Source organism: Rheinheimera nanhaiensis E407-8 (assembly GCF_000296695.1).
Taxonomy (GTDB): Bacteria; Pseudomonadota; Gammaproteobacteria; order Enterobacterales; family Alteromonadaceae; genus Alishewanella; species Alishewanella nanhaiensis.
Window position 1 is genome coordinate 115,343 of sequence record NZ_BAFK01000007.1, and the last position, 55,598, is coordinate 170,940.

A 55,598-nucleotide genomic window follows, 5' to 3' on the forward strand; every position below is an offset into this window, starting at 1 on the left:
GCCATCTACCGTTACCCGGCCACTGCTAATCCAGTCTTCCATCTCGCGGCGCGAGCCTAGGCCTGCGCGGGCTAATACTTTTTGCAGCTTTTCACTGCCGGCTTTTTCACTCATTAGTGCAATTCTCCTGTCGTCACGACGGTGTCAGCCAGATCCAGGCTAATGGCCTGAAATTCCGGCAAGGGCGGTAACTGGTTTAAATGTTTTAAACCAAAGTAATCTAAAAACTCTTTTGTTGTCGCGTATAAGCCGGGCCGGCCCGGTACTTCTTTATGGCCGACGACCTTTACCCAGCCGCGGTCAAGCAAGGTGCGCATGATCTGGCTGCTCACCGACACACCACGGATATCTTCTATCTCGCCACGGGTGATCGGTTGGCGGTAAGCTATCAGCGCCAGGGTTTCCAGCACCGCACGCGAATACCGCGGCGAGCGCTCTGGCCACAGCCGGGCCAAATAATCACTCAGTTCCGGCCGGGTAATAAAGCGGTAACCCGAGGCAGTTTCGGTTAAATTAATGCCGCGGCCGGCGTAGTCTTGTATTAACCGCGCTAAAGTATCGCTTAAGCGCTTTTTGCTGACATTTAAGCCATCCAGCACTGTGCTTTGTAAATCGTCAGTGCTCAGCGGCTTATCAGCAGCGAAAATAGCCGCCTCTACCAGCTGTATTAACTGCACGTCATTTATTTTGCCCGCCATTATGCCTCAGCGTCCTTTAATTTGACATGAATTTGGCCATAGGCCTCTACCTGAATAATTTCCACCAGCTTTTCTTTGGTTAGCTCCAGCATGGCTAAAAAGGTCACCACTACGCCCTCACGGCCTTCTGTTACATCAAAACAGGCCGAAAACGCCAGGTAACCCTGGTGCGCGCTTAATAAATCCAGAATACGGCTCATGCGCTCGCGGGTCGATAAATGCTCGCGTTTAATATGGTGGTGCTGAAAATCCTTCGCCCGTTTGACAATATCTTTTAGCGCCAGCGTCAGCTCAGCTAAATCCACATCCGGCAATATCAGCAGCGGGGCAAAATTATCGGCCAGCGCAGCAGTAGCGTTAAAATGATCGCGCTCATCACGCGGCAGGCTGTCCAGCTCTGTCGCCGCCTGTTTAAATACTTCATATTCCTGCAAGCGGCGGATAAGCTCGGCGCGCGGGTCGGTCTCTTCTTCTTCGCTATGGCTGTGCCGTGGCAGTAATAAACGCGATTTAATCTCGGCCAACATAGCGGCCATCACTAAATACTCGGCCGCCAGCTCAAAATTCAGCCCCTGCATTAAGTCGATATATTCCATATATTGCAGGGTAATTTCGTTTACCGGCAAATCGACAATATCAAACTTATGCTTGCGGATTAAATACAGCAAAAAATCCAGCGGGCCTTCAAAGGCATCCAGCAGTATTTCCAGCGCGTCGGGCGGAATATATAAGTCTTCCGGCCGCTCCAGCACCGCTTCGCCGCGCACAAAGGCCAGCGGTAGTGGTTGTTGTACCGTTAAACTGTCTGGTACGCCGTTAGGCAGAGTATCGCTCAAAGTGTTATCTCAGCTTTAGCGAAATGGCGCGCTATCGCCACGGCCTTCGCGGACGATCAACGGCTCGTCTTCAGATAAGTCGACCACCGTAGTGGGCGCCTCACCAATTACGCCACCGTGCATTATCAGGTCGACCTGTTTTTCCAGGCGGGCACGCATCTCTTCCGGATCGCTTTCAGCAAACTCCTCGCCGGGCAAAATCAGGCTGGTGGTCAGTAGCGGCTCACCCAACTCAGCAAGTAGCGCCAGGGCAATTTTATGCTCGGGAATACGCAGGCCGATAGTTTTCTTTTTCTCGTTTAACAAGCGCTTAGGCAGCTCTTTAGTGCCGCGCAAAATAAAGGTATAAGCGCCCGGCGTGTTGTTTTTGATCAGCCGAAAGGCGGTATTTTCAACCTTGGCATAGGCTGATAACTCCGATAAGTCACGGCACATCAGGGTAAAATGGTGCTCACCACTGATCTGACGGATTTGCAATATCCGCTCCATCGCATTTTTATCGCCGACATGGCAGCCCAGCGCATAGCCGCTGTCGGTCGGCAGTATCACTACACCACCTTGCTGAATAATCTGCACCGCTTGCTTTAACAGGCGTTGCTGAGGGGTTTCCGGGTGAATATGAAAAAATTGGCTCATTGTTATTCTTCTTAAGTTGTTTATTACAACAGCTGACGTCAGGCACTGGCTGGCAGCGGCCAGTTAGCCCATATTGGGGTAACATCGTCGGTTAAATATAGGTTTTTTCCGATATCATTCCAAGTTGTGGCCTGATGAAAGTCTGACCCGACCGATGCCGTTAAACCGTGCAGCTGGCACAGCGCCCACAGCTCACGCTTTTGCACTGGTGTTTGCTGTGGCGAGATAATTTCTATCGCGTCACCACCGGCGGCTGCGAATTGCTCGGCCAGCCGTTTTACCCATTTGGTGGTGAGTTTGTATTTCAGCGGATGCGCCAGCACGGCGACACCACCGGCGGCGTGGATCCAGGCAATCGCCTCGCTCATCTCTACCCAGTTATTTGGCACATAACCAATTTTGCCGCGGCCTAAGTACTTTTTAAATACGCCATCCATAGTACTGGCTTTGCCGATACTGACCAGGTGGCGGGCAAAATGGGTGCGGGTCAGTGCAGCGCCATTGGCCAGCTTAAGTACGGCCGGCAACACATCCGGAATTTGGCTTTTTTCCAACCTTCGCGCCATTTCTTCTGCCCGCGCCACGCGGGCCTGGCGCTGCGTGTCCAGCCTGGCTAAAAACTGCGCACAGTCTGGGTTAATATTTAAACCAACAATATGAATTTCCAGCTGCTGCCAGCTGGTGGAAATTTCCACGCCGTTAATCAGCTTAAGCGGCAATTGCAGCTCATGAATAGCCTGCCGGGCAGCCGCTAAGCCGGCTACGGTGTCATGGTCGGTAATCGCCAGCACATCCACGCCTTTCTCTGCAGCGCGCATTACCAGTTCAGAGGGCGATAACACGCCGTCAGAGCAATGGGTATGGCTGTGTAAATCAATTTTCATTTGCACCTCAAATTAAGGCAGCTATTGTCGCACAGGCGGCGTATATCACAAAATTCAACAGCCATCTGGCCGCTTATACGCTTTTATTTCTGCGTTATAACAAATAACCACTTGACGCCCGCTACCGTTTTGCGGTTTTATGTAGCGCAGATAACACGAGGTAATTAAAGCCAATGCAATTTACAACAACCCTTAAGCTGACTAACTGGTGGTGGCACATTCCCAACGGGCGTGTGTAGGCGTTGTATTCGCTTTATTTACCAAAGCCCGTTTCCACAAGAAGCGGGCTTTTTTTATGTGCCTGCGAAATTGTGCAAACCGGCAAACAAAAAACGATTGAATGACAAGGGAAAAGCATGATTTTTAGTCATATTACCGAAACGCCGGGCGAGGTGGCCAGCATTGCTATGCCGCTGCCTTACCATAGCGATGCGCTGGCCTGTTATCAGGCGCTGACGGCGCAAAGCCCCTACTCGTTATTGCTCGAATCGGCCGAAATCGACAGCAAAGATAACTTAAAAAGCCTGCTGTTAATTGATGCGGCACTGCGCATTGAATGCAACGATCAACGCGTGGTTGTGCAGGCGGTAAGCAACAATGGCGCTGTGCTGCTGCCGTATCTGGCGGCTAAATTAAGCGCGGAGGCGACCGTTGAGCAACAAAACGACCAACTGCGTGTTACCTACCAGCGCCCGGCGCTTTTGCTGGAAGAAAGCGCCCGGCTGCAGGCGCCTAACCCCTTTAGCGTACTGCGCACTTTGCAAACCGCGCTAAAGTGTCAGAGTGACGAGCCCTTTGCGGTATTTTTAGGCGGCGTTATTGGTTACGACATGGTGGCCACGGTTGAGCAGTTGCCAGAAGTGCCAAGTGCAGAAAACCAGTGCCCGGATTATCTGTTTTATCTGGCCGAAACCCTGCTGGTGCTGGATCATCAAAGCCGTCAGAGCAGAATAGTAGGTAATGTATTTTGTGGTGCTCAGGCGCCGGCTAATTGTTTTGTTATTGGTAAACGGCTGGAGCAACTAAAGCAGTTGCTGCAAACGCCCGCCGCGGCCACCCCGCCGGCAACAACAATACCGCCTGAGGTACAGGTTGATATCAGCGACGCCGATTTTGTCGCTCAGGTTGAAAAGCTGAAACAACATATTGTCGCCGGTGACGTGTTTCAGGTGGTACCTTCGCGCTGCTTTACCCTGCCTTGCCCGAGTCCCTTGGCGGCTTATCAGCGCTTAAAGCAGCAAAACCCCAGCCCTTATATGTTTTATTTGCAGGACACTGCCTTTACGCTGTTTGGCGCCTCACCCGAGTCGGCGCTGAAATTTGATGCCGCCAGCCGCCAGGTAGAAATTTACCCTATTGCCGGCACCCGCCGTCGCGGTTTTAAAGCTGATGGCAGCATAGATCGCGACCTGGACAGCCGCATCGAGCTGGAGCTCAGGCAGGATGAAAAAGAAAAAGCCGAGCATTTAATGCTGGTTGATTTAGCCCGTAACGATGTCGCCCGCATCAGTGTACCCGGCAGCCGCTATGTGAAAGAGCTGCTAAAAGTCGACCGCTACTCTTATGTGATGCATTTAGTCTCCCGCGTTGTCGGCACCCTAAAACCCGAGCTGGACGCGCTGCATGCCTATCAGGCCTGTATGAATATGGGCACCTTGGTTGGCGCGCCGAAAGTTAAAGCCGCTGAGCTTATCCGCGGCGTTGAGGCTAAGCGCCGTGGCAGCTACGGTGGTGCGGTCGGTTATTTGGCCGGCAATGGTGATTTTGACAGCTGTATCGTCATCCGCTCGGCCTATGTGGCTAACAATACTGCTTATATTCAGGCCGGCGCCGGGGTGGTGTTTGACTCAAACGCCCAGGCTGAAGCTGATGAAACCCGCAGTAAAGCCCAGGCGGTAATCAGCGCTATCGTGTCAGCGCACAGTGCGCCCAAGGTTAAGGAGTAACAGATGGCAGTGATTTATTTGCTCGATAATATCGACTCGTTTACCTACAACCTGGTCGATGAATTTGCCCAATTGGGTTATCAGCTGAAACTGTATCGCAATACAGTACCGGCAGACTATATCTACCAGCAAATGTGCAGTGAAACTGAGCCTGTACTACTGGTGTTGTCACCTGGCCCGGGCAGCCCGTCTGAGGCTGGTTGTATGCCAGAGCTGCTCAGGCTGTGTGAAACCAGGTTTGCCGTACTGGGCATTTGTTTGGGCCATCAGGCCATAGTAGAACACTTTGGCGGAGTGGTCGGCCGCGCCGGTGAAACCGTACATGGTAAAACGGCTGCTATTAACCTGCAGCCGCATACGGTGTTTAATGGCTTACCCAAGCCGTTTTTGGTGGCGCGCTATCACTCGTTAATGGCCACCGAAATGCCCAATGCCTTAACACTACTGGCCAGTGATCGGCATATCCCGATGGCGGTGATCAATGAAGATAAGCGCATGCTGGGCTTTCAGTTTCACCCCGAGTCTATTCTGACCACCCTGGGTAAGCCTTTGCTAAAAAACAGTATTGATTATTTATTGCGAGACTGACGATGACAGATCCAATTTTAGCCACCGTACAGCACAGCTTAACCGGCCAGCCACTGAGCTTTAACCAGGCCGAGCAGTTTTTTAGCGCTGTGGTGCAAGGCGCAGTAGAGCCGGTGCACCTGACCGCGCTGTTGGTCGCGCTTAAAATGCGCGGCGAAACCGCTGATGAAATTGCCGGCGCCGCCAGTGCGCTGCGCGCCGCTGCTAAAGCGTTTCCCCAACCGGTAAGCGGCAGTATCGACTGTTGCGGCACCGGTGGTGATGGCAGCAATACCATTAATATTTCCTCTACCGCGGCCATAGTTGGCGCAGCCATGGGCCTTAAGGTGGTAAAACACGGTAACCGCAGCGTGTCATCACGCTCCGGCTCGGCCGATTTACTCGAGCAGCTGGGCATTAATATTCAGATGGCGCCTGAGCAGGCCTTGGCCGCGCTTGCGCAAACCGGCTGCAGCTTTTTATTTGCGCCGCTGTATCATGCCGGTATTAAGCACGCGATGCCGGTGCGCAATGCACTAAAAAGCCGCACCCTGTTTAACCTGTTAGGCCCGCTGGTTAACCCGGCGGCACCGGATTATCAACTGCTGGGCGTGTACGACCCCAAACTGTGCCGCGTGATGGCGCAGGCGCTAAAACAACTGGGGGTAAAACGCGCCTGGGTAGTGCACGGCAGTGGCTGTGATGAAGTGGCGCTGCACGGCAATACTTATGTCTGTGAGTTAAAAGACGGCGAGCTGAACGAATTTAACCTGACACCGGATGATTTCGGCGTAAGCCAGATGCCATTAAGCGCCCTGGCCGGCGGCGAGCCTGCAGAAAACGCCGCCGCGACGCTAGCCATTTTACAGGGCGAAGGCCAAAACGCGCATAAGGCCGCCGTGGCAATAAACGTGGCAGCCATGCTGAAAATTGCCGGCATGGGTGACGATTTAAAAGTAAACACCCGCGCCGTGCTGGAGCTTTTAGGCAGCGCCAAAGCCTTTGATACCCTAACCCGTTTTAAGCATTGCAGCCAGCAGGAGGTCACGCATGGCTGAGCCTATGCCGAATGTACTGGCGAAAATCGTTGCGCATAAACGCGAGGAAGTGGCCGGGCTTAAACAGCGACAGCCGCTATCTGGCTTTATCAGTGAAGTAACACCTACTGAGCGCGATTTTCTCGCTGCACTGAAAAAAGCCGGGCCGCGCTTTATTTTAGAGTGTAAAAAAGCCTCGCCGTCCAAAGGCCTCATTCGCGCCGAGTTTAATCTGCATGAGCTGGCCTTGGTATACGGCCAATACGCTGATTGCATCTCGGTATTAACCGATGAGAAATTCTTTCAGGGCAAGTATGACTATCTGCGCACCATGCGCGGCCTGGTTGACAAACCACTACTGCATAAAGACTTTATTATCGACAGCTACCAGATCTATTTAGGCCGCCACTGCGGCGCCGATGCGGTATTGTTAATGTTGTCAGTGCTGAATGATGACGAATATCGCGAGCTTGCCGCCACCGCCGCTAAGCTTAATATGACGGTGCTCACGGAAGTGAGCAACGAAGCAGAAACGCTGCGTGCGGTGGCGCTTAATGCCGGGCTTATCGGCATTAATAACCGCAATCTGCGCGATCTCAGTACCAATTTAGACACCAGCTTTGAACTGGCCAAACTGATCCCAGAGGACAGGACGGTAGTATCCGAATCCGGTATTTACACCAACCAGCAAGTGCGGCAGTTAGCTAAAGTAGCCGATGCCTTTTTGATTGGCAGCTCGTTAATGGCGCAGCAGGATTTAGCCGCCGCTACGCGCAAACTGGTACTGGGCGAGCATAAAGTCTGTGGTTTAACCCGGCCGCAAGATGCCGCAGCAGCCTTTGCTGGCGGCGCTTATTACGGCGGCTTAATTTTTTATCCGCCATCGCCTCGTTATGTTACGCCTGAGCAGGCGCAACAGGTGCAGCACGGCGCGCCACTGCATTATGTGGGTGTATTTGTTAATGCTGAGCCTGCCGAAATCGCCCGCCTGGCGCATAAGTTAACGCTTAGCGCGGTGCAGCTGCATGGCGACGAAGATGACCGCTATATCAGCGCGTTAAAACCCTTATTGCCGACTGAGTGTCAGCTGTGGAAAGCCTATCGGGTCAAAGATGAATTGCCTGCATTTACCTCTTATGCCGATCGTATCTTGCTCGATGCCTATCATCCAACACAGCACGGTGGCAGTGGCCTGAGCTTTAACTGGCAGCTGCTGGTAGAACATAGCGCCAGTCAACCGATTATGCTGGCAGGCGGTTTAAACAGTGACAATTGCCTGGCGGCGGCGTGCTTGCCGGTAGCCGGGCTCGATTTCAATTCAGGGCTGGAAAGCGCACCAGGCATTAAAGATGCGGCGAAGATCCGGTCAGCTTTTACACTATTACGGGAGTTTCACCATGAGTGAGCTAAAACTTAACCCTTATTTTGGCCAGTACGGCGGCATGTTTGTGCCACAACTGCTGGTGCCGGCACTTAAACAGCTGGAGCAAGCCTATGTGGATGCGCTGCAAGATCCGGCCTTTGATGCTGAGTTCCAGCAGCTTCTGACCGAATATGCCGGCCGGCCAACACCATTAACGCTGTGCCGTAATATTTCACCCAATCCGCTGGTGAAAATTTACCTAAAACGTGAAGACTTACTGCACGGCGGCGCGCATAAAACCAATCAGGTGTTAGGCCAGGCGCTACTCACCAAACGCATGGGCAAACAAGAAGTGATCGCCGAAACCGGCGCCGGCCAGCATGGTGTGGCCACGGCCTTAGCCTGTGCGTTACTGGGCTTAAAATGCCGCATTTATATGGGCGCCAAAGATATTGAACGTCAGCAGCCGAATGTGTTTCGCATGAAGCTGATGGGCGCCACTGTTATTCCGGTTACCAGCGGCAGCGGCACCTTAAAAGATGCGGTAAACGAAGCGATGCGCGACTGGTCTGCCACCTACGATACCACGCACTATATGCTGGGCACGGCGGCCGGCCCGCACCCGTTCCCCACCATAGTACGGGATTTTCAAAAAATGATTGGCGAAGAAGCCAAACAGCAAATTGTTAAAGCCGAAGGTAAATTACCCGATGCAGTAATTGCCTGTGTCGGCGGCGGCTCTAATGCCATTGGTATCTTTGCCGATTTTATTGCTGAAGAGGGCGTTAAACTGATTGGCGTAGAGCCCGGCGGTAAAGGCATTAGCACCCATCAGCACGGCGCGGCACTGTCTACCGGCAGCTATGGTATTTTACACGGCGCCTACACGGCCATTATGCAAACCAGCGATGGCCAGATTGAAGAGTCGTACTCGATATCTGCCGGCCTCGACTACCCGGCAGTGGGCCCACAGCACACTTATTTGCAGCAAAGCGGCCGCGCTGAATATGTTGCGATAAACGACGATGAAGCCCTGGCGGCGTTTCAGCAGCTGGCAAAAAGTGAAGGTATTATACCGGCGCTGGAAAGCTCACATGCGCTGGCCTATGCACTGAAACTGGCAGAGCAAGCCACTGAGCCTACAGTGTTACTGGTAAATTTATCCGGCCGCGGCGATAAAGATTTAGCCCATGTGCACAGCGTATTAGCAGGAGGCCAGTTATGAAGCGCTATCAGCAAATGTTTGCCCGTTTAGAGCGCGAGGGCCGTGGCGCCTTTGTGCCCTTTGTCACCATCGGCGACCCCAACCCTGAACTGTCATTTGACATTATTAAAACGCTAATTGACGCCGGCGCCGATGCATTGGAGTTAGGTATCGCGTTTTCAGATCCGATAGCCGATGGCCCAACCATACAAGGTGCTAACATCCGCGCGCTGGCCGCCGGTGCAACGCCTGCTATCAGCTTTGACATTATCGCCAAAATTCGTCAGTACCACGCCACTATTCCGATTGGCCTGCTGCTATATTCTAATTTAGTGATGGCGCGCGGCATCGATAATTTTTATGCCCAGGCCGCTGCCGCCGGTGTTGATTCTGTATTAATTGCCGATGTGCCGCTGCATGAAAGCAAAGTGTTCCGCCAAAGCGCCATGAAGCATGATATAGCGCCGATTTATATCGTACCGCCGAATGTTGATGATGATGACCTGCGCGAAATTGCTTCTTATGGCCGCGGCTACACTTACCTATTAAGCCGCGCAGGCGTGACCGGCACCGAAACCGCAGCCGCTATGCCCACCAGCGAACTGATTAGCCGTATTCGCAGCTATCACCCGGCGCCACCCCTGCTGGGTTTTGGCATTTCGACGCCAGCACATGTGCAGGATGCGATCAAAAGCGGCGCAGCCGGCGCCATATCCGGCTCGGCGATTGTGAAATTGATAGAGCAGTACCAGCAGCAGCCTGCTGAACTGCTGACGCAGCTAAAGCAGTTTGTCAGCCGTATGAAGGCGGCAACTTAAGCTGACATGCTCAGACCGCCTACCTGCAGCCTGCTACTGTGGCAGGCTGTCTGACAACTGGTATTTCTGTTTTAACGCCGTTATTTCGGCCTGATGGCTGAGTAGAAAATGGTTAAACTGCTGTAATACCTGTGGGTGGCGAATAGAGGATAAATGAAACGCCACCCGCGTCATTGGCAGGTTCTGCGCCACGACCAGGGCCCCCTCCTGTTGTTGCTGACGTAAAATATGCTGTGCCACGTTATATTCGACATCAGCACCATCAAGCTGGCCGCGCAGCACTAAATTCACGGCCGATACCGCATTAGGCACTTCATATAATTTAAACCTATGCTGGCCATGTAGCGCCAACCAGGCGGTAGGGGTAAAGCCATGGATCACCGCCAGGGTGCGAAACCGGTCCAGTGTGATCTGTTTATTGGCGCGCAACACCAGCGTAGTCCCCAGATTATAAATAAGCGGCTCACTAAAAATGCGGCTGGCCTGCGAGCCTTGATATTTCGCCCAGTTGGGGTTGTCCGGGTAAATAAAATCAACCAGATTATCCAGCTCATGGTACAAGCGCTTAACCGGCAACGGCTGAAAGCTCAGCTGATAGCCATAACGTTGGGCAAACAGCTGCAGCACCTCATTGGCAAAGCCAGTGCTGTCAGCAGCAGTAAAATCATAGTGCGGGTAGAAATTCAGATCTTCGGTGCCAACCACAAACTGGGTTTGTGCCAGCGCTGCAGGCTGCCCTATAAGCCCAAACAGCGTAACCAGAATGGTCAGACATGCTCTCATTAATATCGCCCAAAATAATACTGCCTGTCTGCAGTGTAGTGAGCAAATAAGCCAGCGCCAACTGCCACTTTGGGAACAAGGTAAAAAAGCAGTCGATTTTTCGCTGTGACAGCCGGATAATAACGGCTTTTCTTGCAGCGGATCTCACTTTATGCAAATCAGTAACAATAGCGTGGTGCAATTTCACTACACCTTAAGCGATGCCAACAGTGGCAGCCAAATTGAATCATCACATGGCAGCCACCCGCTGCTGTATCTGCACGGCCACCAGCAAATGCTGCCGGCGCTCGAGCAGGCCCTGGCAGGTAAAAGCGCCGGCGACAAACTGGATATCACGCTCACACCAGAGCAGGCTTATGGCGAGCGCGATGAAAACGCTATTCAGAGCATTCAGGTAAAGCACCTGCTGGGCGCCAAAAAATGGCAACCGGGCATGACAGCGGTGGTGCAAACCGAGCATGGTCAGCGTCAGGTGACTATTGTCAAAGTGGGCATGTTTAAAGCAGATGTAGATACCAACCACCCTTTGGCCGGTAAAACACTGCAGTTTGCTATTGAAGTGTTAGCGGTGCGCGCAGCGACTGACGAAGAAATCGCCCATGGCCATGCTCATGGCGAAGGTGGCCATCACCACCACTAAACCTTACTTAGTGAAGTAATACCGGCAGTTTAGTCTGCCGGTAACACCTTAATCAGTTGCCCATCCTGGCTATCGGTTAGTAAATATAAAGCACCATCCGGCCCGGTACGTACATCGCGAATACGCTGCTGTAGTTCGCTAAACAATGTTTGCTCCTGCACCACCTGTTGGTTTTCCAACACCAGCCGGCGCACACTTTTCCCCGCCAGGGCAGCAACAAAAATATTGCCCTGCCAGGCGCGGAACAAACTGCCGCGATACAGCGTCATTCCTGCTGGCGCAATAGAGGGGCTCCAGCCCCACACCGGTGGCTGCATACCATCATAATGGCTAAAGGGTGAAATACGCGCGCCGGTGTAATCTATGCCTTCAGTGGCAACCGGCCAGCCGTAATTGGCGCCGGCACGGATAATATTCAGCTCATCACCGCCACGCGGGCCATGCTCGTGGCTGTAAAGCGTCTGACTTGCGGCATCATAAAAAATACCCTGCACATTACGGTGCCCCAGGCTGTAAAGCTCTGGCGCATAACCCTCTTTTGCCACATAGGGGTTATCGGCCGGCACACTGCCATCGGCGTGTAAGCGTACCAGCTTACCCAGGTGGTTAGCCGGGTTTTGCGCCTGCTCGCGGTAGTCAAAGCCATCCCCTAAGGTAAGCACCAGGCTGTGGTCGGCCAGCCAGGTGATGCGGCCGCCAAAATGGGCGGCCCCGGCTTTTAACGGCTGCGCCTGAAAAATCTTTTTAATATCACTAAGCCCGGCATCGGTAAGCTCGGCACTGACCAGACAGGTATTGTTAGCCTGCAAGGTGCCGCAGGCATAGCTTAAAATAATGCGCTGGCTGGTGGCAAAATCGGGCGTTAGCGTCACCTCCTGCAAGCCGGCTTGTGACGCTTTGAGTAGATCTGGCAAATCTGGCTCAATACTAAAGCGCTCGTCGCCTTCAGGCGATAGCCGTTTTAGCGTGCCGCTACGCTCCGTCAGCAGCATGTCGCCATCTGGCAAAAACGTCAGCGCCCACGGGTAGTGCAGTTTATCAGCCAGCACCTGCAGTTGATAAGGCTGCGCCAGTACCGTTGGTAACAGGCCCCAACATAGCAACAACGCACTAAACCTGAGCATAAGCTTGTCTCCGTTTTAGCAGCCACAGATAACAGCCCATACCAGCAGCGCTGCACAGCAACATAGCCAGAGTGCCCAATGCACTGCGATTAGCGGCAATTAAGGTTGGCATTGGCGCCAGACTGTTAATCAGTTGCAGCATAACATACAGCACCAACGCGGCCATAAGCGCCGCCAGCCAGGGGCGCGCAAGTGCCGGCAACAGCTTTATCAGCAGGGCCACACTCAGTAAATTGACCAGCGCGATAGGCGCATAGGTGACAGTAAAATGGCGCAAGTCAAACCACAAGGTAAACAGGATATCGCCAGCCGCTAAACCGCCGGTAAGGGCCGCTATCGCAGCGAGATTAAAACCACTTTGGCTCAGGCTGGTCAGCAGTGTGCTAAACACTACCGCCAGTAGCAGATACCCCAGCGGGTACCAGCGCACGAATGTCATGCCAGTGCTCCTTTTTTAAAAACGGTTTCAGGCTAACGTCTGACGCGCCTGGCAACAAGATAAATTTTATCATCAGCTTACTTCTACGTAGCAGAAGCTGCTAAGATCGGTGCAGGCTTTTAAATCCGGTAAACTGTTAGGGCCCTGTCGGCGTAAACACAGTTTCGTTAATCAAAGAGCAGCCTTTCTGTTATGCGCTATATCAATACCCGCGACTACGACCATAAACAGGCCGATAAAATCGGTATTCTGATCACTAACCTTGGCACGCCGGATGCGCCAACTCCCACTGCACTAAAACGTTATTTAAAGCAGTTTTTGTCCGATCCCAGAGTAGTAGAAGTACCACGGCTGTTGTGGTGGCTTATTTTAAATGGCGTTATTTTGCGGATAAGGCCACGCCGCTCTGCCAAAGCCTACGCTACCGTCTTTACCGAGCAAGGCTCGCCACTGTTATTTCATACCCAGGCACAGCGCGATGCGATAGACGCCAGGCTGAAACAAGATGGGCTAAAAGACGTGGTAGTAGACTTTGCCATGCGTTATGGCAACCCGAGCTTCGACAGCGTGTTGGAGACGATGTTGGCCCGGGGCGTGCGCAAACTTTTGGTAGTGCCGCTCTACCCACAGTACTCAGCGTCTACCTCGGCATCCAGTTTTGATGAATTAGCCCGTAACTTTATGCGCCGCCGCTGGCTACCGGACTTACGCTTTGTGTCGCACTATCCGGACTACCCGCCGTTTATTAGCGCAGCGGCGGATAAAATTCGTCAGCACTGGCAACAGCACGGCCGCGCCGACAAGCTGATTTTGTCTTATCACGGCATTCCCAAACGCTATTTACTCAATGGCGACCCTTACCACTGTGAATGCTATAAAACCTCACGCTTAATTGCCGAGCAACTAGGCCTTGGTAAAGATGAGTATCTGACCACCTTTCAGTCGCGCTTTGGCCGCGAGGAGTGGTTAAAACCCTACACCGATGACACGCTAAAAGCCTTACCGGCACAAGGGGTAAAAAGCGTGCAGATATTTTGCCCGGGCTTTTCGGCGGATTGTCTGGAAACCATTGAAGAGATAGGCGAAGAGAACAAAGAATACTTCCTGCAGGCCGGCGGCACAGGGTATGAATATATCAGTGCGCTAAATGCCGAACCGCAACATATCGACGCCCTGTGTCAGTTAATTAAAGACAACCTGCAGGGGTGGCATGTGATGGCAGACGAGCAGCGTGCCATGCGGGCCAATAGCCTTAACAGCGAAAAATACGGAGATTAAACAGCAGGTATGAGTACCCGCAATGGTGAAAAGCCGCGGCAAGAGCCGACGCTGAACGCGCCGCCGCTACTAAAACGCATGAAGTTTGATAACGTGCGCGAGGCCCCCTATGTGCCGCCGCCACAACCACCACTGCGCTTAACGCCCTGGCTACTGTTGTTGGCCACGGTTTTACTGGCCGTTGCTGTGTATCAGGAAAGCCGTAACCACTTTTATCAGTCACATTTCTGGCATTGGCTGGCCGGCAAGCTGGATTATCAGCTGGTTGCAGGTCAGGCCAGCCAAATTCAGTATCCGGCAGAGGGCCCGTTTGACCAACGCTTTGGTTACAACCAGCTGACGCAGTGGCAGCACACCTTAGCCAGTACCGGTTTTCAAATTAGCGCACAAAGCCAGTTTTCCGACAGCCTGCTGCGCTACAGCCAGTATGGCTTTTATCCACCCTATCAGGAAAAACAGCAGGCTGGCTTAATCATTGAAGGCTGCAGCGGCGATTTGCTCTACCAACATCAGGCGCCGGCCATGCAATTTAGCCGCTTAACTGACATTGCTCCCCTGATTATCCAAAGCCTGCTGTTTGTCGAAGACAGAAGCCTGCTGACACCTGAACACCGGCAGGCGAACCCGGTGCTGAACTTACCCCGGTTAGGCGCTGCACTCTGGTCACAGTTGCAGCGCGCGGCCGGCATTCCTGCGGCGGCTGCCGGCGGTAGCACCCTGGCAACACAGCTGGAAAAATACCGTCACAGCCCGCAGGGTTTAACATCGGATATGGCAGAAAAATTTCGCCAGCTGGTATCAGCCAGTGTGCGCGCCTACCAGCAGGGCGTAGACACCTGGGATGCCCGCCAACGCATTGTGCTTGACTACATTAACACCGTCCCCCTGGCTGCCACCGGCAGCTATGGCGAAGTGCATGGTATGGGCGAAGGCTTGTATGCCTGGTTTGGTGCAACGCCGCAGCAGGTCAATGCGCTATTAAAACAACCCGCCCCATACAACGAGGCGCAGGGGCTGGCACTGAAACAAGTGGTGGCGCTGATAGTTGCACAGCGCCGGCCATCTTACTATTTACTGCAAGGCCGTACCGACTTAGATAACCTCAGTAACCGCTACATCAGCCTGATGCAGCAACAGGGGGTAGTACCGCCACAGCTTGCCGCTAAGGCGCTGACACAAAAACTCAGCTTTAATGGCAAAGCCGCGCTGCCGGCTCAACCGGGGCAGGATTTTAAAGCCACTACTATGGTGCGTAACCGTCTGGGCCAGTTATTAAGCCAAAATATGTATCAGCTGGACCGGTTAGATCTGGTGAGTGGCACCACGATTAATACTGCGCTGCAGCGCAATATCAGCCGGCATTTACAGAAGCTCAGCCAGTACGACAGCGCCGAACAAGCCGGCTTGTTTGCTGAACGGTTGTTAGCGCCTGGCCAGCAGACACAGGTACGTTACAGTTTTACGCTGTATCAAAGCACACAGAACGGCAATAAAGTGCGGGTACAAACCGATAACACCGATCAGCCGTTTGATATGAACGATGCCAGTAAGCTGGAGCTGGGCTCTACCGCCAAGCTGCGGGTGCTGGTGACGTATCTGCAAATAGTGGCCGAGCTGCACCGGCTCTATGCCGAAGAAACACCACAAACACTGCAGTTTGTTGAGCTGGCACCGCAAGACAACCTGACGCAGTGGGCGCTAAGCTACATTAGCCAGCAGCCGGGGGTAAAGCTGGACACCATGCTACAGGCTGCCTTAGAGCGGCGCTACAGCGCTAATCCGAAAGAAAGCTTTTTTACCGGTGGCGGCCTGCATACCTTTAATAACTTTCGCAAAGAAGAAGACAAGTTAAACCCCACTATCGCTGAAGCACTGCAGCAATCCATCAACCTGCCTTTTGTGCGTTTATTGCAGGACATGGTGAACTACAGCATTTACCATGGCGAAAACAGCAGTTATCAACTGCTAAAAGATGATGACAACCCCAGACGCGAGCAATACCTGCGCCGCTTTGCCGACCGTGAAGGCACCACCTTTTTACGTCGTTTCTGGCAAAAGTATAAAGAGTTAGACAGCGAGCAGCGTTTGCAGCTTTATTTGAGCAGCAGCCGGCAAACGCCCGAGCGCCTGGCGGCGGCCTATCTGTATATTGTGCCTAACGCTACCCCTGCTCAGTTCGCCAGTGTACTGCAACAGCAGTTTAATGGTGCAGTAACTGAAAGCGAATGGCAAAAGCTATACGATAAATATCAGGGCGCAGCCTTTAACCTGCCGGATCGGGCTTATCTGTCACGCAGCCACCCGTTGGAGCTGTGGCTGTTAGCCTATCTGCAGCAGGAGGCTACTGACGCCTCATTACAGCAGGCGATTGATGACAGCCGCGCTACCCGCCAGGAAGTGTATCAATGGCTGTTTAAAACCCGTTTTCGCAGTGCGCGCGATAACCGTATCCGCACTATGTTAGAAATTGAAGCCTTCTGGGACCTGCATCAGCGCTGGCAGCGGCTGGGGTATCCGTTTGATTATCTGGTGCCGTCACTGGCCACCGCGCTGGGGAGCTCGGGTGACAGGCCTGCCGCACTGGCAGAGCTGATTGGCATCATACTGAATGACGGTAAAAAACAGCCGACTATCCGCATTGATAAACTGGCTTTTGCTGCCGATACGCCTTATGAAACCCACTTTGCGCGGCCGCTACCACCGGCGCAGCAAGTACTGGAACCCGAGGTGGCCGCTGCGGTGCGTACAGCGCTGCTACAAGTGGCCACAGACGGCACCGCCAGACGCCTGCAGCCAGCCTATGCCACGGCACAGATTGCCATTGGCGGTAAAACCGGCACCGGCGATAACCGTCTGGTACAGCTGAATGCCCGGGGCCAACAGATTAGCTCTAAAGCGCTAAACCGTACCGCCACCTTCGCCTTTTATTTAGGCTACCAGCATTTTGGTGTACTCACCGCCTATGTGCCCGATGCCAATGCCGAGCGCTTTAGCTTTACCTCTGCTCTGCCGCTGCAGGTAATGAACAGTATGGCGCCATTGCTGATCCCCTACTTGCATAGTGAGCAGCAGTGCCGCTAAGTGCTAACCTACCACTACCTGATTACGGCCCTGATGCTTAGCCTGGTACAACGCCATATCGGCGCGGTGTAACCAGGCTTCCCAGTCTTCGCCACTTTGCAGCATGGCAATACCTACCGAAGTGGTAATGTGGCTGTCATCGGGTAGAAACATTTTTTCTGCTACGCCCTGGCGTAATTTTTCTGCCAGTTTCTGCAGCGCCGCAGCGCTGACATCGGCCACAATCACGACAAACTCTTCACCACCGAAGCGAAACACCGGATCATGCTGGCGTAGCATTGATTGCAGCACCGGCACCAGCTCAATTAACATTTTATCGCCGGTCTTGTGACCAAACTTGTCGTTAATTTGTTTGAAATGATCTAGATCAAGCAAGATTAAGCCATATTGCCGGCCGCGCCTGGCATGCTCATCTATAGCGAGCACCAGCTGTTCATTTAATGTCCGCCGGTTCGAGGCGCCGGTTAAGCTGTCAGTCGTCGCCAGCCGTTTTAATTCTCGCCGCTGTATTTGCGCCCGGTAAGCAAAAATAAACGAAAACAAGCTGGTAATGGAGGTGGTGACAAAAAACGCCATCATCTGGAAACTGCTGGCAAATACCAGACCGGGATGAGTACTGCCAATAATAAACAGCGTTGACAGCAGCACCAGCAACAGACCAAAGGCCCTAAGCGGTGACACCAGAAAAAAGATAAACACTAAAAACGGATACACCCAAAACAGGCCATCAACCCCCAGGTTGACACACACCAACAAGGCTCCGACACAAAACACGATAGCCATAAACAAACCGGGCTTAACCGTATCGCCGGTGCGCCAGGCATATCGGCTGGCGAGTATGGCACAGAGCACCATAATTAAATCGGCAATACCCACCACATAATTGCCGGTATAAAGCCGGTAAATCGCATAAGGCGTGACACAAAGCACGATCATCGCGCCGACCAGGGTTAACATGGCCAGATAAAAATCGTCTTTTAATCGTTGTAGCACCTGGCGCGCCTCCTGCTGTTAGCTAACGTTATGCGACCACTTGTTTGCATCCTAGCCTATTCATTGAACAAATTGCAAAAAGCCTGCACTAATTCAGCGCCTTAGCGCCTGCGCCAATTCGTTAAAATGCGCAAAGCACCAATCTGCCTGGCTGGCAAAATGCTGGTTGCTCTGGTTCAGATACAGACAGGACGCCACGCCGGCATTGGCGGCTGTTTGTAAATCAAAAATATAATCGCCAACGTAAATCATTTGCTGCACCGGCACCTGCAGGCTGGCTGAAAAACGCAGTAAGCCTTCGGGATCGGGCTTAGCGGCGCAGTCTTCACGTGTCAGTACCTGGTTAATCGGAATCCCCAGCCGCTCAATGGTTAAAAAAGTTGCCTCACGCATATTACGGGTCAGCAGAGCCAGCTTAAAGCCTGACTGAGCAAGCTGCTGTAAACAGCGCTCAGCACCTGGCATCCAGCGTGCTTCAAGGGCGCCCTGTAGCTCATGCCGGCGAATAATCTCTGTTGCACGGTGGTGCTCTGTGACATCCTGCGTCAATGCCAGCTGCTCCAGCAGCGGCGTGCCGCGCGGCCAGCCAATGTCATCGCAGATAGCAGCGAAATCCAGTGCCGAGTCGACCAGGGTGCCATCTAAATCAAATACCACTGCCTTAATATGGGTTAACTGCAACTTCGCTACTCCTTTCAAACTGGCTGAATTTACCATTTATTAGTCAAAACGCTTAAGGCTTTCCCAGCTTAATTTCTAATACACTGTTTTATAAAAGAATAAAACTGGCACAACAGCTGCTACCTCCTGCCAACTAAGGTAAAAAGGAATAGTGATAATGAGCATACTGCGGGTGTTGTTTAATATACTCTGGTTCGTACTGGGTGGTTTTATCATGGGCTTGCTATGGTGGCTGGCTGGCCTGCTGTGTTTTATCAGCATTATTGGCATTCCGTTTGGCCGCAGCTGTTTTGTCATTGGTGAGATGGCGTTTTGGCCTTTCGGTCAGGATGCAGTAAACCGCCGCCATATAAACCGCTATGATGACATCGGCACCGGAACACTGGGCACTTTGGGAAATATCGTCTGGTTTGTGCTGTTCGGTATCTGGCTGGCGCTGGGGCATCTGGCGCATGCGCTGCTGTGTTTTGTCAGCATTATCGGTATTCCCTTTGGCATTGCGCACCTGAAACTGGCACTGTTATCCATCGCCCCTATTGGCAAAACGGTAGTCGCACGTCATGCTAGTTAAGAGTGTACGCATTGCAGGGCAGACAACCTTATGTCACAGCAGCATTATCAGCGGATCTGGCAAACCGTACTGCAGATCCCTGCAGGTAAGGTAGCCAGTTATGGCCAAATTGCCGATTTAGCCGGCTTACCCGGCCGGGCCCGTTTGGTGGGTAAAGCCTTAGGTTATGCCCCCGAGCAATTGGCCGTGCCCTGGTTTCGGGTGCTGCGTAGTGACCGCAGCCTGGCATTTGCGCCGGGCTCAGACACGGCCAATTTGCAGCGCCAGCTGTTACTTGCAGAAGGTGTATTACTGAAAAACAACCGGGTGCAGCAGCAGGATATTTGGCAGCCCGACTTGGCCGAGCTGCTGTTTAAGCTCCGTTATTAATCGGTTAAACCCGGTTTAACCGCTGTCTGGCACGCAACAAAGCTTCTTGTTCGTACTCTTCCATATACTCGGCTAAGTCGCCTTTCCACTGCTCGTCAGCTTCGGCGGTTTCTTTAACCAACCCAACTTCCAGCTGATCGCGTCTAACCAGTAGCTGATGCGCCCTACTGTGCATTTCCAGTTCAACCTCAGCCTGGATCTGGCTGATAGAGCGCAATAGATGCAAGCGTCTGAACATAAGCAGCGCCATCAAATTTAACAACAGTATTAAACTTACGAAAATCAATACCATCAGTTAGCCCTCAACACTTTTTGCTTTAATGGCATTCGCTGCAGCAGCCAAAGCATTACCAGCGCAGGCAACAAAGCAATATTAATTAAAGGTATACCGTACTGATAAAACGCTCTGCTGTAATCGGTGCTAAACAGATACTGCTCAGTAAAAAATACAGCTTGCAATGTTGCTAGCAGTAAAAAGGCTACACCTGCAACCTCAGCAACAGCGCTGACGCTTTGTTTAAGCATACTGTGAAATTTGTACAGCAGATAAATCGCCAGTACATCAATTAAACAAAAGGTGCCATACCAAATGAACTTGTATCCTATGCCATCATTAGCTGCCAGTTGATAAAGCATCGGAACCAGAGAAGTCATGACTCCGTTAGTTACCGCCACAACAGTAAAAGTAATTAAGACAGAAGAAACCTTTTTCTCAATCCGGATTGCTGTTATCAATAGCAAAAAATAAGCGATAAACAGGTATTTATCTAAACTGAATAGAATAAATTCCAGTCTGTCCCATTCCATACTCTGTGTGCCCCGTAGTAAAACCGCCGTTAGTTACCCGGTGGGATAATACCACCACCATTGCCCAAAGTTGTGATTGCTGGCGCGGCGCTACCCGTTACCGGCGCATTGCCCGGAGGAATAATTCCGCCACCATTCCCCTGCACTGCCGGTGTTGCACTGCCCGTTACCGGTGCATTACCCGGGGGAATAATACCTCCGCCATTACCTTGAGCGGTAACCGCTTGCTCACGCTGCAATAACGCTCTGGCCTGCTCGCTAATTTGTACCGAATCGCCGGCTGCCGGCCCTTGCGCCGCTTCTGCCCGCGGTGCGTCCTGCCGGGTGCTTAACGCATTAACTTTTTCCTGTGCGTAAAACTGTGCTTGTGCGGGGCTATTACCGCCGATATTGCTTATTGACATTTCTCACCTCTTAAACTGGTTTACCGTCTTAGCCATACTAGGTTGGCACAGCGGACATTACCAGCACAGCGGGGAAAATTACGTTGACAAAAAAATGATATTTACACCTAAGAGGTCATAGCACAGATTTATCCCAGCTGTTATTGCGTTAAAAGCCTGCTATTGGCTAGACTAGCGCCCTGTTCGATTTGATAGCCAAGATTACAGGAGCGCAAGCATGGGCGCACAGTGGAAAGCCAAACACAAAATGGATGCAGCCAACGCCAAAGGCCGTATTTTTACCAAACTGGCAAAAGAAATTGCCGTTGCAGCCCGTAACGGTGCCGATCCGGACATGAACGCTAAACTGCGCTCTGCCATTGAGGCAGCCAAAAAAGCGTCCATGCCCAAAGACACGCTGGAGCGCGCCATTAAAAAAGGTGCAGGCTTACTGGACGGCCCGGCTAACTATGAGACCGTGGTATACGAGGGCTTTGCACCACACCAGGTGCCGGTGATTGTTGAATGTTTAACCGACAATAAAAACCGCAGCGCCATGAGTATTCGTCAGTTATTCCGCAAAGGTCAGCTGGCCACGTCGGGGGCAGTATCCTGGGACTTTAAACATCTGGGCCAGATTGAAGCCGAACCAGAAAGTGCTGATGCCGATATGGAGCTGGCCGCTATTGAGGCCGGTGCACAGGACTTTGAACAGGGCGAAGACAATGAAGTAGTGTTTTTAACCGAAGCCACCGACTTAGATGCTGTAGCCAAAGCCCTACCAGAATTTGGCTTTAAGGTGTTAACCGCCAAGCTGGTGTACCGCGCCAATAACCCGGTCGCACTGGACGATGCGCAGCGCGCGGAAGTAGAAGCCTTTTTAGATGCAATTGACGCTGATGACGACGTACAAAACGTCTATGTTGGTTTAGCCTAACAATGGTTTGCTACCGCTAAAGCCACCACCAGGTGGCTTTTTTATTGCTCTAGCCAAAGAGTAACTGCCAGAAACTCACCTTACGTAGCTTATGGTAGTGTTTACGCAAGGTATCCACCTGGCGCAAATGCTGCTGTGCCTGCTGCAGATTACCTTCGGCAGCGGCCTGCTGCGCGTTTTCAAGCTCGGCTAATACTTCTGTTAAACCTTGCTGAAACTGCCCGGCCTTATCGGCTGGGAAGGACGCCTGTTGTGCCTGCTGCGTTAACCTGATCAGCTTGTTAAGGTGCGTGACAAGCTGAGCCCTGTCGCTACTTTCTATTGCCTGTTTAAACTCGAAGCCCATGTTTTTCATGGTTTTCTCGACATCTACCGCGGCCTGTAACGGCAAAAGCCAACAGCAAACTAATAGCAGCAACCCACGCATAGATCCCCTCCACAAAACCGGGCGCTACTTTACCGCAAAATGCCGGCAAAGCAAAAACCTGGGCGAAAAAACGGCCGGGCAGCGAGAGCCGGCCGGCCGCAAAGGCATGCAAATACGGGTTAATAGCGGCTGAAGAAATCTTCAACCTGTGCCAGTGCATCTTCCCTGTCCAGGCCGTAACGTTCCTGAATAATATCGGCCAGTTCATCAAAATTACCGCGGGTTTGTTCCAGCTCATCGTAGCTGATGCGATCCCATTGCAGCTTGGCTCTGGCGCGCATTTCGCCCCAGTTGCCTTCATAGTATTTGTAGCCCATGCGAAAACTCCGGTTGGTTAAGTTTGCGCCTAAGCCGGTGCCTTACTGCCTGTTACAGCCCGGCTACCCGATAAGCCAACGCTTATCGCGCTAAGTGTAGCCGCCCCGCTGCCAGCTTGCCGGTTTTTGCCAACTGGTCAGACAGCAAGCACAGTTATTTTTATTGCAACAGGCCAGCCAGCAAACCAATCAGGCCGCCAAACACACCGCCCCACACCACCAGCCAGCCCAGATGCTGACGGATCATTTGCTGAATAATGTCTTTTACCAGCGCCGGCGTCAGCTCATCCAGTCGCTGCTGCACTATGCTATCTACCTGTTGGCGTAAGCTTTCCAGCTGCTCCGGTTTATCCAGTTGCGCCAGCAGCAGCTGGTTAAAATCGTCAGACTGCGACACCTCTACCAGCGCGGTTTTTAACCGGGCAATAAAAGGCTCTTTTAACGGCATCAGCGCAGCGCTGCCGCCAAACATCGACAACATGCCGCCAAAAGACGACTGCTCAACCACTTTAAGCAGTGAGTCAAAGGCCGGTGACAGGTTAGCTTTTTCAATTACCGGAGCAAAATCAAAAGCCTGGCTGTGGCTTTGCTGTTTGCCGGCAATAAAACGGTCAATATTGTCACTGCTGAAAAATTGCGTCATCACCAGCTGATAGATACCGCTTTTAAACTGCTCAAACCGCGCCGGGATCACGCCAGAGCCATATAACAGCGGTACTTTCTCAAATAACATATGCACGGCTAAGGCATTCGTCAGTGCACCGGACAGCGCAAACAACCCCACACTTAACAGTACCGGCTGCTGCCAATACCAGCCGATGACACTTAACACTGCGGCTAACGCATTCGTCAGAACATTTTTACTGCGCATTACTACTCCTGGCTAGCTTAACAATTAACGGCGCGATTTTAATCAGCCACCCGCCGCTCGGCAAGTGCAGGCTTTAGCCGGGCAACAATTGTCGTTATGCTAGGCGCCAGCATAGCAAGAGGAAACATGATGAAGGTGATAGTTGCTTCGGCCAACCCGGCAAAAATTCGCGCGGTCAGCGCGGCCTTTGAACAGATCTTTACCGCTAAGGCGGTTGAATACCGCGGCCAGGCTTGCGAGTCAGGTGTGGCAGCGCAGCCGATGGACAGCGACGAAACCTTACGTGGCGCACTAAACCGGCTACAAGCAGTTGCAGCTGCTGTACCCGGTGCAGATTACTATGTCGCGCTGGAAGCAGGCTTAGATGGCGATAGCAGCTTTGCCTGGGTGGTGATTGCGCATCAGGGCAAGCTTAGCAAAAGCCGCAGTGCCAGTGTGCCGCTGCCGCCCGCTGCACTCATGGCATTGCAACAGGGCGAAGAGCTGGGCGATGTGATGGACCGCATGTTCGCGCAGCAAAACGTGAAACAACAAGGTGGCGCTATTGCCATGCTAACCAACCATTTACTGACACGCGCCGGCGTGTATCAGCAGGCCATTATTCTGGCCATGATCCCGTTTATGCAGCCAGCGCTATTTCCACCGCACACTTAACAGCTTAGTTGTAGCCCAGTACCGCACAGTGCGCGACATCACGCCGCTCTGCCACCACAGCGGTTTGGCTGCGGCGCTCATCTGTCCATACCAGGCTCAGGGCCTGACGTTCCTGCACGGTTAAATCCACCGTTTTTTGCTGCGGGTAAAAATAATGCTGTTGCTGATGGCTTTGTTTAACGGCACTCATAACAGTCTCCTGTATAACCTTTAATAGAGAGTACCCGCTAACTGTATAAGCCACAGCCTGAGCCTAAGCTGAACAGTAAAAAGGTTATTACAGGTAAGCCTTGTTGAAAGACTCCTTCGATTGCTGCAGATAATTGCGGGCTTTTTGCGCGTGGTTTTCCCAGATCTGCTTGTCTGCCGGCTCCGTGAACGGGTTCTGGTTGCTATTCACTGAACGCTCGAACTTGTCGTAGTAGGTCAGCATAGCGGAAGCGATCTGATTAAACTGATCTTTGTAGCTTTGTGTTTGCTCCAGTTGTTCAGAGGTTTTCAGCACAAAACGAACCAGCTCAGTGTTATTACCCTCATCCAGGTAGCTGTTGGCTTTAAGGCGGATATTGCCTGCCACTTCAGCTTTTAATGCCTCACGTACCTGCTCATCTTTACTCAGGGCACGGCTAATGGTTTCCTGCGAGTGCGCCAGGCTGGCATGCTGCAGGGTATCGCGCAGCTGTTTATCCAGCGCACGACGAAACACATCAATGCTCTTTTGGATCTGCAGTAAGTCATGATCCAGCGCGGCAACCTGCGATAGCTCTTTTTCCAGCTCGGCTAAAAAGCGCTCGGCGTCCTGGTAAATTTTCAAGCCGTTTTGCTCGGCAAACTTGCGATCGCTGCGGCTAAGGCCGGCATCACTGTAGTTAGACTTATCAAAACTGGACGCCAGAAACGATTTAAAGGGTTCGGCAAAGGCCGAATAGGTGCCGGCACTGACCACATTCAGCGTCGCAGTAACCAAGTCACCAAACGGCTTGAGCATTGAATTTAACCGCGCCTGCTGCAGGGGCGTGGTAACCCGTTTAGTGTCGTTGATGATGCTGCGAAAGCTGGCATAGGCCATAGGGTTAGACATTTTATTGCGCTCAGAGCCGGCCAGGGCTAAAGCGATCCCCGAGTGCAGCGCGTTGGCATACTCCAGATACTGGCGCTGTAAATCCAGTTGGGTGGCATAGTTGGCGCCCAGAGTGCGAAACGACTCAGCCTGCAGCGCGATATTCTGATCGGCCCGCAGCTTATCTAAAATACCACTGACAATACGCTGCTCATTTTTTTGCAGCGCCGTGGCCAGTAAAATACGCTCTACCTGCAGATCGTCAATATCTACCGCACCGTTAACGGCCTCGATATCCAGCCGTAAGTAGCGTTTAGCCGGTTCATCAATAGATACGCGGTGGGCCTGATAACTGGTATCACCACCATTGTGTTCAATTAACGCGACCGGCTGCCATAACGCATTTAACGAGGGCTGCTCGGCCACCAACACCTGAATACGATAGGAAGTAGCCACGCTGTCCGGCCTGGCCCACAGCTCTAACACGCCCATTTCACTGAGCGCCTGTTTGCTAAACAATACACTGCTGCCCGCCTGACAGCGCAGCGACAGCTCGCCAGAGCGCGGTATGCCCAGTAAAGCTTTGCAGTCCCCCAGTTGGCGCCAGTAATCGGTTTCCTGCTCAAAACCATCCACCAATACCACCGGCGAGGCCTGTAGCGCAGACAACCAGAGGGCAGAGAACATCGCAAACAGCATACGCATAAAGACTCCACAACAAGGTAATAACGCACCACAGGACAAGGCGCCGTAGTGGCGGTTATTTTAGCAGCAGCGCTGTATAGCTAGGAAGCTCCCCGGGCAGAGATATTTTTCAGCCACAACCGATAGTCGCGCGAATTTGTCCTGCTGCAACAGCTGGGGTAGACTGTCGCGCCTAAACAACACCGGCGTCACCGGTAACAACAACCTAGTGGAATGATAGTGTTATGACGAAATGGATGCGGGTGCCTCACACCCTGACGTTACTTTTTAGCATGATGGTACTGGCGATGATCGCCACCTGGATAGTGCCGCAGGGCTTTTTTGAAACCCAAACCCTGGCCAATGGCCGCAGTGCTGTGGTACCCGGCACCTTTGCCCTGGTAGAAGAGCGCCAGTACTTAAGCCCCTGGCAACTGCTTACCGCCATTCCACGCGCCTTTGCCAGTGCGCAGGACGTGATTTTCTTTGTAATGATTTTAGGCGGCGTGTTATCTGTTGCCCGCGCTACCGGCACCGTTGACGCGCTGATAGGCCGCCTGCTGGAACGCTACAATAACAAACCACAAATGCTGATCTTTATGGTGGTGTTTTGTTTTGCCATGGCGTCCAGCTTTATCGGCACCGCCGGCGAATACATCCCCTTTGTGCTGATACTGGTGGCCTTATGTAAGGCAATGCGGCTTGATGCGATGACCGCTGTTGGCATGACAGTGGCAGGCTACGGTATCGGCTATGGCATCTCAGCGGTAAACCCTTTTACTCTGGTGATAGCCCAGCAAATCGCCGACATTCCGATCTTATCCGGTTGGGAGCTGCGTGCAGCGATCTTTTTACCCTTCGTACTGATTGGTTTTCATCATGTCTGGCGCTACGCAAAACAGGTATTGGCCAACCCGGCTAATTCGATGGTAGCCGATTTGCCCTGCCCGCTTGGCAATAACGCCCAAACCAGTTACCCGGCGCTAACCTGGGCGCACCGGCTGATCTTAGCCAGCTTTGTGTTTACCATTGGCGTAGTGGCTTACAATATCCGCGTAAATGGCTGGTACTTGTACGAACTGGGCGCCGCATTTATTGCCTGGGGCCTGTTTGTTACCCTAGTTGGTAAAGTGCAGGCGGATATCGCCGCCAGTAAATTTATTGCCGGTGCGATGGAGCTTACCACCACCGCCATACTGATCGGGGTCGCCCGTGGTATTTCATTGCTGATGGAAGATGGCCAGATTTTACACAGCCTGGTACACGGTATGTCTATGCCGCTATCTTACGTTGGTGCTGAAGTTGCTGCGGTAGGTATGTTGATTATTCAAACCTTACTGAATTTCTTTATTCCCTCTGGCAGTGGCCAGGCCTACGTGACCATGCCGTTAATGGTGCCACTGGCCGATTTGTTGGAAATTCCGCGTCAGGTCGCTGTGTTGGCTTATCAGTTTGGTGATGGTTTCTCCAATATGATTATCCCCACCAATGCCATTTTAATGGGCATTATCGGTATTGCCGGTATTCCCTACGGCCACTGGTTCCGCTTTTGTCTGCCGCTGATGTTCAAACTGATGCTGGCATCGTCTGTCGTGTTAGTGCTGGCAGTCATTTTTGACTATGGCGACGATGTGCAACCACAGGCCGCAGTAGCGCTGGCAACCCAGGCCTCCTGATCCCCAGGCCGATGTGCAACGCGGGCATTTGCCCGCGCTGTACTGGTAATTCCTGCTATTCCTGATTAGAGTGTCAGCTCAATATCCTTACGGCAGATAGCAGCATGAGCCAGGCAAAACAAATTGCCGAGATTATTTTAAAAGGGTTTCGCCGCCACTTTAGCCTGTTTCAGGCGATAACAGCCAAAGCCAAGCAGCGTTTTGAACTGGCCGACTGGCGCGCCTTTCAGCAAGACAGCTCTGATCGTATTTCGTTTTACGATCAGCGGGTCACCGAGGCCATTACCCATCTGGCCAGCGAGCTGCCCAGCCAGTGTTTAAATGAACCGCTATGGCAGCAGGTCAAGCAGCATTACATGGAGTTTCTGGCGTTTCACCCGCAAGCCGAACTGGCCGAGACCTTCTATAACTCGGTGTTTTGTCAGCTGTTCGAGCGTAAATATTTTCATAATCAGAATATTTTTGTTGAGTCGACCCTAAGTAAACAGCATTTACCGGCGCCCATTGCCTCGGTGTACGACAGCTACTTTCCGGCGCAGGACGGCTTAAAGCAGACGATTCGCAATATAGTCTCCGGCTTTGGCTTTATTACGCCTTTTATTAACCTGGACCGCGATATCCGCTTAATCGTAAAAAGCTTTATGGCGCAGTCCAGCCATGGCCGCCACCCGGTGTACCAAATTCGTTTTGATATTTTAAAGTCAGTGTTTTACCGCAATAAAGCTGCCTATATTGTCGGCCGCGCGGTAACTCCGGATGGCCAGCAGCCGTTTATTATTCCGTTATTGCACCGCGAAGGCGCCGGCTTATTTATCGATACGCTGGTAACCGACGCCCAGCAAATGACGATTATTTTTGGCTTTTCCCGCGCTTATTTTATGGTGGCGACGCAGGTGCCGTCATCGTTAGTGCACTTTTTGCGCGAACTGCTGCCACATAAAACCCTGGCAGAACTCTATGCCAGCATCGGCTTGCATAAACAGGGTAAAACCGAATTTTACCGCGAGCTTTTAAGCCATCTGGACAAAAGTAACGATCAGTTTGTTGCCGCCCCCGGCACCCGGGGTATGGTGATGATGGTATTTACCCTGCCATCCTTTCCTTATGTGTTTAAAGTGATCCGCGATAAATTTGCCCCCAGCAAAGAATTTGGCCGCGACACCGTTAAAGCGCGTTATTTACTGGTTAAAAAGCACGACCGGGTTGGCCGCATGGCCGACACCCTGGAATATTCATACGTGGCGCTGCCGAAAAACCGTTTTTCGGCCGAGCTGCTGGAAGAGCTGCAACAGGCCATCGCTGGTTCGCTTAGCTTTGAAGATGATTTAGTCGTGATTAAACATCTGTATATAGAGCGTCGCATGATCCCGTTAAACTTATATCTGGAGCACGCCTCAGATGAAGAAAAAGCCCATATTATGGACGATTATGGCCAGGCGATTAAACAGATGCTGGCGGCGAATATTTTCCCCGGCGATATGCTGCTAAAAAACTTTGGCGTAACCCGGCACAAGCGGGTGGTGTTTTACGACTATGACGAAGTGCAGTATATGCTGGATGTAAATTTCAGAAGCTTTCCGAAAACCGAAAACTACGAAGACGCCATGTTTGCCGAAGGCACTGTGTGTGCTGCGCCCGGCGATGTATTTCCCGAGCAAATGGCTACTTTTGTCACGCCGCAACCGCAAATCCGCGAGCTGCTGTTTAGCAAACATCCTGAACTGCTTGATGCCGCTTACTGGCGGCAGAAGCAACAAAATATCCGCAATGGCGTGGTAGAAGATATTTTCCCCTACCCCGACAACATGCGCTTTTACCATGCTTATCAGGATGACAACAGCAGCGAACCGCACTAGCTTTATCACTATAACTTCACTAAACAGGGCAGCTAATGATGAGCCCAACCACTATTCAGCCGGTTTCAGCCCATTGGCTAAACCGCTTATTGCCCGCCAGGTTGCCCCAGGCGCATAAAGGCGACTTTGGCCATGTACTGGTGCTCGGTGGCGACCACGGCTATGGCGGCGCGGCAATAATGGCAGCACAAAGCGCAGCGCACTGCGGGGCAGGTTTAGTCAGCTTGTTCACCCGGCCGGAGCATGTCAGCGCCATGCTGTGCCGTCAGCCGGAAGTGATGGTGAGCCACCAACACATTAATGACATGATAACGCGGGCCACCGTGCTGCTGGCAGGGCCGGGTCTTGGCCTGTGCAGCTGGGGCACAGCTTTACTGGCTCAGGCATTGGCATCTGATAAGCCGCTGTTACTTGATGCCGATGCGCTGAATTATCTGGCGGCCTTACCCCAAGCTGAGCAACAACAGTTAAAACGCGACAACTGGCTGCTGACGCCACACCCGGGTGAAGCCGCACGTTTGCTCGGTTGCAGCAGCGCTGATATTCAGCACGACAGAGTCGCGGCAGTACAACAACTGCAGCAACGCTTTGGCGGCACTGTATTGCTAAAAGGCCATACCAGCCTGATCGCCGGGCCAGAGCGGCAGCTGGCCAGGCTTGACTGCGGTAATCCCGGCATGGCTGGCGGCGGTATGGGCGATGTATTGTCCGGCATTATTGCCGCGCTGCTGGCACAGGGTTTAACCGGTTTTGATGCCGCGGCATTGGGAGGTTATCTGCATGGTACTGCGGCAGACCAGCTGGCAGCCGTCCGGGGCGAGCGCGGCTTGCTGGCAACTGCTATACTGCCGCACTTGCAGCCACTGCTAAACGGAAAATCCTGACAGATGAAAATTTACGTCGACGCCGATGCCTGCCCGGTGGTGATTAAAGACATTATTTTTCGCGCTGCCGAGCGCAAACAAATAACCACCTTGCTGGTAGCTAACCAGCCGATCCGCGTACCGCCATCGAAGTTTATTTCAGCCATCACGGTATCAAGCGGCTTTGATGAAGCCGACAACGAAATAGTAAGGCGCTGTGAAGCCGGCGATTTAGTGATCACTGCCGATATTCCGCTGGCCGCTGAGGTATTAGCCAAAGGCGGCTTTGCGCTTAACCCGCGTGGCGAGTTGTACAGTAACGATACTATTAAGCAAAAACTCACTATGCGGGATTTTATGGACACCCTGCGCGGCAGCGGTGTGCATACCGGCGGCCCGTCACCGCTAAACCAAAGCGATCGCCAGGCCTTTGCCAATCAGCTGGATAAACTGCTACAGCAGCATGCGAAAGGTTAACCCGGCCAGGCTGACAGCTGCTGCTTACTGCTGAACTGCTGCTGTTTTTGGCTTAGCGGATCGGTAAAACTTAACTGTTTCGCCAGCAATTGCAATGGCTTATCAAACTGCGGTGCCTGCTTCGGTTGCAGCTTGGGGTAGTAAGTATCATGCAAAATCGGCATCGCCAGGCTAAGCATATGCAGGCGTAGCTGATGGGTTTTACCACTGTGCGGTGTCAGCTCAAACAACCCGAGTTCGCCGCTTTTGGCCACCAGGCTGATAGTTGATTGCGCATTTACCTCACCGGCCACTATGGCATTAATAAACCGCGGCTGACTTTTTTCAATCCGGTTAGCTATCTGCCACTGTTTTGGCAGTGCACAGTGTTGGGCTGCCGGGCTTAACGGCGCCACGGCCTGATAAAGCTTAGTGATTTGCGCCTGCTGAAACAGCTGATAATAGGCCGCCCGGCTTTGCGCATTGATAGAAAACAACACCAGACCAGCCGTATCGCGATCCAGCCGGTGCACCGGCACCATATCGTCAATACCAGTGTCGCGCTTTAACCGTGCCAGTAAGCACTCATTAACGTATTCACCACCCGGCGTTACCGGTAAAAAGTGCGGTTTATCCGCCACCAGGATATGCTGATCCTGATACAGGATCTGATGGTTAAACGGGATGGCCGGCTCAGTGGCAACCTCGCGGTAATAACACAACCGCTTACCGGCTAAAAAAGGCGTTTGCAGCGTAATAGCTTCGCCATTAAACCAATGCACCTTGCCAGCTAAAATCCGCTCACGCCAAATATCGGCGCTAATGCGGGCAAAATGACGGCACAAAAACGCATACACCGTCGGCCAGCGCTTATCCGGCGCCGGCAGGGTAATTTCAGAGGCTTGACGGGCAATAGACACAGACGTTTCCTGGCGAAAAATCAGCGCGCAGTCTAGCATAAAAGCCGTTACAATAGCCGACTTTTGGCCGCCTGCAGCAGATGTTCACTATGTCAGACAGCACTTTGCCCCCTACAGTGTCTAAGCCCTCCCACCACAATGCCGTGTTACAGCTTCGCGCCACTGAACTGGCCAAAGCCACCCGGGTGTTTAACGCCCGGGGCAGTAAGGTAAAGCGTTGCGATAGCTGCCTGTTGCCCAAAGCCGAATGTATTTGCGCCGCCAGACCCCAAGTAAAAAGCCACAGTGCGTTTTGCTTTATTATGTATACCGGCGAGTGTTACAAGCCGAGTAATACCGGCCGCATTATTGCCGATGTGATTGCGGATAATCATGCCTTTGTCTGGGACAGAACCCGGCCCGATCCGGCGCTGTTGGCCCTGTTAACCAACCCTGATTATGCGCCTGTAGTGGTGTTTCCTACGCAATACGCCGAACCTGCGCGCTGTATCAACAGCCCGCTTGAACTTAGCGCGATACAAAGCGGGAAAACACCGCTGTTTATCATGCTGGACGGTACCTGGCGCGAAGCAAAAAAAATGTTTAAAAGTGCTTATTTGCAGCAGCTGCCGGTGCTGGGGATTCAAAGCGAGCAAGGCTCAACCTATTTACTGCGCGAAGCAGCGCATCTGCATCAGCTGTGCACCGCCGAGGTGGCGGTTGAAGTGTTAAAACTGGCTAACGATACGACAGCTGCGCAAGCGCTGGCGCAGTATTTTCTGCTATTTCGCCAGGCTTATGTCGCCGGTAAACCTCACCTTAAACTTGACGCTGAATAAAGCCGGCAATTTGCGCCGCCAACCAGTCTGGGTCATCCAGTGCGATATCGTGCCCGGCCCAACTGTGCTGCTGATGCTCTGCGCGCAAATAACGGGCTAAGGCTAACGAGCAGCCTGGGTTAACTAAGCTATCTGCCGCACTACTTAACACCAAAGACGGGCAAACAGGCGGTGCCGACAGCCGAAACCGCGCTGCCGCCCAGAGCTGGCGCAGCATATTGGCACGGCTTACCGGTCGCTGCTGCTGATAACCAATCCAACACTTTACCAACTGAGGATCTTGCCGGGCTTTATGGCAAGTAAGCTGTAAGATCAGCTGTTCACGCAGTGGCAGACTAAGCCAGGGCAAGGCCAGTAGCGCCGGGTAATTGCGCCAGCGTAAACGCTGATAAAACGGAGACAGCGGCCGGGCGCTGCTGTTAATCAGCACGACAGAGGCGACCTCTTGCGGATACTGTATTGCCCAGTCCAGCGCCAGCATGCCGCCTAACGACAGTGCCACCAGATGCACCTGACCAGTAAAGGCGGATGACTGCTGCAGTTGCTGGCGCACAGACTGGCGCAGCAGCGCGATATCCGCTGCGGAATGCTGTTGGTACAGCTCGCCGCAGCCAGCATAGTCAAAGCTTAATAGCGGATTAGGCAGTGCTGATGACAACACAGGCCGCAGCCGCCCCCAATGTCGCTGCTCCCGGCTTAACCCACGCAGCAGTAACACGGGTGTGTTTTGGCTTAGTACCATAGGGCCCTCGCCTGTTGCAGCAACAGTTCAGGCTGGCTAAGCGGCAGCCAGTTGCGGTACGACAGCGTGGCGTTAATTAAAAAGTTAATCAGGATCAGGTGGCTGCGCAGCACCCGTTTGACGCGATGCGGCTTAACCGGATGAAACATGCCGAGGCTGGAGAGCAGCTGAAACGGGTTTTTCCGTACCCAGTTCCACGAGCCCATTTCCAATGTCAGCGGCAGTAGCGTCGTATTATGTTGCACCGCTAAATCGTACAAATAATCCCAGAGGTCGCCATGACACAGGTAATGCTGCGACTGCGGCTCAAAGATGTAGTTCTGATGCGGGTAGGTTTGCAAAAACAACTGCCGCAGCCGTGCCATTTCAGCTAAGTGTGCGATGGGTTGCTGCCGGCTTTTGGCATAAGGAAACCAGATCCTGTCGGTGCGGCCAAAGCCCGAGTGACAATCCAGCGCCAGTGAAAATGGCCGGCTAAATAACTCACGTTTAATAAAATCGACCAGCGCCTGACTTTCCAGCTCCATTTTGTCCTGCCGGCCGCGATGCCACGGCAGTATACGGCTAATACGCTGTCCGCCCACCAGCCAGGCGGCCCCCTCGTGGCACTCGACCGGCGCATTGCGCATCAAATCAACACTGTTGCCATTTGCCCGCCAGCCATTGGCCATGCCGGCAGGGTTTACTAAGGGCAGAAAATAAATACAACCTTGCTGCAGGGCATGGCGCAGCGTAATATCCCATGGCAGGCGCTGCAATAAGGTTTGCAGGTAAGCTAATACCACCTGAGTACCAATACGCTCCAGTCCATGCACGCCGCCCGTCAGCACCATTGCAGGTAGTGTTGGGTCCGGGTTGCCAAGCGACAAGGCATACAGCGGCAGTTTCCCGCTCATATGCGGCACCTGGGCTAATACCTCCACGCGTAGCGCCGCCGGCGCATCGGCAATCAGCTGCCCAAGCTGTGCCAGCTCCGGCAAAATATCCTGCTGTTGCAACCTCACCTCAGCAAAAATCAAATGACATTCGCATGACAGCTTAACGGATGGCCTGGCGAAAAAAATGGCAGTTTTATGAAGATTTGCCCCGTATTTTCATCCGGTTATCCTGCGATACCCCCAAAGACATACAGCTGGCCTATACTTGGCGCACCACATTATGCCGGAGACACTTATGCCGCCTGTCAGCCTGGGCGCGTTACTGCGTTTTAACCTGTATTACTGGCTGGCGATTTTTTCGCTTGGCGTGTTAAGCTCCTGGCACAATGCCATACTGCACACTAAACCTTATGAGTGGCGGTATCTGCCGATGATGGCGGCCAGCGAGCTGGTGGCTATGCTACTTACCGGGGCCCTGATTGTCTGGACTTATCAGCGTTTGCTGCAACAAGCCTTTAGCAGCTGGCAATTGCTGCCCGGTGTCGTGCTGTTAGCGGCTTGTTATATCCCGGCAGAAAATGCCTTTTGGTTGCTGCTGTGGGATAAAGAGATTGTCGATCTGCGTATGCTGATAGGTAATCTGGATACCTCTGTGCTGGCGTTCTTTGTCTGGGCGGCCTGTTATCTGACCTTGCTGGTGTATCAGCAGCAGCTGCAGCGGCTGGCCCAAACCCACGCGCTAAGCCAGAAAGTCCAGCAACTGGAGCTACAGGCACTTAGCCATCAACTCAACCCACACTTTACTTTTAACGCGCTCAATTCTGTTTGTGCGCTGCTCGAAGCAGAGCGTTACGATGATGCTGAAACCATGTCAGAACAACTGGCGACGTTTTTACGCTACTCGTTAAGTAAAGCGCCGGACAGCCTGGTGCAACTGGCCGACGAATTACAGGCCATTAATGCTTATCTGCAACTGCAAAAAACCCGTTTCGGCAACAAACTAAAGGTAAACTGGCAAATAGACGACAGCCTGAAACAACAGCGTATTCCGGCGTTGTTGCTACAACCCCTGGTAGAAAATGCCATTAAATATGCGGTAGCCACCCGCAAACAGGGCGCAACTATCACCATAGGTGGTAAGCGCCAGCAGGATTGCCTGCAATTAACCGTCAGCGATGATGGCCCGGGCTCGGTGCTGGATAGCGGCCATAGTGGCGGCGGTGTCGGGCTGACGAATATCCGTAACCGGCTATTACAACACTTTGGCGAGCTGGCCCGGCTGGAGGTTGGCGCCAGCCCGCAGGGCTTTACGGTAAGTATTCAGCTGCCCTGGCAGTCGTGTTAAGGATGGTGCAGATGCATAGCCGCCCGCTTTATCGGTTTTGGTATTGGCACTTGTTGTACTGGTTAAGTTATCTGCTGGTGAAATTTATCCATTTAGCCGTGTTGGTGCCGCTACAAAACGAAGCCACCTGGCCCTATCTTTGGATTTACAGCCTGATCACACTAATCAACCTTGGTCTGACCGGTCTGCTGGGCCAGCAAGAGCTGCAACAGCAACGGGCCTTGTGGCCACAGCTACGCCGCTTGCTGTGCTACCTTGTGCCGTTGTGGCTGGCGATGGTGCTATTGCGGCAATATCTGATTATGCACTACGCCAGCGATATGGTGCTGGGGGTAACGTCACCACTGAAATATCTGCTGGCTTTCTCGTTAGTATTGCTGCCTCTGGCCGGCTGGCTGGCGGTGTTTATGCTGATTAAAACCAACCAGCTACATTATGCCAGCGTGCAACAGCAACAGCAGTTAGCGCAGCAAGCCCGTCAGGCCAGGCTTAAGGTGCTGCGCTATCAGCTCAACCCACATTTTATGTTTAACACCTTAAATGCGTTAAATGCCCTGATTGTGCAGCGTAACGGCGCGGCCGCCGAGCAATTAATTCAGCATCTTTCGGTATATTTACGTCATACCCTGAAAAACCAGCAGGATGAATTTATTCCACTGCAACAAGAGTTGGACGCCCTGCAAGCCTATCTGGCTATTCAGCAAATCCGTTTTGGTGAGCGTTTAACGTTGCAGTGGCAGCTGCCAAAAGCACCGCTGCAGCTGCAATTTCCGCCTTTGCTATTACAGCCACTGGCCGAAAACGCCATTCATTATGCAGTAGCCGAAGTGGCTACACCGGTTTGCCTGCAGATAACCATTGAGGCTGACGCCAAACAGCTGCTGGTTAAGCTGGCGAAACAAGGGGCCGTCGGCGACGCCGGCTGGCCTGAACCGCAACAACCGGCGAACTTGATTAATCTGGCCGAACGGCTACAACTGCTGTTTGCCAATCAGGCCAGCCTGACGCTGAGCCTTAACGGCAATGATTTTTTCAGCCAGTTAACCATTGCAATGGAGGCCCTTGATGCACAACAGCCTTAAAGTCATTATTGCCGACGATGAACCCCTGGCTATCAGTAACTTAAAAGCCAAGCTGGCGGTGTACCCTAACCTACAGATCGTGCAGTGTTTTGATAACGGTGACGACACTTTGCAGTATCTGCAAGGCGGGCCTGATCTGGATATCGTTTTTCTCGACATTCAGATGCCGGGCATAAAGGGCATCGACATTCTGCAGCGCTCCGGCAAAAGCTCATCGCTGGCAAGACCACTGTTTATTTTAGTCACCGCCTATGAGCAATTCGCTTTTGCTGCCTATGAACATTTTGCTTTTGCCTATTTACTCAAACCGGTGTCGCGCCAGCGCCTGGCGCAAACCTTACTGGATGCGCGCACAGCTCTGGATAAGCCAGCGGCACTGTACCAGGCCGCAGCGCCAAACAAGCTGAGTTTTAAAACCGGCGCCTCTACCTTGCTACTGGATGATGTTGACATACTGCTAATAGAGGCTGCTGGCAACTATATGTGTATTCACACCCTCAGTGAAACTCTTATTATCCGTGAAACCATGAAAGAGCTGCTGCAGCGTCTGCCTGGTCACTTTGTTCAGGTGCACCGCTCGGTACTGATTAACCTGCATCATGTGCATAAGGTACAGCCGCATAATAATGACTATACGTTTTGCTTAAGCAACGGCAAGACGGTGCCGGCATCCCGGCGTTACAAATTAAACTGGCAGGACAAACTGGACAATGTGGCCCAGCATTAAACATAAGGCTTTAGCACTAAACACTTAACACTTAACACTAAGCACTCAGCACTTAACACTGAGCACTATACACCGGGCACCGTTTATCCCGCGCCAGCACCGGCTTATCACTTAATAACAAGGCCTCTTCCGCCTGTCCCAAGGCAGCGGTAAACCCCTGCTTAGTGCGCCACACTGTGGATATGGCAAATGCCATATTCACCCAACCGACAGAGGACAGCACAATGAAAACCGCCCTTCTATTCGCAGTATCTCTGGCCAGTGCCAGTGTGGCAGTACCGGCTTTTGCCGGCAACGAATTACCAAACCGCTATATCAATAACGCTTTGGTCGAAGTATGTAGTGAAACCGCCGCCGATGACCGGCTGGGGTTGCATAAAACCTTAAAAGCTTACCGTATCAGCAAACAAAACGCGGTGGCTAAAGTGGTCTGTAATGGTCAGGCTCTGACCGACTTTGCCCGTAACCAGCAAGCCTTTAAGGTGGCTGCCATGCTGGAGCCCTATGAGGCCCGCATGAAAGGCCGGGTGACCATACAAGATGTGGCAGCAGCGCCAAACTAAGCAACAGCTGGCAGGAGCACGCCAAAGGCGGCTCCTGCGCAGGTTTAGTTGGCAGCAGTATCCAAAGTGGCAAAGCTTTTGACTAAATCATCCACCGCTTTCATCTGCTGTAAATAAGGCTCTAACTTCGCCAGCGGTAAGGCACAGGGGCCGTCGCATTTCGCCTGGTTCGGATCCGGATGCGCTTCAATAAATAACCCCGCTAAGCCCAGCGCCATACCTGAGCGCGCCAGTTGCGCAGCTTGGGCACGACGGCCATCGGCAGAGCTTTCGCGCCCGCCCGGCTTTTGCAGCGCATGGGTCGCATCGAAGATCACCGGGCCGTACTGTTTCATTTCATCCATGCCCAGCATATCAACCACTAAATTGTTATAGCCAAAACAGCTGCCGCGCTCACACAGCAGCACCTGCTCATTACCGGCTTCTTTAAATTTGGTGATGATATGGCGCATTTCGTGCGGCGCTAAAAACTGTGGCTTTTTCACGTTGATCACAGCACCGGTTTTCGCCATCGCCACCACTAAATCGGTCTGGCGGGCCAAAAACGCCGGCAGTTGGATCACATCCACCACCTCAGCCACCGGTGCTGCCTGATAAGGCTCGTGCACGTCGGTAATCAGCGCTACCTTAAAGGTGCGTTTAATCTCTTCAAAGATTTTTAAGCCTTCGTCTAACCCGGGGCCGCGGTACGAGTGCACCGACGAGCGGTTAGCCTTATCAAACGAGGCTTTAAACACATAAGGAATACCCAGTTTGCTGGTAACTTCCACATAGTGCTCGGCAATCCGCATAGCCAGGTCGCGCGATTCGAGCACATTCATGCCACCAAACAGCACAAAGGGTAAATGATTGGCTACCGGAATGCCGGCAACCGCAATAGTATGAGCGTTCATGTCAGATCCAAAATTCGGTTATCAGGCTAAAGGTAAAAACACCGGCTGTTTTGAAATGGCCACCCGCAATGCCAGCCCGAGCCAGCCAAGCGCCCCTAAAAAACACAACCAGCGAATAAAGGCAGTGCGGCCACGAAATGCCATGACGGCCAGTGCAATATACGCCAATACAGCAATAAACTTTTCTGTCAGCCAGGCGTTTACAAAGGGGTATTGCTGCAATGTCAGCATTAGCATTACCGCGCTTAGCAACAGCAGCGTATCTATCACATGCGGGGCTATCTTAAAAAACTTATGCTGTAATAACGCCGCCAGCTTTAAACTCATGGCAAAACGGATGAGCAAAAAACTGACACTCAGCACCACCATCAGCAGGTGAATGTGCTTGTAAGCCATATACATAGTGATTATATCCTTCAGGTTAATAAAACAGCCAGCTTAAGCTGGCTGTCGGTTAGTCTTCGCTGTCCGGGTATTTTTGCAGTATTGCTTCAAGTTTGTCGACCCGGCTTTTAAAAATTTCTACCAGTTTGGGGTCAAATTGTTTACCGGCTTCAGCCTCAATATGCGCCAACACTTGCTCCAGGCTCCAGGCCGATTTATAACAGCGGCGGTGGCGCAGGGCATCGTACACATCGGCCAGCGCGGCGATGCGGCCATAAATATGGATCTGTTCACCTTGTTTACCGGCCGGATACCCGCTACCGTCCCATTTTTCATGGTGATCCTGCGCAATAACAGCACCGGCCTGAATAATGCTGCGCTTAGAATTTTTTAAAATTTCATAGCCAATACTGGCGTGGGTTTTCATCACTTCCCACTCTTGCCCCTGTAACTTGGCGGGCTTGTTTAAAATGCCATCCGGAATGCCGACTTTACCCACGTCATGCAGCGGCGCAGCAAACATTAAACGCTCGGCTTCTTCTTCCGGTAAACCGTAGGCCTTACCCAGTTCATAACAAATAAAGGCGACCCGCTTAACATGGTTGCCGGTTTCTATTGAGCGATGCTCTACCGCTTCGCTTAAGCGATAGACGATTTCGCGCTGGGTGTCTTCAATCTCATGTTGCAACTGCACATTCTCATAGGCAATTTGCACATTTTGCGAAAACAGCTCAATCAGCTTTTTCTGATTAGCAGTGATGGCGCCCGGTAAACCCGAGATATACAACAGCGAGCCATGGGTGAATTTACTGGTGCAGTAAGCCACCAGATAATTATCGCGGTACACTATGCCACGTGACTTTAACGCGGTTTCAAATGCATCGAGCAGCTCCGGCGCCAGCACTTCCTGCACAGGCTTGCCTTCCTGACGCTCAAACTCGCCCTGGCCGGCAAACACCACCAGTTTATGCGGATCGGACACGTCACCACTGATATTACCGGCCACCATAGACGAGCTGACCAGCAGCGCATTTTCGTCGCAGCCTAAAATCGAGGTGAGTTGCTGCAACACACCATCAATAAACTGCTCCATCGAATGCGATGAGAATAAATCGGCTGAGGCATTGATAATTTTCTCTAAACCCAGCCGGCTTTGCTCCAACGACAGAATATCGCGGTAGGAGCGCAAACTGGACATAATGACGGTAAACAGCTTTTGCGCGGTCAGCTCGGTTTTTGATTTATAGTCGTTAATATCATAATTGATAATCACCTGCCGCTCAGGAGCCTGCCCCGGCTGGCCGGTACGCAGAATAATCCGCACATGCTCGTTATGCAGCTGCTCACGGATGTAACTGGCCACCAGTAAGCCGGCATCGTCGGTTTCCATCACCACATCCAGCAGCATAATGGCGGCATCGGGGTGCTCTGCAATCAGCTGTTTGGCTTCGGCACCGGAATAGGCACTGAAAAATGCCAGATTTTTGCCCTGAAAACTAAAGTCACTCAGCGCCAGCTTAGTCACAGCGTGCACTTCAGGCTCGTCATCGACAATGAGGATTTTCCAGCTGCCGTGGTTTGTAGACTCAACCTGCTCCGGCTCTTCTGCAAATAAAAAATCATCCGACATCCGCTTATTCCTTAGCTGATTAATAAAATGAAGATTACTTGCTTAGTTATATGCCGGATACGCAGCGTGGTCAAAGAAAAAGCAACGATTACAATGCTAAACAGCCACCCGTAATGCGCCAGTTGTTGCCATAATCACGCTGTGACTGCACCTGATTAAACCCGGCCGCGGTTAGCAAGCCGCGTACGGCCTCTGCCTGATCATAACCATGCTCCAGATACAACCAGCCACCGGTGGTTAAATGCGCCGGTGCCTGTTCAATGATGTGGCGTAAATCGGCCAGGCCGTGCTGCGAAGCGGTCAGGGCGGTAATAGGTTCAAAACGCAACGCACTTAGATGGCTGTCAGAGGGGTCAATATAAGGCGGGTTTGACACGATAAGATCAAACCTTTGCCCGTTGATAGCGTCAAACCAGTTACTTTGCACTACCGCCACGTTAGGGATATTAAGCTGCTGGCGGTTTTGCTCAGCCAGCGCTACAGCCCCGGCGATATAGTCTACAGCCGTGAGTTGCCACAGTGGCCGGTTTACCGCCAGCGCCAGTGCAATAGCACCGGTGCCGGTGCCCAGGTCCAGTACCCTGGCCTGCTCTGGCAGAGGCAGGCTAAGCGCCTGCTCGACCAAAAGCTCGGTATCCGCCCGCGGGATCAGGGTGCTGGGGTTTACCTGCAGTTTTAAATCGTAAAAATGCCAGTAGCCAAATAAATAGGCCAGCGGCTGCCCGGTAAGCCGGGCGCTTACCAGCTGGTTAAGCGCCGCCAGCTCAGTGTCGGTAAGCAGACGCTGGGCGTGGCTGTACAGATAGGTGTTAGTCACCTTTAGTACATGACACAGACACAGCCGCGCCTCGATATCTGCCGTTGGGCTAACCAGACTTAGCTTGTGCTGCGCCTGCTTTTGCCACTGACTAAGGCTTTGGCATGGCGCCACTTAGCGGTTCTCGTCTGCCAGGGCGGCCAGTAAGTCGGCCTGATGCTCTTGTTTTAACGGCTCCAGCACCTGATCTAAGTCACCTTCCATTACCTCATTTAACCGGTAAATGGTCAGGTTGATGCGATGATCAGTTAAACGCCCCTGCGGGAAGTTATAAGTGCGAATACGCTCTGAACGGTCACCACTGCCCACCAGTGAGCGGCGGGTAGATTCTTCAGCCAGGCGGCGTTTCTCATCTTCGGCCGCCTGAATACGTGATTGCAATACACTCATAGCGCGGGCACGGTTTTTATGCTGCGAGCGCTCGTCCTGACACTCTACAACAATACCGGTAGGTAAGTGCGTAATGCGAATAGCCGAGTCGGTACGGTTAACGTGCTGGCCACCGGCACCCGAGGCGCGGTAGGTATCGACCTTTAAGTCGGCCGGGTTAATTTCTATCGCTTCGCTCTCCGGAATTTCCGGCATAATGGCGACCGTACAGGCCGAGGTATGCACCCGTCCTTGTGATTCGGTAGCCGGTACGCGCTGCACGCGGTGGCCGCCCGATTCAAACTTTAAGGTACCGTAAGCGCCCTCGCCCTGCACACTGGCAATAATTTCTTTATAGCCACCGTGCTCGCCGTCGCTGGCGCTAATCACCTCCAGCTTCCAGCGCTGTTTTTCGGCAAAACGGCTGTACATGCGAAACACATCACCGGCAAAAATCGCCGCTTCATCACCACCGGCACCGGCGCGAATTTCCAAAAAGCAGTTATTGTTGTCGTTCGGATCTTTAGGCAGTAATAAAATCTGCAGCTCTTTATCCAGCTGCTCAATCCGCTCTCTGGCAGCCTTATATTCTTCCTGCGCCATTTCGCGCATCTCAGGGTCAGTGTCTTTTTGCATTTCTTCAGCCGAGGCTAAATCCTGCTGCGCCTGCTGGTAATCGGCAAAGGCTTTGCTGATATCTTCCAACTGGCTGTATTCTTTGGACAGCTCGCGAAATTTGCTCTGATCGCTAATCACACTGGCGTCGCTTAGCAGCGCCTGCACTTCTTCATAGCGCTCAGCAAGGCCCTCAAGCTTACGGTATACCGATTCTTTCATGGTGTTTTATGTGCCTGTTTACAGATCTAACAAGGTGTTGATCAGTGATTGTTTGGGTAATTCATCATCCTGCACCAGCTGACGAATGGCTTTGGTTGGGCTATGCATAAGCCGGTTACTCAGCTTAGTGGAAAATTCGGCCAGCACTTTCTCGGCATCCTGGCCGGCCGCTAACTGGTTTACTGCTTTGGCCAAAAGCTCAGTGCGCACCGCCTCACAGCGCTGGCGATAATCGCGCACCCAGTCGACATTGCCTTGTAAGGTCAGCCACTGGCTAAACTCGGCCACGCCGACGGCGATCATTTGCCGGGCTTGCTCGGCTGCCTGCTGACGGTTATTCAGATTCTGCGCCACTATGCTCTGTAAGTCATCTACGGTGTATAAATACGCATCTTCCAGCTCGCCTACCTGCTGCTCGATATCGCGCGGCACGGCCAAATCGACTAAAAACATCGGCTTGTGCTTGCGCTGCTTCAGCGCTTGTTCCACCATGCCTTTGCCCACTATGGGTAAAGTACTGGCAGTAGAGCTTATCACCACATCGGCATCAGCCAGCTGGGTTGGTACCTGCGCCAGTGTAATGGCCGAAGCGCCAAACTGCTCAGCAAGCAACACGGCCCGCTCATAAGTGCGGTTGGCTACGGTTAGCTGCGCGGCGCCTTGCTCTTTTAAGTGTTTAGCCACCAGCTCTATGGTTTCACCGGCGCCAATTAATAACACTTTTACTTTACTCAGGTTACCAAAAATCTGCCGTGCCAGGCTTACCGCAGCAAAGGCCACCGATACCGCATTGGCGCCAATATCAGTGTCGGTGCGTACCTGCTTGGCCACGGCAAAGGTTTTTTGAAACAAGCGTTCAAACTGTGGGTTTACCGTGCCGGCATTACGCGCCTGATTATAGGCCTGCTTAACCTGGCCTAAAATTTGTGGCTCGCCCAGTACCAAAGAGTCGAGCCCGGCGGCCACCTGCATTAAATGCTCAGCGGCGGCATTGTCCTGATGTAAATACAAATGCGGCTGCAACTCGGCAGCATTGACGGCATGAAATTGCGCTAACCAGGCAATTACCTGTTCCGCTTGGCTGGCACTGCCGTTAAAATACAGCTCGGTGCGGTTGCAGGTAGACAAAATTACCGCGTCCGAAATACTGGTTAGCGTGGTCAGTTCGCGCAAGGCTTCAGGCAACTGCTCAGGCGCAAAAGCAACTTGTTCGCGCAGGGCCACCGGTGCCGTTTTATGATTAATGCCGAGTGCGAAAATGGCCATCACCTGTATCATCAGAATTGTCAGGGGGCGAATTGTACGAAAAAGCCCAACCCAAGAAAAGCACAGTGAAGGACTTTAGTGTGGTGTATGCCTTTTTGCGACCGCTGTTAAGCGGTTTGTTGTTACTGCTGATCACCGGTTGTAGCCTGCTGCAGCCAACAAAACAGGCGCAAGCGCCGCTAAACGTTACTGAGCGCGAACAGCAACTGCTTGCTATGCAGCAGTTTGAGCTACAAGCCAGCGTTGGCATTAAAAGCCCGGCCGAGTCGATTAGCGGTAATTTGCGCTGGCAGCAGCATAGCCGCGAACATTTTAATGCCCGCCTGAGCAACTTTTTGGGCATTAGCCTGTTTGAACTGACCGATGATGGCAACCTCAGTAGCATCAGCGTGAAGGGCGAAACCTATCAGGCAGCTGATACCAGTACCTTGTTGTGGCAACTGGCGGGCTGGTCGATGCCACTTCATGATATGCCGCTGTATTTACGCGGCCTACCCGGCAAACGCGGCCGCAATATAGTGCGCGATGAATTTGACCGGGTCACTGCCTTTGAACTCACCGACAGCACCGGCATTGTCTGGCAGCTGAGTTATCAGCGCTTTTTCCCGGACGCGCTGGCACTGCCGCAACGCTTATTACTGCAAAGCAGTGACAGCGAAATAAAAATCGTGATCCGGAGCTGGCAATGAACGCCTTAACGCTGCCCGCCGTGGCGAAACTGAATTTATTTTTGCATGTTACCGGCCGCCGGCCTGATGGCTATCACAACCTGCAAACGCTATTTCAATTGCTGGACGTCGGCGATGCGCTAACCTTTACCCTGCGCCACGACAATCACATTACGCTTGATTGCAATAACAGCGAACTGATAAACGAGCAAAATTTAGTACTGCGTGCTGCCCGACTGCTACAGCAGTACAGCAACAGCACGTTTGGCTGCGATATTTACCTGGATAAACGCCTGCCGATGGGCGGTGGTTTAGGCGGTGGCTCATCTGATGCGGCTACCACCTTGCTGGGGTTAAATAAGCTATGGCAGCTTAATTTAACTGTCGACACGCTAGCCGAACTTGGCTTGCAATTGGGTGCAGACGTACCGCTGTTTGTGCGTGGGTTTACTGCCTTTGCCGAAGGTATCGGTGAAAAACTACAGCCGGTTAACCTGGCAGAAAAGGTGTACTTAGTGGTCACGCCAGCGTGCCACGTTAGCACGGCAGAGATATTCCAGCACCCTGATTTAATTAGAAATTCGCCGCCTATTTCTATTAAGCAACTGCACCAGAGCCCATGGCGTAATGACTGCCAACCATTGGTCGAGCGGCTCTACCCGAATGTTGCAATAACCTTACAGTGGTTGGTAGAATACGCGCCGTGTCAAATGACGGGTACTGGCGCCAGTGTGTTCGCCGCATTCCCGGACCAGACCAGTGCTCAGCATGCCCTTACGCAATTGCCGGCAAACTGCCAGGGCTTTATTGCCAGAGGGGTCAACCAGTCGCCTGTATGGGCTGCGTTGGCAGATACCGAATAAGTAACGGCCGCGTTTAACGCGGCATATTGATAAACCGGACTCACCACTGCCCTGAGGATCCTACCGTGCCTGACATGAAGGTTTTCGCTGGTAACGCCATACCAGAACTCGCAAGTAAAATCGCCAGCCGCCTGTACATTAAACTGGGAGATGCCGAAGTCGGCCGTTTCAGTGATGGCGAAGTCAGCGTACAAATTAATGAAAACGTGCGTGGTTCTGATGTGTTTATTATCCAGTCTACCTGCGCGCCGACCAATGATAACCTGATGGAACTGATCGTGATGGTAGACGCGCTGCGCCGCGCCTCAGCCGGTCGGATCACCGCTGTAATGCCGTACTTCGGTTATGCCCGTCAGGACCGTCGGGTGCGTTCTGCCCGGGTGCCTATTACCGCTAAAGTCGTCGCCGACTTTTTATCCAGCGTGGGGGTTGACCGCGTACTGACCGTTGACTTGCACGCCGAGCAAATTCAGGGCTTCTTTGATGTGCCGGTAGATAACGTGTTCGCCAGCCCGGTATTGCTTGAAGACATGCGCAAAAAGGATCTGCAATCACCTGTAGTCGTATCGCCCGATATCGGCGGTGTAGTACGTGCCCGCGCTATCGCTAAGCTGCTAAACGATGCCGACCTGGCTATTATCGACAAACGCCGGCCCAAAGCGAACGTCTCTCAGGTAATGCACATTATCGGTGATGTCAAAGATCGCGACTGTATTATTGTTGATGACATGATCGATACCGGCGGTACTTTATGTAAAGCGGCTGAAGCGTTAAAAGAGCAAGGCGCCAAGCGCGTATTTGCCTATGCCACGCACCCGGTATTCTCTGGCAATGCGCCACAAAATATTGCCAACTCAGTGATTGATGAGCTGATTATCACCGACACCATACCGCTGACCGCCGAAATGAAGGCAGTAAGTAAAGTACGGCAGTTAACCTTAAGCGAAATGCTGGCTGAGTGTATCCGCCGCATCAGCAACGAAGAATCTATCTCGTCGATGTTTGACTAAGCGACAACTATTGTTGCAGAGGCGCCATTAGGCGCCTTTTTCGTTTGCGTTAATCAGCTTGGGTCGCCAGATAACGCCGGATTGCCAGATAATCAGCTTGCAGTATATCGACATCAAACTCTGGTACTGCCATACCTGGCCGGTTTGCCGGGAAAAATACTGCCTGTAGTCTTGCCTCTGGGTTTAGCAGATACAAGCTAATACCATGGGCAACGGCATAATCTGCGGTGCCGCTTTGCTCATCTTCAATACTGAAACGTAACGACAGCGCCTGCTCAAATGGCAAGGCTAATGTTGCCGCTTGCGGATCGGGGCGTAAACCGCGAATATCGGCAGCAAAATGTTGCAGGTAGCGCGCCAGCTCAGTGGTGCTGTCGCGGCCGGGATCTATGCTGTAAAACAGTAAATCTAACTGCGGGTACTCGGTGTACTGTGCCAGTTGTTGCTGTAAATAGGCCAGTTTGGCCAGGGTTAACGGACAAACATCCGGGCAATAGGTGTAACCGTAACTTAGCAGGTGCCAGCGCCCCTGCAAATCGGTGGCCTGTACGCGTTGGCCGTACTGATCTTGTAAACGAAACGCGCCCAGGCTCAGTGGCGCTGACAACAGTATCGCTTGTTGCAACGCCGGCGCCGCACTGCGCACCGGCCTGAAGTGCCACATCAACACCGCCAGCAGCAGCAACCCCAGTATTGCCAGTGATACCCTGACCGGCTGTTGTCGATTGTTCGCTGTTACAATCGCCACAGGTGATCAACCAACAGCGCGGCGAATAAGCCAAACAGATAATAAATGGAGACATAAAAAGTACGCATCGCGCTTTGTCGCTGCGGCAATAGGCGCAATGTTAACGCCGAATATAAAAACCAGCCGCCCAGCAACAACGCCGATACCAGATACAACAGACCACTCATACCAATACACACCGGCAGCACCGTTACCGGCAACAACAATAAGGTATAACCGACGATAGCGTCGCGGGTATAAGCGACACCATGGGTTACCGGCAGCATCGGCACTTTCGCGCGGCGGTAATCGTCAAGCCGGTCTATTGCCAATGGCCAGAAATGTGCCGGAGTCCAGACAAAGATAATCAGCACCAGTAATAATGGCTCCAGGCTAAGCTGGTTCGTAACACTGGTCCAGCCTAACAACGGCGGTAAAGCACCGGATAAGCCCCCCAGTACGATATTTTGCGGCGTGCGGTATTTCAAAAAGCGGGTATAAATCACAGCATAGCCAATCAGACCAATGCTGGTTAACACGGCAGTAAGCGGGTTAACCAGCCACCACAGCAGATTAAGCGAAACGCCAGCCAACAGTATGGCAAACACTAATGCCTGTTTTGCCGTGAGGGTACCGCGTACCAGTGGCCGATAGCGGGTACGCTGCATTAAGCGGTCAATCCGGCTGTCGGCCAGATGATTAAATACCGCAGCGGCAGCGGCCGAGCCGGCAATGCCGGCGGTGGCAGCAAGCAGCTTGTGCCAATCCTGCCACAGCGGCTCGGCCAGTAGCATACCCACCACAGCGGTGATAACTAACAACAGCACGACCTTGGGTTTACACAATTGGACGTAATGCCGCCAGTTGCTGTTCACGGCATAGCCGATACTGTCCGTTAGCGCTGTCATAGCCTGCTCCTGTCTACTGCTGGCTAAAATACAATAGCCGCAGGGCGTGGGTATAGTCCCCCTCAACCGCCATCAGGGCAATAAACACTACTATGGCAAACAGCGGCACAAACAACAGTAACTGCAGCGCCAACCGCTCCCATTTCACATGCATAAACACGCTGAGGATCAGCCCGGCTTTTAGCAGCATAAAAATGAGAACCAGGGTCCAGCGCAGCGGCCCCTGCAGCTGTAAATAATCGACCATGTAAGAGAAAAAACTCAGTAAAAACAACAAGCCCCAAACTTTAAAATACAGGCTTATCGGGTGCTGCTGGGCATGATCGGCAGACATGACTCACCTCACCATAAGTAAAAGAAGGCAAAAATAAACACCCATACCAGGTCAACAAAGTGCCAGTACAGGCCGCTGATTTCGACAATTTCATAGCCGCGCTGATCATAATCACCACGTGACAGCTTACGCGCCACCACCAGCAGATATATCACGCCGGCGCTGACATGCAGGCCATGAAAACCGGTGATCATAAAAAACGCTGCACCAAATTGTGCCGCGCCCATCGGATTCGCCCAGGGTCTTACGCCATCAGCAATCAACTTACTCCACTCAAACGCCTGCATGCCGACAAAACTGGCACCGAGCACGGCGGTGGCTAACATCAGATACACCGCCAGTTTTTTTTGTTTGCGATAGGCACAGCTAACCGCCATTGCCATAGTGCCGCTGCTGGTGATCAGAATAAAGGTCATAATGGCGATCAAAAATAACGGCACCGTATGGCCAAATACCACCAGCTCAAATACCTGGCTGGCATTGGGCCAGGCATCGGTTGCAGACAAGCGCACCGTCATGTAACTGATCAGGAAAATGCTGAAAATAAAGGTGTCCCCCAACAGGAAGATCCACATCATCAGCTTACCCCAGGACACTCTGAACGTGCGCTGGTCCGCCGCCCAGTCATTTACTACGCTGTGCCAGCCTTTGGCCTCAGCACTATTATCGACCTGCCCGCTCATAAGTTTGCCTCGCCAAAGCCACACAAAGCAGCCAGAGTGTTAATGGTCTGGGCCGGACTGGACAGCAACCAGAACAAGAGCAACCACAACAGCAGCAAGTAGTGCCAGTACCAGCAACATAAGATCAGCGTTTTTGCCAGGGTTGCAGTGCCGCCTTTTGCCAGTTGCCAAAACACCGGCAGCAGTGCGATGACACCACCAAGCAAATGAGCGCCATGCAACGCCGTTAACAGATAAAAGTAGTTACTGGCTGCCGTGTCAGTAAAACCAAAACCGGCATCAGCCAATTGCAGCCACAGCCGGTACTGGGCAAACAAAAACAGCATAACCAGCGCCACGGCTGCCGTCAGCGCCGCCAGTACCGCATTGCCCCGCTGTTGGCGGGCAAGCCACTGCGCACATTGCATACACAGGCTGCTGCCCAGCAAGATCGCGCTGTTAAGCCACAGGCTGGTGCGATCTGACAAGGGTAACCAGGGCTCGCCAGCCAGCACCTGAAAATCCGGTAGCTGCGAGCGTCCGAGCATAGTGACGATAAACAATGAGAACAATACGCTGATCACCGCCAGCAAAAACTTTAGTGCGGTGCGCTGCGGCCAGACATCATCCGGCAGATACTGTAACGCCGCATCCTGCCCTTCTGGTTGTGCCAGCCAGGGCTTTTCGGTCAGTTTACTGAAGATACTCATTGGCCCGCCTTAGCATATGCCTGGGCATCGTCTATCACGACAGCACTGTCGGGCAGATTCTGCGGAATAAAATCGTCACGGGCACCTGGCACACTGTAATCATAGGCCCAGCGGTAAACAGTTGGCAGTTGCGGGCCAAAGTTGCCATGCGCCGGCGGCGTTTGTGGCGTTTGCCATTCCAGTGTTGTCGCCTGCCAAGGGTTGGCGCTGGCTGTTTTGCCCCAGCGCAGGCTGATAATCAGGTTGGCAATAAACAGCAATTGCATCAGCGCCACCACCAGTGCCGCAACGGTGATACTGCTATTGAGGCTTTGCGCTGATTCCGGAATAAAGTCAGTACCGGAAATGGCATAGTAACGGCGCGGCACACCGAGGAAGCCCAGATAATGCATTGGCAGAAACACCAGGTAAGTGCCGATAAAAGTCCCCCAGAAGTGCAGCTTACCCAAGCCATCATGCAACAACTTACCGCTAACCTTGGGAAACCAGTGATAAATAGCGGCAAACAGCACCATCACCGGTGACACGCCCATTACCATATGAAAGTGGCCGACAACAAAATAGGTATCGGACAATGGCAAATCGACGACGACATTACCAAGAAACAACCCGGTCAGGCCGCCATGCACAAAGGTAAAAATAAAACCAATGGCAAATAACATTGGCACCGTCAGATGAATATTGCCCTGCCACAGCGTGAGCACCCAGTTATATACTTTCAGCGCGGTTGGCACGGCAATAATTAAAGTTGTGGTAGCAAAGAAGAAGCCAAAGTATGGGTTCATGCCGCTAACATACATATGATGCGCCCAGACAACAAAACTAAGCCCGCCAATGGCGACGATGGCCCACACCATCATCCGGTAGCCAAAAATGTTTTTGCGGGCATGGGTCGCCAATATATCTGACACTATGCCAAAGGCCGGCAGCGCGACGATATACACCTCCGGATGGCCAAAAAACCAGAACAGGTGCTGAAATAAAATCGGGCTGCCACCGCTATAGTCAAGTTGCTCGCCCATCGACATGATCACCGGCATAAAAAAGCTGGTGCCGACCGTTTTGTCCAAAAACATCATTACCGCACTGACCAGCAGGGCCGGAAACGCCAGCAAACCCAAAATAGTGGCGACAAAGATGCCCCACACGGTCAGTGGCATCCGCATCAGCGTCATGCCACGGGTACGGGCTTGTAGCACGGTACAGACATAATTTAATCCGCCCATGGTAAAAGCCACGATAAAAATGGCCAGCGATATCAACATCAATAGAATACCCGCCCCGGAGCCGGGTGTACCCGGCAGAATGGCCTGCGGTGGGTACAGCGTCCAGCCGGCGCCGGTCGGGCCACCGGGGACAAAAAAGCTGGCCAGCAGCACCAATACTGACAGCAGATAGGTCCAGTAACTGAGCATATTCAGAAACGGAAACACCATATCGCGGGCGCCAACCATTAACGGGATCAGGTAGTTGCCAAAACCGCCCAGCAGCAGTGCAGTAAGCAGATACACCACCATTATCATGCCGTGCATAGTAACAAACTGCAGATAATGCGTTGAATCTATGAAGGAAAACTGACCAGGGAAGCCCAACTGTAAACGCATTAACGCCGACAGTACCAGCGCAACCAGGCCGACAAAGATCGCCGTCAGGCTGTACTGGATAGCAATGACCTTATGATCCTGACTCCAAACATAGCGGGTCCAGAAGCTGCCCGGCTGATCATGCTGATGCGCAGCGGCATAACTGGTCGAAATTGTCATTATTTGCTCCTTAGCACTGCGGCAGACTCAGGGCTGCAGGCTATTGATATAGGCCACGACATCGGCAACGTCCCGCTCAGTTTGCAACGACTGCGCTACCAGGCTCATTTGTGCGCCATAAAAATCTTGCGGATGGCTGCCGCGGATCTGCTGCTTAAAGTAATTAAGTTGTCGTTCCAGATACCAGCCATCAAGCCCGGCCAGCCTGGGTGCATTCAACGCATAGTTGCCTTTGGCCTCTGCACCATGGCAAGCCGCACAGCTACGGTATAACCTTTGTCCACGCTCGGCGTTACCTTGTGCAACGCTTGCCTGAACCGGTGGCAGGCTGGCAATGTAGGCCAACAGATGTTCCAGCGTCGCAGGATCGGCTACCGTATTGGCCATCGCTGCCATCTGTGCGCCATATAAATCGCCTTCAGCAGTGCCTCGAATCCCCTGCTGGTAGTGATGCAACTGACGACGCAGGTACCAGCCCGACTGCCCGGCCAGCGCAGGGGCATTTAATTGTTTATTGCCTTCTGCGGAGTCGCCATGACAGGCAGCACATAGCTGATAATGTGCCTGTCCCTGAGTAATATCGGCTTGTGGCACGCTTTGACTTTGGGCAAAGGTTTGTTGCTGCGCCAGCCATTGCTGATATTGCTCCGCCGGTTTCACACTGACTTTGCCGCGCATGGCAAAGTGGCCGGTGCCACATAACTCTTCACACAACACATCAAACTGCCCCGCCTGAGTAGGGGTAAACCACAGGGTGCTAACCATGCCCGGCACCAAGTCCATTTTCACTCTGAACTGCGGTACGGTAAAATTGTGCAGCACATCTGCCGAGCGCAGCAGAATTTTAGCCGGCTGATCCAACGGCAATACCAGTTCATTACTCAGAATAACAATATCGTCAGCCCCGGCCGGATCGGACTCGACAATACCCAGCGGGTTTTGCTCAGAAATCAGTGCCGTATCTACCTTGCCCAACTGGCCATCGGCACCGGGCAAACGAAAACGCCAATGCCACTGCTGGCCAAAGGCTTCCACTTCAATCGCGTTTTCCGGTGGCTGTACAAACTGCGCCCAGACATAAAGGCCGGGCGCCAGCATAGCGGCAATACCCACGCTGGTCAGCGCAACCAGCCAACCTTCAAGTTTTTTGTTCTCAGGTTCGTAATGTGCTTTATGGCCCGGGCGGCTGCGAAAGCGAAATACTGCATAGGCCAGAAACAGATTAACCAGAACAAAGACGACTCCGGTTATCCAAACGGTAATATCGACAGTGAAATCAATGGAAGCCCAGTTTGACGCCAGCGGGGTAAACCACCAGACACTGAAGTAATGCAACAGCAATGAGCCGATCACCAACAATACGATAACGAGGGTAATTGCCATAACGCTGTTATTCCTTATTGTTAAAAGTAAAAGTACCAGGTATCGACTTCAACAAATTAACCAGACAGCAGTACGTACGACATTAAGCCCGTCATCCTTTTGGAGACGACGTTGTTATGACTCTGACTATAGGCTATAAAACAGAACCTTGCATAAAAAACCGGCGTATCACAGTACGCCGGTCAGTAGAACATTTTGCAGTTATCAGGGCATGGCTTTGATAAAACGGCGAAAGTAGATCTGAGTCCGAACCACCCAGCCAGGCGCACCTTCACCGCTGCCAGCCAGCTGCAATTTAGGATGACGCTTTACTGTGCGGTTCAAAATAGTTTCATCTTGTGGGTCAATATCAACAAACAACACATGCTTGCCCTGACGCAGCACATCCTGAAACTGTTTGAAATGCACATTGGGTTCCTGAATACCGATAAAACCGCCTTCCCAGGTACAAAACCCCAACACCACTATGGCTAAAAAGATAAAAGGCACCCAGCCTGCCGCACTGTCAGTCCAGCCCATAGTGTAAGCAAGCACCAGCACTACCACAGCGCCGATGACACCCACCACAGCGCCCAGTTCAGTCGCATGAACTACATCGCTTTTTAGTACTGGCGACACTTCAGGTAGATGGTGTAACTCAACATTAGCATCCTGCTCACTGAGTACATGGATTTGCGGCGTATTAATTCCCTGCTGTTCGAGCTCACGCTCTACCGCTTCAAGATCATCAAGATCTTCACTGATAAAGTACCGTCTTAACATAACACCCTCCGTACCGGGCTTGGAGTAGGCCCCACTGCTCATGGGCAAACTATTGATATTAACCAATCCAGCTTGTACATTTTTTAACCAACCACCTTAGTATAGCTGCTATTTAGCATTCAGGCGCCAAAGCAACCAATTTACAATTGCAGCCGCTACGGCCCGGTGGTAATATGTCGCGCCCCAGAAAAGGGGCATCCAGCCTGAGACTGGTCGCAAGTCTTGGGATACTTAAATTTTTGGAGTACATCATGTCTGATGCAATCTTTACATTAAATGCAGAAGTCCGTACTGATTCAGGGAAAGGTGCGAGCCGCCGCCTGCGTCACGAAGACAAAGTTCCAGCGATTATTTACGGTGGCAGCAAGCCAGCGCAATCTATCACTTTAGAGCACTCTAAGCTGTTAAAAGCCCAGAGCTTCGAAGCTTTCTACTCTCATATCCTGACAATTAACGTTGCCGGTGAAGAAGTTAAAGCCATCGTTAAAGCGATGCAGCGTCACCCGTTCAAGCCAAAGGTTATGCACGTTGACTTCCAGCGCGTTGAAGCCGGCCAGGAACTGCACACTACAGTACCAGTACACTTCGTTAACGAAGAAGCCGCTATGAAAAAAGGTGGCGTAGTAGTACACGCAGCTAACGAAATCGAAATCTCTTGTCTGCCAAAAGACTTACCAGAGTTTATCGAAGTTGATATGAGCGACGTTGAAGTCGGTGCTCACCTGCACTTATCTGACATCAAAGCCCCTAAAGGTGTTACTTTCGTGCAATTAGCGAAAGGTCAGGACTTAGCTGTTGTTTCTGTGAACAAACCAGCTGGTAAAGCAGCTGACGCTGAAGAAACTGCCGCTGAGTAATGTCTGACACTACTCAATCAGCCATTCAGTTGATTGTGGGCCTGGGTAATCCGGGCCCGGAATACAGCCAGACCCGGCACAATGCCGGCGTCTGGTTTGTACAGCAGCTGGCCCACGCCTTTAATGCCAGCTTAAAAAACGAACCGAAGTTTTTCGGTTATACCGGCAAATTTATCTGTGCCGGGCAAGAATTCAAATTACTTATTCCCTCTACTTATATGAATTTAAGCGGTAAAGCCGTGCTGGCAATGGCACAGTTTTACAAGCTATCGCCAGAGCAAATTCTGGTGGCACATGACGAGCTGGCGCTGGAACCCGGCGTAGCCAAATTTAAACTTGGCGGTGGCCATGCCGGCCATAATGGCCTGCGCGACATTATTTCGCGCCTGGGTAATAACCAGAACTTTTACCGCCTGCGCTTAGGTATTGGTCATCCCGGCCATAAAGATCAGGTTACCGGTTATGTGCTGGGCAAAGCGCCCGCCAGTGAGCAACAGCTGATAGAGCAAAGTATTGATGAAGCAACGCGCTGCTTTGACATCCTGGCCCGTGATGGCCTGGTCAAAGCACAAAGCCGTCTGCACAGTTTTAAAGCCAGCTGACTCCGCAGCCGGTACAACTTTTTCCAGCACGTAAAGGATACTAATTATGGGTTTCAAATGTGGCATCGTTGGCTTACCAAACGTAGGCAAATCCACCCTGTTTAATGCGTTAACCAAAGCAGGTATTGAAGCGGCTAAC

The 55,598-nt window shown here is 52.4% G+C and carries 63 protein-coding genes (2 of these 63 running past the window's edge); 28 read left to right on the plus strand and 35 right to left on the minus strand.

All coding sequences use genetic code 11. The features are described from left to right. The 5 genes in view from rluB to rnm are tightly spaced (at most 38 nt apart) and all read right to left on the minus strand, a layout consistent with a single transcriptional unit that may run on beyond the window. Positions 1-114, minus strand: the 5' portion of a protein-coding gene (rluB, locus tag RNAN_RS07695; RefSeq protein WP_008220454.1) for a 23S rRNA pseudouridine(2605) synthase RluB. It extends 897 nt beyond the left edge of the window; only the first 114 of its 1,011 coding nucleotides appear in the window; it begins with the start codon at positions 112-114; its stop codon lies beyond the left edge, outside the window. Continuing rightward, positions 114-698, minus strand: a complete 585-nt coding sequence (scpB, locus tag RNAN_RS07700) for an SMC-Scp complex subunit ScpB (RefSeq protein WP_008220456.1) — start codon at positions 696-698, stop codon at positions 114-116. Before scpB ends, rluB begins: the two co-directional genes overlap by 1 nt. After that, positions 698-1,534, minus strand: coding sequence for a segregation and condensation protein A (locus RNAN_RS07705; protein ID WP_008220457.1), 837 nt, complete (start codon positions 1,532-1,534; stop codon positions 698-700). Before RNAN_RS07705 ends, scpB begins: the two co-directional genes overlap by 1 nt. A gap of 15 nt (positions 1,535-1,549) precedes the next feature. Next, complete coding sequence (locus tag RNAN_RS07710; protein WP_008220459.1) at positions 1,550-2,170, minus strand: L-threonylcarbamoyladenylate synthase; 621 nt, start codon at positions 2,168-2,170, stop codon at positions 1,550-1,552. 38 nt (positions 2,171-2,208) lie between these two features. Beyond that, a complete protein-coding gene (gene rnm / locus RNAN_RS07715; RefSeq protein WP_008220461.1) occupies positions 2,209-3,054 on the minus strand; it encodes an RNase RNM in 846 nt (281 codons plus the stop codon). Positions 3,055-3,410: 356 nt separating this feature from the next. Between rnm and RNAN_RS07720 the strand changes: the two genes are divergently transcribed. From RNAN_RS07720 to trpA, 6 genes are read left to right on the plus strand one after another with little or no spacing between them, the layout of a single operon-like run. After that, positions 3,411-5,000, plus strand: a complete 1,590-nt coding sequence (locus RNAN_RS07720) for an anthranilate synthase component 1 (RefSeq protein WP_008220463.1) — start codon at positions 3,411-3,413, stop codon at positions 4,998-5,000. 3 nt (positions 5,001-5,003) lie between these two features. Next, positions 5,004-5,588: an aminodeoxychorismate/anthranilate synthase component II gene (locus RNAN_RS07725; RefSeq protein WP_008220464.1), complete on the plus strand. Its 585-nt coding sequence runs from the start codon at positions 5,004-5,006 to the stop codon at positions 5,586-5,588. Between the two features lie 2 nt (positions 5,589-5,590). Further along, the gene (gene trpD / locus RNAN_RS07730; protein WP_008220466.1) at positions 5,591-6,625 is read left to right on the plus strand and encodes an anthranilate phosphoribosyltransferase; all 1,035 of its coding nucleotides are present in this window, start codon (positions 5,591-5,593) and stop codon (positions 6,623-6,625) included. Beyond that, entirely contained in the window at positions 6,618-8,009 is a 1,392-nt protein-coding gene (gene trpCF, locus RNAN_RS07735) for a bifunctional indole-3-glycerol-phosphate synthase TrpC/phosphoribosylanthranilate isomerase TrpF (protein WP_008220468.1), read from the plus strand. Before trpD ends, trpCF begins: the two co-directional genes overlap by 8 nt. After that, entirely contained in the window at positions 8,002-9,192 is a 1,191-nt protein-coding gene (gene trpB / locus RNAN_RS07740) for a tryptophan synthase subunit beta (protein ID WP_008220471.1), read from the plus strand. The genes trpCF and trpB overlap by 8 nt, the downstream gene beginning before the upstream one ends. After that, entirely contained in the window at positions 9,189-9,989 is an 801-nt protein-coding gene (gene trpA, locus RNAN_RS07745) for a tryptophan synthase subunit alpha (RefSeq protein WP_008220473.1), read from the plus strand. The genes trpB and trpA overlap by 4 nt, the downstream gene beginning before the upstream one ends. Before the next feature lie 33 nt (positions 9,990-10,022). Here the strand turns inward: trpA and RNAN_RS07750 are convergent, their stop codons facing one another. Then, positions 10,023-10,772: a substrate-binding periplasmic protein gene (locus tag RNAN_RS07750; protein ID WP_008220476.1), complete on the minus strand. Its 750-nt coding sequence runs from the start codon at positions 10,770-10,772 to the stop codon at positions 10,023-10,025. A 151-nt stretch (positions 10,773-10,923) separates the two neighbouring features. Between RNAN_RS07750 and RNAN_RS07755 the strand changes: the two genes are divergently transcribed. Beyond that, positions 10,924-11,412 carry an FKBP-type peptidyl-prolyl cis-trans isomerase gene (locus tag RNAN_RS07755; protein ID WP_008220479.1) on the plus strand — a complete coding sequence of 163 codons (489 nt, stop codon included), beginning with the start codon at positions 10,924-10,926 and terminating at the stop codon, positions 11,410-11,412. A 29-nt stretch (positions 11,413-11,441) separates the two neighbouring features. Here the strand turns inward: RNAN_RS07755 and RNAN_RS07760 are convergent, their stop codons facing one another. Next, positions 11,442-12,536 (minus strand): PQQ-dependent sugar dehydrogenase, encoded by a 1,095-nt coding sequence (locus RNAN_RS07760; protein ID WP_008220481.1) that lies wholly within the window; start codon positions 12,534-12,536, stop codon positions 11,442-11,444. After that, complete coding sequence (locus RNAN_RS07765; protein ID WP_008220482.1) at positions 12,523-12,975, minus strand: hypothetical protein; 453 nt, start codon at positions 12,973-12,975, stop codon at positions 12,523-12,525. The genes RNAN_RS07760 and RNAN_RS07765 overlap by 14 nt, the downstream gene beginning before the upstream one ends. 192 nt (positions 12,976-13,167) lie before the next feature. Between RNAN_RS07765 and hemH the strand changes: the two genes are divergently transcribed. Together hemH and RNAN_RS07775 are read left to right on the plus strand one after the other, a co-directional pair. Beyond that, positions 13,168-14,253, plus strand: a complete 1,086-nt coding sequence (hemH, locus tag RNAN_RS07770; RefSeq protein ID WP_008220484.1) for a ferrochelatase — start codon at positions 13,168-13,170, stop codon at positions 14,251-14,253. 9 nt (positions 14,254-14,262) lie between these two features. Beyond that, positions 14,263-17,334: a transglycosylase domain-containing protein gene (locus RNAN_RS07775; protein ID WP_008220486.1), complete on the plus strand. Its 3,072-nt coding sequence runs from the start codon at positions 14,263-14,265 to the stop codon at positions 17,332-17,334. Positions 17,335-17,337: 3 nt separating this feature from the next. On the opposite strand, the gene RNAN_RS07780 is transcribed toward RNAN_RS07775, so the two are convergent. Both RNAN_RS07780 and RNAN_RS07785 read right to left on the minus strand, forming a co-directional pair. Further along, the gene (locus RNAN_RS07780; protein WP_008220488.1) at positions 17,338-18,327 is read right to left on the minus strand and encodes a GGDEF domain-containing protein; all 990 of its coding nucleotides are present in this window, start codon (positions 18,325-18,327) and stop codon (positions 17,338-17,340) included. Between the two features lie 93 nt (positions 18,328-18,420). Further along, positions 18,421-19,008: an HAD family hydrolase gene (locus RNAN_RS07785; RefSeq protein ID WP_008220489.1), complete on the minus strand. Its 588-nt coding sequence runs from the start codon at positions 19,006-19,008 to the stop codon at positions 18,421-18,423. Between the two features lie 157 nt (positions 19,009-19,165). Here RNAN_RS07785 and RNAN_RS07790 point away from each other — a divergent pair, with 157 nt between their 5' ends. After that, positions 19,166-19,579 carry a YccF domain-containing protein gene (locus RNAN_RS07790; protein ID WP_008220491.1) on the plus strand — a complete coding sequence of 138 codons (414 nt, stop codon included), beginning with the start codon at positions 19,166-19,168 and terminating at the stop codon, positions 19,577-19,579. A 30-nt stretch (positions 19,580-19,609) separates the two neighbouring features. Continuing rightward, the gene (locus tag RNAN_RS07795; RefSeq protein ID WP_008220493.1) at positions 19,610-19,948 is read left to right on the plus strand and encodes an MGMT family protein; all 339 of its coding nucleotides are present in this window, start codon (positions 19,610-19,612) and stop codon (positions 19,946-19,948) included. Between the two features lie 4 nt (positions 19,949-19,952). Here the strand turns inward: RNAN_RS07795 and RNAN_RS07800 are convergent, their stop codons facing one another. Genes RNAN_RS07800 through RNAN_RS07810 form a run of 3 tightly spaced genes read right to left on the minus strand, consistent with a single transcriptional unit; the run spans position 19,953 to position 21,159 of the window. Further along, positions 19,953-20,186, minus strand: a complete 234-nt coding sequence (locus RNAN_RS07800) for a hypothetical protein (RefSeq protein ID WP_148275680.1) — start codon at positions 20,184-20,186, stop codon at positions 19,953-19,955. A gap of 53 nt (positions 20,187-20,239) precedes the next feature. Continuing rightward, on the minus strand, positions 20,240-20,755 hold the full coding sequence (locus tag RNAN_RS07805) for a hypothetical protein (protein ID WP_008220497.1): 516 nt from the start codon (positions 20,753-20,755) through the stop codon (positions 20,240-20,242). Between the two features lie 29 nt (positions 20,756-20,784). Further along, entirely contained in the window at positions 20,785-21,159 is a 375-nt protein-coding gene (locus RNAN_RS07810; protein WP_008220500.1) for a hypothetical protein, read from the minus strand. Between the two features lie 217 nt (positions 21,160-21,376). On the opposite strand from RNAN_RS07810, the gene RNAN_RS07815 reads away from it, so the two are divergent. Next, a complete protein-coding gene (locus RNAN_RS07815; protein ID WP_008220502.1) occupies positions 21,377-22,075 on the plus strand; it encodes a YebC/PmpR family DNA-binding transcriptional regulator in 699 nt (232 codons plus the stop codon). A 49-nt stretch (positions 22,076-22,124) separates the two neighbouring features. Here the strand turns inward: RNAN_RS07815 and RNAN_RS07820 are convergent, their stop codons facing one another. The 3 genes from RNAN_RS07820 to RNAN_RS07830 all read right to left on the minus strand — a co-directional run bounded on the left by RNAN_RS07820 (position 22,125) and on the right by RNAN_RS07830 (position 23,690). After that, a complete protein-coding gene (locus tag RNAN_RS07820; RefSeq protein ID WP_040551868.1) occupies positions 22,125-22,502 on the minus strand; it encodes a cytochrome b562 in 378 nt (125 codons plus the stop codon). Positions 22,503-22,621: 119 nt separating this feature from the next. Beyond that, complete coding sequence (locus tag RNAN_RS07825; RefSeq protein WP_008220510.1) at positions 22,622-22,819, minus strand: CsbD family protein; 198 nt, start codon at positions 22,817-22,819, stop codon at positions 22,622-22,624. A 160-nt stretch (positions 22,820-22,979) separates the two neighbouring features. Then, a complete protein-coding gene (locus tag RNAN_RS07830; RefSeq protein WP_008220512.1) occupies positions 22,980-23,690 on the minus strand; it encodes a DUF445 domain-containing protein in 711 nt (236 codons plus the stop codon). A gap of 126 nt (positions 23,691-23,816) precedes the next feature. Here RNAN_RS07830 and yjjX point away from each other — a divergent pair, with 126 nt between their 5' ends. Continuing rightward, a complete protein-coding gene (gene yjjX / locus RNAN_RS07835) occupies positions 23,817-24,344 on the plus strand; it encodes an inosine/xanthosine triphosphatase (protein ID WP_040551869.1) in 528 nt (175 codons plus the stop codon). Positions 24,345-24,348: 4 nt separating this feature from the next. Here the strand turns inward: yjjX and RNAN_RS07840 are convergent, their stop codons facing one another. Beyond that, positions 24,349-24,534 (minus strand): hypothetical protein, encoded by a 186-nt coding sequence (locus tag RNAN_RS07840; protein ID WP_008220515.1) that lies wholly within the window; start codon positions 24,532-24,534, stop codon positions 24,349-24,351. Between the two features lie 87 nt (positions 24,535-24,621). Continuing rightward, positions 24,622-26,109, minus strand: a complete 1,488-nt coding sequence (bdpA, locus tag RNAN_RS07845) for a BAR domain-like protein A BdpA (RefSeq protein WP_008220518.1) — start codon at positions 26,107-26,109, stop codon at positions 24,622-24,624. Between the two features lie 224 nt (positions 26,110-26,333). Here bdpA and RNAN_RS07850 point away from each other — a divergent pair, with 224 nt between their 5' ends. The 4 genes from RNAN_RS07850 (at position 26,334) to RNAN_RS07865 (ending at position 30,960) form a co-directional block, all read left to right on the plus strand. Then, the gene (locus RNAN_RS07850) at positions 26,334-27,764 is read left to right on the plus strand and encodes a YfcC family protein (RefSeq protein ID WP_008220520.1); all 1,431 of its coding nucleotides are present in this window, start codon (positions 26,334-26,336) and stop codon (positions 27,762-27,764) included. Between the two features lie 104 nt (positions 27,765-27,868). After that, entirely contained in the window at positions 27,869-29,620 is a 1,752-nt protein-coding gene (gene aceK / locus RNAN_RS07855; protein WP_008220522.1) for a bifunctional isocitrate dehydrogenase kinase/phosphatase, read from the plus strand. Between the two features lie 35 nt (positions 29,621-29,655). Next, positions 29,656-30,504, plus strand: a complete 849-nt coding sequence (locus tag RNAN_RS07860; protein WP_081502277.1) for an NAD(P)H-hydrate dehydratase — start codon at positions 29,656-29,658, stop codon at positions 30,502-30,504. Between the two features lie 3 nt (positions 30,505-30,507). Beyond that, on the plus strand, positions 30,508-30,960 hold the full coding sequence (locus tag RNAN_RS07865) for a YaiI/YqxD family protein (protein ID WP_008220526.1): 453 nt from the start codon (positions 30,508-30,510) through the stop codon (positions 30,958-30,960). Here the strand turns inward: RNAN_RS07865 and RNAN_RS07870 are convergent. Continuing rightward, positions 30,957-31,859 carry a pseudouridine synthase gene (locus RNAN_RS07870; protein WP_008220527.1) on the minus strand — a complete coding sequence of 301 codons (903 nt, stop codon included), beginning with the start codon at positions 31,857-31,859 and terminating at the stop codon, positions 30,957-30,959. The two genes, RNAN_RS07865 and RNAN_RS07870, sit on opposite strands and share 4 nt — an antisense overlap. Positions 31,860-31,948: 89 nt before the next feature. Between RNAN_RS07870 and RNAN_RS07875 the strand changes: the two genes are divergently transcribed. Further along, positions 31,949-32,677, plus strand: coding sequence for a tRNA-uridine aminocarboxypropyltransferase (locus RNAN_RS07875; protein ID WP_008220528.1), 729 nt, complete (start codon positions 31,949-31,951; stop codon positions 32,675-32,677). On the opposite strand, the gene RNAN_RS07880 is transcribed toward RNAN_RS07875, so the two are convergent. Next, a complete protein-coding gene (locus RNAN_RS07880) occupies positions 32,658-33,419 on the minus strand; it encodes an alpha/beta fold hydrolase (RefSeq protein WP_008220529.1) in 762 nt (253 codons plus the stop codon). The two genes, RNAN_RS07875 and RNAN_RS07880, sit on opposite strands and share 20 nt — an antisense overlap. Continuing rightward, positions 33,410-34,423, minus strand: a complete 1,014-nt coding sequence (locus tag RNAN_RS07885) for a M14 family zinc carboxypeptidase (RefSeq protein ID WP_040551888.1) — start codon at positions 34,421-34,423, stop codon at positions 33,410-33,412. Before RNAN_RS07885 ends, RNAN_RS07880 begins: the two co-directional genes overlap by 10 nt. A 169-nt stretch (positions 34,424-34,592) precedes the next feature. On the opposite strand from RNAN_RS07885, the gene RNAN_RS07890 reads away from it, so the two are divergent. The 4 genes from RNAN_RS07890 to RNAN_RS07905 all read left to right on the plus strand — a co-directional run bounded on the left by RNAN_RS07890 (position 34,593) and on the right by RNAN_RS07905 (position 38,014). After that, positions 34,593-35,642, plus strand: a complete 1,050-nt coding sequence (locus RNAN_RS07890) for a sensor histidine kinase (RefSeq protein ID WP_008220531.1) — start codon at positions 34,593-34,595, stop codon at positions 35,640-35,642. An 11-nt stretch (positions 35,643-35,653) separates the two neighbouring features. Beyond that, positions 35,654-36,724, plus strand: coding sequence for a sensor histidine kinase (locus RNAN_RS07895; RefSeq protein ID WP_008220532.1), 1,071 nt, complete (start codon positions 35,654-35,656; stop codon positions 36,722-36,724). Next, positions 36,708-37,451 (plus strand): LytR/AlgR family response regulator transcription factor, encoded by a 744-nt coding sequence (locus RNAN_RS07900; protein WP_008220533.1) that lies wholly within the window; start codon positions 36,708-36,710, stop codon positions 37,449-37,451. The genes RNAN_RS07895 and RNAN_RS07900 overlap by 17 nt, the downstream gene beginning before the upstream one ends. Before the next feature lie 224 nt (positions 37,452-37,675). Next, positions 37,676-38,014, plus strand: a complete 339-nt coding sequence (locus tag RNAN_RS07905; protein WP_008220537.1) for a DUF3718 domain-containing protein — start codon at positions 37,676-37,678, stop codon at positions 38,012-38,014. A 44-nt stretch (positions 38,015-38,058) separates the two neighbouring features. On the opposite strand, the gene kdsA is transcribed toward RNAN_RS07905, so the two are convergent. The 6 genes from kdsA to hemA all read right to left on the minus strand — a co-directional run bounded on the left by kdsA (position 38,059) and on the right by hemA (position 44,222). Beyond that, positions 38,059-38,907: a 3-deoxy-8-phosphooctulonate synthase gene (gene kdsA, locus RNAN_RS07910; protein WP_008220539.1), complete on the minus strand. Its 849-nt coding sequence runs from the start codon at positions 38,905-38,907 to the stop codon at positions 38,059-38,061. Positions 38,908-38,928: 21 nt separating this feature from the next. Beyond that, complete coding sequence (locus RNAN_RS07915; protein ID WP_008220540.1) at positions 38,929-39,309, minus strand: SirB2 family protein; 381 nt, start codon at positions 39,307-39,309, stop codon at positions 38,929-38,931. Between the two features lie 52 nt (positions 39,310-39,361). After that, positions 39,362-40,921: a response regulator gene (locus tag RNAN_RS07920; RefSeq protein WP_008220542.1), complete on the minus strand. Its 1,560-nt coding sequence runs from the start codon at positions 40,919-40,921 to the stop codon at positions 39,362-39,364. Between the two features lie 88 nt (positions 40,922-41,009). Next, a complete protein-coding gene (gene prmC, locus RNAN_RS07925) occupies positions 41,010-41,852 on the minus strand; it encodes a peptide chain release factor N(5)-glutamine methyltransferase (RefSeq protein WP_008220544.1) in 843 nt (280 codons plus the stop codon). Continuing rightward, positions 41,853-42,944 (minus strand): peptide chain release factor 1, encoded by a 1,092-nt coding sequence (gene prfA / locus RNAN_RS07930; RefSeq protein WP_008220545.1) that lies wholly within the window; start codon positions 42,942-42,944, stop codon positions 41,853-41,855. Between the two features lie 18 nt (positions 42,945-42,962). After that, complete coding sequence (hemA, locus tag RNAN_RS07935) at positions 42,963-44,222, minus strand: glutamyl-tRNA reductase (RefSeq protein WP_008220548.1); 1,260 nt, start codon at positions 44,220-44,222, stop codon at positions 42,963-42,965. A gap of 20 nt (positions 44,223-44,242) precedes the next feature. Here hemA and lolB point away from each other — a divergent pair, with 20 nt between their 5' ends. The 3 genes from lolB (at position 44,243) to RNAN_RS07950 (ending at position 46,751) form a co-directional block, all read left to right on the plus strand. Beyond that, positions 44,243-44,899, plus strand: coding sequence for a lipoprotein insertase outer membrane protein LolB (gene lolB, locus RNAN_RS07940; RefSeq protein ID WP_008220550.1), 657 nt, complete (start codon positions 44,243-44,245; stop codon positions 44,897-44,899). Then, on the plus strand, positions 44,896-45,741 hold the full coding sequence (gene ispE / locus RNAN_RS07945; RefSeq protein WP_008220552.1) for a 4-(cytidine 5'-diphospho)-2-C-methyl-D-erythritol kinase: 846 nt from the start codon (positions 44,896-44,898) through the stop codon (positions 45,739-45,741). Before lolB ends, ispE begins: the two co-directional genes overlap by 4 nt. Before the next feature lie 74 nt (positions 45,742-45,815). Then, positions 45,816-46,751 carry a ribose-phosphate pyrophosphokinase gene (locus RNAN_RS07950; protein ID WP_040551871.1) on the plus strand — a complete coding sequence of 312 codons (936 nt, stop codon included), beginning with the start codon at positions 45,816-45,818 and terminating at the stop codon, positions 46,749-46,751. Between the two features lie 49 nt (positions 46,752-46,800). Here the strand turns inward: RNAN_RS07950 and RNAN_RS07955 are convergent, their stop codons facing one another. The 8 genes from RNAN_RS07955 to RNAN_RS07990 form a co-directional block, all read right to left on the minus strand. Continuing rightward, positions 46,801-47,499: an SCO family protein gene (locus tag RNAN_RS07955; protein WP_148275682.1), complete on the minus strand. Its 699-nt coding sequence runs from the start codon at positions 47,497-47,499 to the stop codon at positions 46,801-46,803. Further along, complete coding sequence (gene cyoE, locus RNAN_RS07960) at positions 47,487-48,386, minus strand: heme o synthase (protein ID WP_008220557.1); 900 nt, start codon at positions 48,384-48,386, stop codon at positions 47,487-47,489. The genes RNAN_RS07955 and cyoE overlap by 13 nt, the downstream gene beginning before the upstream one ends. A 13-nt stretch (positions 48,387-48,399) precedes the next feature. Further along, a complete protein-coding gene (locus RNAN_RS07965; RefSeq protein WP_008220559.1) occupies positions 48,400-48,720 on the minus strand; it encodes a cytochrome C oxidase subunit IV family protein in 321 nt (106 codons plus the stop codon). A gap of 8 nt (positions 48,721-48,728) precedes the next feature. Beyond that, positions 48,729-49,403, minus strand: coding sequence for a heme-copper oxidase subunit III family protein (locus RNAN_RS07970; protein WP_008220561.1), 675 nt, complete (start codon positions 49,401-49,403; stop codon positions 48,729-48,731). Beyond that, complete coding sequence (locus tag RNAN_RS07975) at positions 49,400-50,092, minus strand: cytochrome c oxidase subunit 3 (protein ID WP_008220564.1); 693 nt, start codon at positions 50,090-50,092, stop codon at positions 49,400-49,402. Before RNAN_RS07975 ends, RNAN_RS07970 begins: the two co-directional genes overlap by 4 nt. Beyond that, a complete protein-coding gene (locus tag RNAN_RS07980) occupies positions 50,089-51,855 on the minus strand; it encodes a cytochrome c oxidase subunit I (protein WP_008220566.1) in 1,767 nt (588 codons plus the stop codon). Before RNAN_RS07980 ends, RNAN_RS07975 begins: the two co-directional genes overlap by 4 nt. A 27-nt stretch (positions 51,856-51,882) precedes the next feature. Next, positions 51,883-53,238 (minus strand): c-type cytochrome, encoded by a 1,356-nt coding sequence (locus tag RNAN_RS07985; protein WP_008220568.1) that lies wholly within the window; start codon positions 53,236-53,238, stop codon positions 51,883-51,885. Between the two features lie 204 nt (positions 53,239-53,442). Further along, positions 53,443-54,000, minus strand: coding sequence for a hypothetical protein (locus tag RNAN_RS07990; RefSeq protein WP_008220570.1), 558 nt, complete (start codon positions 53,998-54,000; stop codon positions 53,443-53,445). 251 nt (positions 54,001-54,251) lie between these two features. On the opposite strand from RNAN_RS07990, the gene RNAN_RS07995 reads away from it, so the two are divergent. The 3 genes in view from RNAN_RS07995 to ychF are tightly spaced (at most 46 nt apart) and all read left to right on the plus strand, a layout consistent with a single transcriptional unit that may run on beyond the window. Further along, positions 54,252-54,857 carry a 50S ribosomal protein L25/general stress protein Ctc gene (locus RNAN_RS07995; protein WP_008220572.1) on the plus strand — a complete coding sequence of 202 codons (606 nt, stop codon included), beginning with the start codon at positions 54,252-54,254 and terminating at the stop codon, positions 54,855-54,857. Then, entirely contained in the window at positions 54,857-55,459 is a 603-nt protein-coding gene (gene pth / locus RNAN_RS08000; RefSeq protein WP_008220574.1) for an aminoacyl-tRNA hydrolase, read from the plus strand. Before RNAN_RS07995 ends, pth begins: the two co-directional genes overlap by 1 nt. A gap of 46 nt (positions 55,460-55,505) precedes the next feature. Further along, a protein-coding gene (gene ychF, locus RNAN_RS08005) for a redox-regulated ATPase YchF (RefSeq protein WP_008220575.1) crosses the window boundary here: on the plus strand, positions 55,506-55,598 show its beginning. Its footprint extends 999 nt past the window's final position; only the first 93 of its 1,092 coding nucleotides appear in the window; the start codon lies at positions 55,506-55,508; its stop codon lies beyond the right edge, outside the window.

Coding starts and splice junctions, on each gene's coding strand:
- trpCF (WP_008220468.1), top strand. CDS start 6,618: ATGGCTGAGCCTATGCCGAATGTACTGGCGAAAATCGTTGCGCATAAA.
- trpA (WP_008220473.1), top strand. CDS start 9,189: ATGAAGCGCTATCAGCAAATGTTTGCCCGTTTAGAGCGCGAGGGCCGT.
- RNAN_RS07995 (WP_008220572.1), top strand. CDS start 54,252: ATGTCTGATGCAATCTTTACATTAAATGCAGAAGTCCGTACTGATTCA.
- RNAN_RS07880 (WP_008220529.1), bottom strand. CDS start 33,419: ATGGTACTAAGCCAAAACACACCCGTGTTACTGCTGCGTGGGTTAAGC.
- RNAN_RS07810 (WP_008220500.1), bottom strand. CDS start 21,159: ATGTCAATAAGCAATATCGGCGGTAATAGCCCCGCACAAGCACAGTTT.
- prfA (WP_008220545.1), bottom strand. CDS start 42,944: ATGAAAGAATCGGTATACCGTAAGCTTGAGGGCCTTGCTGAGCGCTAT.
- yjjX (WP_040551869.1), top strand. CDS start 23,817: ATGATGAAGGTGATAGTTGCTTCGGCCAACCCGGCAAAAATTCGCGCG.
- RNAN_RS07750 (WP_008220476.1), bottom strand. CDS start 10,772: ATGAGAGCATGTCTGACCATTCTGGTTACGCTGTTTGGGCTTATAGGG.
- RNAN_RS07965 (WP_008220559.1), bottom strand. CDS start 48,720: ATGTCTGCCGATCATGCCCAGCAGCACCCGATAAGCCTGTATTTTAAA.
- RNAN_RS07755 (WP_008220479.1), top strand. CDS start 10,924: ATGCAAATCAGTAACAATAGCGTGGTGCAATTTCACTACACCTTAAGC.
- RNAN_RS07795 (WP_008220493.1), top strand. CDS start 19,610: ATGTCACAGCAGCATTATCAGCGGATCTGGCAAACCGTACTGCAGATC.
- pth (WP_008220574.1), top strand. CDS start 54,857: ATGTCTGACACTACTCAATCAGCCATTCAGTTGATTGTGGGCCTGGGT.
- RNAN_RS07710 (WP_008220459.1), bottom strand. CDS start 2,170: ATGAGCCAATTTTTTCATATTCACCCGGAAACCCCTCAGCAACGCCTG.
- hemA (WP_008220548.1), bottom strand. CDS start 44,222: ATGATACAGGTGATGGCCATTTTCGCACTCGGCATTAATCATAAAACG.
- aceK (WP_008220522.1), top strand. CDS start 27,869: ATGAGCCAGGCAAAACAAATTGCCGAGATTATTTTAAAAGGGTTTCGC.
- hemH (WP_008220484.1), top strand. CDS start 13,168: ATGCGCTATATCAATACCCGCGACTACGACCATAAACAGGCCGATAAA.
- RNAN_RS07875 (WP_008220528.1), top strand. CDS start 31,949: ATGTCAGACAGCACTTTGCCCCCTACAGTGTCTAAGCCCTCCCACCAC.
- RNAN_RS07860 (WP_081502277.1), top strand. CDS start 29,656: ATGATGAGCCCAACCACTATTCAGCCGGTTTCAGCCCATTGGCTAAAC.
- scpB (WP_008220456.1), bottom strand. CDS start 698: ATGGCGGGCAAAATAAATGACGTGCAGTTAATACAGCTGGTAGAGGCG.
- RNAN_RS07990 (WP_008220570.1), bottom strand. CDS start 54,000: ATGTTAAGACGGTACTTTATCAGTGAAGATCTTGATGATCTTGAAGCG.
- cyoE (WP_008220557.1), bottom strand. CDS start 48,386: ATGACAGCGCTAACGGACAGTATCGGCTATGCCGTGAACAGCAACTGG.
- RNAN_RS07765 (WP_008220482.1), bottom strand. CDS start 12,975: ATGACATTCGTGCGCTGGTACCCGCTGGGGTATCTGCTACTGGCGGTA.
- RNAN_RS07775 (WP_008220486.1), top strand. CDS start 14,263: ATGAGTACCCGCAATGGTGAAAAGCCGCGGCAAGAGCCGACGCTGAAC.
- RNAN_RS07815 (WP_008220502.1), top strand. CDS start 21,377: ATGGGCGCACAGTGGAAAGCCAAACACAAAATGGATGCAGCCAACGCC.
- RNAN_RS07905 (WP_008220537.1), top strand. CDS start 37,676: ATGAAAACCGCCCTTCTATTCGCAGTATCTCTGGCCAGTGCCAGTGTG.
- RNAN_RS07915 (WP_008220540.1), bottom strand. CDS start 39,309: ATGTATATGGCTTACAAGCACATTCACCTGCTGATGGTGGTGCTGAGT.
- RNAN_RS07920 (WP_008220542.1), bottom strand. CDS start 40,921: ATGTCGGATGATTTTTTATTTGCAGAAGAGCCGGAGCAGGTTGAGTCT.
- RNAN_RS07840 (WP_008220515.1), bottom strand. CDS start 24,534: ATGAGTGCCGTTAAACAAAGCCATCAGCAACAGCATTATTTTTACCCG.
- rnm (WP_008220461.1), bottom strand. CDS start 3,054: ATGAAAATTGATTTACACAGCCATACCCATTGCTCTGACGGCGTGTTA.
- RNAN_RS07975 (WP_008220564.1), bottom strand. CDS start 50,092: ATGAGTATCTTCAGTAAACTGACCGAAAAGCCCTGGCTGGCACAACCA.
- RNAN_RS07895 (WP_008220532.1), top strand. CDS start 35,654: ATGCATAGCCGCCCGCTTTATCGGTTTTGGTATTGGCACTTGTTGTAC.
- trpB (WP_008220471.1), top strand. CDS start 8,002: ATGAGTGAGCTAAAACTTAACCCTTATTTTGGCCAGTACGGCGGCATG.
- RNAN_RS07805 (WP_008220497.1), bottom strand. CDS start 20,755: ATGGAATGGGACAGACTGGAATTTATTCTATTCAGTTTAGATAAATAC.
- kdsA (WP_008220539.1), bottom strand. CDS start 38,907: ATGAACGCTCATACTATTGCGGTTGCCGGCATTCCGGTAGCCAATCAT.
- RNAN_RS07950 (WP_040551871.1), top strand. CDS start 45,816: ATGAAGGTTTTCGCTGGTAACGCCATACCAGAACTCGCAAGTAAAATC.
- RNAN_RS07830 (WP_008220512.1), bottom strand. CDS start 23,690: ATGCGCAGTAAAAATGTTCTGACGAATGCGTTAGCCGCAGTGTTAAGT.
- RNAN_RS07980 (WP_008220566.1), bottom strand. CDS start 51,855: ATGACAATTTCGACCAGTTATGCCGCTGCGCATCAGCATGATCAGCCG.
- RNAN_RS07985 (WP_008220568.1), bottom strand. CDS start 53,238: ATGGCAATTACCCTCGTTATCGTATTGTTGGTGATCGGCTCATTGCTG.
- RNAN_RS07890 (WP_008220531.1), top strand. CDS start 34,593: ATGCCGCCTGTCAGCCTGGGCGCGTTACTGCGTTTTAACCTGTATTAC.
- RNAN_RS07850 (WP_008220520.1), top strand. CDS start 26,334: ATGACGAAATGGATGCGGGTGCCTCACACCCTGACGTTACTTTTTAGC.
- RNAN_RS07800 (WP_148275680.1), bottom strand. CDS start 20,186: ATGTTCAGACGCTTGCATCTATTGCGCTCTATCAGCCAGATCCAGGCT.
- bdpA (WP_008220518.1), bottom strand. CDS start 26,109: ATGCGTATGCTGTTTGCGATGTTCTCTGCCCTCTGGTTGTCTGCGCTA.
- RNAN_RS07900 (WP_008220533.1), top strand. CDS start 36,708: ATGCACAACAGCCTTAAAGTCATTATTGCCGACGATGAACCCCTGGCT.
- trpD (WP_008220466.1), top strand. CDS start 5,591: ATGACAGATCCAATTTTAGCCACCGTACAGCACAGCTTAACCGGCCAG.
- RNAN_RS07725 (WP_008220464.1), top strand. CDS start 5,004: ATGGCAGTGATTTATTTGCTCGATAATATCGACTCGTTTACCTACAAC.
- RNAN_RS07790 (WP_008220491.1), top strand. CDS start 19,166: ATGAGCATACTGCGGGTGTTGTTTAATATACTCTGGTTCGTACTGGGT.
- RNAN_RS07720 (WP_008220463.1), top strand. CDS start 3,411: ATGATTTTTAGTCATATTACCGAAACGCCGGGCGAGGTGGCCAGCATT.
- RNAN_RS07825 (WP_008220510.1), bottom strand. CDS start 22,819: ATGGGCTACAAATACTATGAAGGCAACTGGGGCGAAATGCGCGCCAGA.
- RNAN_RS07970 (WP_008220561.1), bottom strand. CDS start 49,403: ATGAGCGGGCAGGTCGATAATAGTGCTGAGGCCAAAGGCTGGCACAGC.
- RNAN_RS07820 (WP_040551868.1), bottom strand. CDS start 22,502: ATGCGTGGGTTGCTGCTATTAGTTTGCTGTTGGCTTTTGCCGTTACAG.
- RNAN_RS07760 (WP_008220481.1), bottom strand. CDS start 12,536: ATGCTCAGGTTTAGTGCGTTGTTGCTATGTTGGGGCCTGTTACCAACG.
- ispE (WP_008220552.1), top strand. CDS start 44,896: ATGAACGCCTTAACGCTGCCCGCCGTGGCGAAACTGAATTTATTTTTG.
- RNAN_RS07865 (WP_008220526.1), top strand. CDS start 30,508: ATGAAAATTTACGTCGACGCCGATGCCTGCCCGGTGGTGATTAAAGAC.